Origin of the sequence: [Borrelia] tanukii, from assembly GCF_030439725.2 — a bacterium.
GTDB lineage: Bacteria > Spirochaetota > Spirochaetia > Borreliales > Borreliaceae > Borreliella > Borreliella tanukii.
In genome coordinates this window covers 461371-518797 of the sequence record NZ_CP124034.1, presented here as the reverse complement: position 1 = coordinate 518797, position 57427 = coordinate 461371, and the positions used below count along the sequence as shown (strand labels likewise).

Annotated in this window: 69 protein-coding genes, 4 tRNA genes and 1 other RNA gene (2 of these 74 running past the window's edge); 12 read left to right on the top strand and 62 right to left on the bottom strand. The window is 28.8% G+C overall.

Annotated elements, in window-relative coordinates; genetic code table 11:
- The 4 genes in view from QIA27_RS03080 to der are tightly spaced (at most 19 nt apart) and all read right to left on the bottom strand, a layout consistent with a single transcriptional unit that may run on beyond the window.
- Positions 1-2270: the beginning of a SpiroCoCo family coiled-coil protein gene (locus QIA27_RS03080; RefSeq protein WP_301403577.1), read on the bottom strand. Its footprint begins 4219 nt before the window's first position; 2270 of the gene's 6489 nt are visible here — the first part of the coding sequence; it begins with the start codon at positions 2268-2270; its stop codon lies off the left edge, out of view.
- Positions 2271-2289: 19 nt separating this feature from the next.
- Positions 2290-2976 (bottom strand): HAD family hydrolase, encoded by a 687-nt coding sequence (locus tag QIA27_RS03075; protein ID WP_301353801.1) that lies wholly within the window; start codon positions 2974-2976, stop codon positions 2290-2292.
- Positions 2973-4232 (bottom strand): hypothetical protein, encoded by a 1260-nt coding sequence (locus tag QIA27_RS03070; RefSeq protein ID WP_301403576.1) that lies wholly within the window; start codon positions 4230-4232, stop codon positions 2973-2975. Before QIA27_RS03070 ends, QIA27_RS03075 begins: the two co-directional genes overlap by 4 nt.
- Entirely contained in the window at positions 4229-5530 is a 1302-nt protein-coding gene (gene der / locus QIA27_RS03065; protein WP_301353799.1) for a ribosome biogenesis GTPase Der, read from the bottom strand. The genes QIA27_RS03070 and der overlap by 4 nt, the downstream gene beginning before the upstream one ends.
- Before the next feature lie 86 nt (positions 5531-5616).
- On the opposite strand from der, the gene QIA27_RS03060 reads away from it, so the two are divergent.
- A complete protein-coding gene (locus tag QIA27_RS03060; protein WP_301353798.1) occupies positions 5617-6363 on the top strand; it encodes a GerMN domain-containing protein in 747 nt (248 codons plus the stop codon).
- Here the strand turns inward: QIA27_RS03060 and QIA27_RS03055 are convergent.
- The 31 genes from QIA27_RS03055 to tuf all read right to left on the bottom strand — a co-directional run bounded on the left by QIA27_RS03055 (position 6360) and on the right by tuf (position 23729).
- A complete protein-coding gene (locus QIA27_RS03055) occupies positions 6360-7151 on the bottom strand; it encodes a TlyA family RNA methyltransferase (RefSeq protein WP_301353797.1) in 792 nt (263 codons plus the stop codon). The two genes, QIA27_RS03060 and QIA27_RS03055, sit on opposite strands and share 4 nt — an antisense overlap.
- Positions 7132-7920, bottom strand: coding sequence for a TIGR00282 family metallophosphoesterase (locus QIA27_RS03050; RefSeq protein ID WP_301353796.1), 789 nt, complete (start codon positions 7918-7920; stop codon positions 7132-7134). The genes QIA27_RS03055 and QIA27_RS03050 overlap by 20 nt, the downstream gene beginning before the upstream one ends.
- Complete coding sequence (gene rny / locus QIA27_RS03045) at positions 7910-9442, bottom strand: ribonuclease Y (protein WP_301403575.1); 1533 nt, start codon at positions 9440-9442, stop codon at positions 7910-7912. The genes QIA27_RS03050 and rny overlap by 11 nt, the downstream gene beginning before the upstream one ends.
- A gap of 72 nt (positions 9443-9514) precedes the next feature.
- Entirely contained in the window at positions 9515-9886 is a 372-nt protein-coding gene (gene rplQ / locus QIA27_RS03040; RefSeq protein ID WP_301353794.1) for a 50S ribosomal protein L17, read from the bottom strand.
- A 21-nt stretch (positions 9887-9907) separates the two neighbouring features.
- Positions 9908-10942, bottom strand: a complete 1035-nt coding sequence (locus QIA27_RS03035; RefSeq protein ID WP_301353793.1) for a DNA-directed RNA polymerase subunit alpha — start codon at positions 10940-10942, stop codon at positions 9908-9910.
- Positions 10943-10959: 17 nt separating this feature from the next.
- Complete coding sequence (gene rpsK, locus QIA27_RS03030) at positions 10960-11352, bottom strand: 30S ribosomal protein S11 (protein WP_006068548.1); 393 nt, start codon at positions 11350-11352, stop codon at positions 10960-10962.
- 27 nt (positions 11353-11379) lie between these two features.
- Positions 11380-11757, bottom strand: a complete 378-nt coding sequence (rpsM, locus tag QIA27_RS03025; RefSeq protein ID WP_301353792.1) for a 30S ribosomal protein S13 — start codon at positions 11755-11757, stop codon at positions 11380-11382.
- A 17-nt stretch (positions 11758-11774) separates the two neighbouring features.
- A complete protein-coding gene (gene rpmJ / locus QIA27_RS03020) occupies positions 11775-11888 on the bottom strand; it encodes a 50S ribosomal protein L36 (protein ID WP_004790059.1) in 114 nt (37 codons plus the stop codon).
- A 12-nt stretch (positions 11889-11900) separates the two neighbouring features.
- A complete protein-coding gene (gene secY, locus QIA27_RS03015) occupies positions 11901-13205 on the bottom strand; it encodes a preprotein translocase subunit SecY (RefSeq protein WP_301353791.1) in 1305 nt (434 codons plus the stop codon).
- A gap of 12 nt (positions 13206-13217) precedes the next feature.
- A complete protein-coding gene (gene rplO / locus QIA27_RS03010; protein WP_301386409.1) occupies positions 13218-13655 on the bottom strand; it encodes a 50S ribosomal protein L15 in 438 nt (145 codons plus the stop codon).
- A complete protein-coding gene (gene rpmD / locus QIA27_RS03005; protein WP_301386408.1) occupies positions 13648-13959 on the bottom strand; it encodes a 50S ribosomal protein L30 in 312 nt (103 codons plus the stop codon). The genes rplO and rpmD overlap by 8 nt, the downstream gene beginning before the upstream one ends.
- Before the next feature lie 3 nt (positions 13960-13962).
- The gene (gene rpsE, locus QIA27_RS03000; protein ID WP_301353786.1) at positions 13963-14460 is read right to left on the bottom strand and encodes a 30S ribosomal protein S5; all 498 of its coding nucleotides are present in this window, start codon (positions 14458-14460) and stop codon (positions 13963-13965) included.
- A 12-nt stretch (positions 14461-14472) separates the two neighbouring features.
- Positions 14473-14832, bottom strand: coding sequence for a 50S ribosomal protein L18 (gene rplR / locus QIA27_RS02995; protein ID WP_301353784.1), 360 nt, complete (start codon positions 14830-14832; stop codon positions 14473-14475).
- Between the two features lie 18 nt (positions 14833-14850).
- Positions 14851-15393 carry a 50S ribosomal protein L6 gene (rplF, locus tag QIA27_RS02990; protein ID WP_301353783.1) on the bottom strand — a complete coding sequence of 181 codons (543 nt, stop codon included), beginning with the start codon at positions 15391-15393 and terminating at the stop codon, positions 14851-14853.
- A gap of 16 nt (positions 15394-15409) precedes the next feature.
- Positions 15410-15808, bottom strand: coding sequence for a 30S ribosomal protein S8 (rpsH, locus tag QIA27_RS02985; RefSeq protein ID WP_301353782.1), 399 nt, complete (start codon positions 15806-15808; stop codon positions 15410-15412).
- A gap of 9 nt (positions 15809-15817) precedes the next feature.
- On the bottom strand, positions 15818-16003 hold the full coding sequence (locus tag QIA27_RS02980; RefSeq protein WP_301353781.1) for a type Z 30S ribosomal protein S14: 186 nt from the start codon (positions 16001-16003) through the stop codon (positions 15818-15820).
- A 17-nt stretch (positions 16004-16020) separates the two neighbouring features.
- Positions 16021-16569 carry a 50S ribosomal protein L5 gene (gene rplE, locus QIA27_RS02975; RefSeq protein WP_301386405.1) on the bottom strand — a complete coding sequence of 183 codons (549 nt, stop codon included), beginning with the start codon at positions 16567-16569 and terminating at the stop codon, positions 16021-16023.
- Between the two features lie 5 nt (positions 16570-16574).
- On the bottom strand, positions 16575-16880 hold the full coding sequence (gene rplX / locus QIA27_RS02970; protein WP_004792665.1) for a 50S ribosomal protein L24: 306 nt from the start codon (positions 16878-16880) through the stop codon (positions 16575-16577).
- Positions 16881-16894: 14 nt separating this feature from the next.
- Complete coding sequence (rplN, locus tag QIA27_RS02965) at positions 16895-17263, bottom strand: 50S ribosomal protein L14 (RefSeq protein WP_002557079.1); 369 nt, start codon at positions 17261-17263, stop codon at positions 16895-16897.
- A gap of 27 nt (positions 17264-17290) precedes the next feature.
- Positions 17291-17545 (bottom strand): 30S ribosomal protein S17, encoded by a 255-nt coding sequence (gene rpsQ, locus QIA27_RS02960; RefSeq protein WP_301353779.1) that lies wholly within the window; start codon positions 17543-17545, stop codon positions 17291-17293.
- A 3-nt stretch (positions 17546-17548) separates the two neighbouring features.
- Positions 17549-17749, bottom strand: a complete 201-nt coding sequence (rpmC, locus tag QIA27_RS02955) for a 50S ribosomal protein L29 (protein WP_301353778.1) — start codon at positions 17747-17749, stop codon at positions 17549-17551.
- A 2-nt stretch (positions 17750-17751) separates the two neighbouring features.
- Positions 17752-18168 (bottom strand): 50S ribosomal protein L16, encoded by a 417-nt coding sequence (gene rplP, locus QIA27_RS02950; RefSeq protein WP_004789534.1) that lies wholly within the window; start codon positions 18166-18168, stop codon positions 17752-17754.
- Positions 18169-18172: 4 nt separating this feature from the next.
- Entirely contained in the window at positions 18173-19048 is an 876-nt protein-coding gene (rpsC, locus tag QIA27_RS02945; protein ID WP_301403574.1) for a 30S ribosomal protein S3, read from the bottom strand.
- Positions 19049-19051: 3 nt separating this feature from the next.
- Positions 19052-19414: a 50S ribosomal protein L22 gene (gene rplV, locus QIA27_RS02940; protein ID WP_301353776.1), complete on the bottom strand. Its 363-nt coding sequence runs from the start codon at positions 19412-19414 to the stop codon at positions 19052-19054.
- Positions 19415-19421: 7 nt separating this feature from the next.
- Entirely contained in the window at positions 19422-19700 is a 279-nt protein-coding gene (gene rpsS, locus QIA27_RS02935; RefSeq protein ID WP_002557073.1) for a 30S ribosomal protein S19, read from the bottom strand.
- 9 nt (positions 19701-19709) lie between these two features.
- Positions 19710-20543 (bottom strand): 50S ribosomal protein L2, encoded by an 834-nt coding sequence (gene rplB, locus QIA27_RS02930; protein WP_301386403.1) that lies wholly within the window; start codon positions 20541-20543, stop codon positions 19710-19712.
- A gap of 21 nt (positions 20544-20564) precedes the next feature.
- On the bottom strand, positions 20565-20861 hold the full coding sequence (gene rplW, locus QIA27_RS02925) for a 50S ribosomal protein L23 (protein WP_301353773.1): 297 nt from the start codon (positions 20859-20861) through the stop codon (positions 20565-20567).
- Between the two features lie 20 nt (positions 20862-20881).
- A complete protein-coding gene (gene rplD / locus QIA27_RS02920) occupies positions 20882-21511 on the bottom strand; it encodes a 50S ribosomal protein L4 (RefSeq protein WP_301353772.1) in 630 nt (209 codons plus the stop codon).
- Positions 21512-21520: 9 nt separating this feature from the next.
- Positions 21521-22141: a 50S ribosomal protein L3 gene (gene rplC, locus QIA27_RS02915; protein WP_301353771.1), complete on the bottom strand. Its 621-nt coding sequence runs from the start codon at positions 22139-22141 to the stop codon at positions 21521-21523.
- Positions 22142-22176: 35 nt separating this feature from the next.
- The gene (rpsJ, locus tag QIA27_RS02910) at positions 22177-22488 is read right to left on the bottom strand and encodes a 30S ribosomal protein S10 (protein ID WP_002557068.1); all 312 of its coding nucleotides are present in this window, start codon (positions 22486-22488) and stop codon (positions 22177-22179) included.
- Between the two features lie 56 nt (positions 22489-22544).
- The gene (gene tuf, locus QIA27_RS02905; protein ID WP_301353770.1) at positions 22545-23729 is read right to left on the bottom strand and encodes an elongation factor Tu; all 1185 of its coding nucleotides are present in this window, start codon (positions 23727-23729) and stop codon (positions 22545-22547) included.
- A 487-nt stretch (positions 23730-24216) separates the two neighbouring features.
- On the opposite strand from tuf, the gene QIA27_RS02900 reads away from it, so the two are divergent.
- The gene (locus tag QIA27_RS02900) at positions 24217-24606 is read left to right on the top strand and encodes a hypothetical protein (RefSeq protein ID WP_301353769.1); all 390 of its coding nucleotides are present in this window, start codon (positions 24217-24219) and stop codon (positions 24604-24606) included.
- An 88-nt stretch (positions 24607-24694) separates the two neighbouring features.
- Here QIA27_RS02900 and QIA27_RS02895 read toward each other — a convergent pair whose 3' ends face one another.
- From QIA27_RS02895 to QIA27_RS02820, 16 genes are all read right to left on the bottom strand, one after another.
- On the bottom strand, positions 24695-26065 hold the full coding sequence (locus QIA27_RS02895) for an MATE family efflux transporter (protein ID WP_301353768.1): 1371 nt from the start codon (positions 26063-26065) through the stop codon (positions 24695-24697).
- 592 nt (positions 26066-26657) lie between these two features.
- The gene (gene murA, locus QIA27_RS02890) at positions 26658-27941 is read right to left on the bottom strand and encodes a UDP-N-acetylglucosamine 1-carboxyvinyltransferase (protein ID WP_301403573.1); all 1284 of its coding nucleotides are present in this window, start codon (positions 27939-27941) and stop codon (positions 26658-26660) included.
- Between the two features lie 90 nt (positions 27942-28031).
- A complete protein-coding gene (locus QIA27_RS02885; protein ID WP_301353766.1) occupies positions 28032-28853 on the bottom strand; it encodes a TIGR00282 family metallophosphoesterase in 822 nt (273 codons plus the stop codon).
- Positions 28854-28866: 13 nt separating this feature from the next.
- Positions 28867-29046 carry a hypothetical protein gene (locus QIA27_RS02880; RefSeq protein ID WP_301354330.1) on the bottom strand — a complete coding sequence of 60 codons (180 nt, stop codon included), beginning with the start codon at positions 29044-29046 and terminating at the stop codon, positions 28867-28869.
- Positions 29047-29090: 44 nt separating this feature from the next.
- A complete protein-coding gene (gene lspA, locus QIA27_RS02875) occupies positions 29091-29603 on the bottom strand; it encodes a signal peptidase II (protein WP_301353765.1) in 513 nt (170 codons plus the stop codon).
- 10 nt (positions 29604-29613) lie between these two features.
- On the bottom strand, positions 29614-30360 hold the full coding sequence (locus tag QIA27_RS02870; RefSeq protein WP_301353764.1) for a Nif3-like dinuclear metal center hexameric protein: 747 nt from the start codon (positions 30358-30360) through the stop codon (positions 29614-29616).
- Between the two features lies 1 nt (position 30361).
- A complete protein-coding gene (pgeF, locus tag QIA27_RS02865) occupies positions 30362-31051 on the bottom strand; it encodes a peptidoglycan editing factor PgeF (RefSeq protein WP_301403572.1) in 690 nt (229 codons plus the stop codon).
- Positions 31048-31839 carry an LPS export ABC transporter ATP-binding protein gene (gene lptB, locus QIA27_RS02860; RefSeq protein WP_301354329.1) on the bottom strand — a complete coding sequence of 264 codons (792 nt, stop codon included), beginning with the start codon at positions 31837-31839 and terminating at the stop codon, positions 31048-31050. Before lptB ends, pgeF begins: the two co-directional genes overlap by 4 nt.
- The gene (locus QIA27_RS02855; RefSeq protein ID WP_301353762.1) at positions 31817-32512 is read right to left on the bottom strand and encodes an LptA/OstA family protein; all 696 of its coding nucleotides are present in this window, start codon (positions 32510-32512) and stop codon (positions 31817-31819) included. Before QIA27_RS02855 ends, lptB begins: the two co-directional genes overlap by 23 nt.
- The gene (locus tag QIA27_RS02850) at positions 32509-33036 is read right to left on the bottom strand and encodes a hypothetical protein (RefSeq protein WP_301403571.1); all 528 of its coding nucleotides are present in this window, start codon (positions 33034-33036) and stop codon (positions 32509-32511) included. Before QIA27_RS02850 ends, QIA27_RS02855 begins: the two co-directional genes overlap by 4 nt.
- Before the next feature lie 277 nt (positions 33037-33313).
- Positions 33314-33823 (bottom strand): nucleoside-diphosphate kinase, encoded by a 510-nt coding sequence (locus tag QIA27_RS02845; RefSeq protein WP_301386610.1) that lies wholly within the window; start codon positions 33821-33823, stop codon positions 33314-33316.
- Positions 33824-33988: 165 nt separating this feature from the next.
- Positions 33989-34288 carry a YbaB/EbfC family nucleoid-associated protein gene (locus QIA27_RS02840; protein ID WP_301353760.1) on the bottom strand — a complete coding sequence of 100 codons (300 nt, stop codon included), beginning with the start codon at positions 34286-34288 and terminating at the stop codon, positions 33989-33991.
- Positions 34289-34291: 3 nt separating this feature from the next.
- Entirely contained in the window at positions 34292-35974 is a 1683-nt protein-coding gene (gene dnaX, locus QIA27_RS02835) for a DNA polymerase III subunit gamma/tau (protein WP_301403570.1), read from the bottom strand.
- A gap of 231 nt (positions 35975-36205) precedes the next feature.
- An RNA gene (gene ffs, locus QIA27_RS02830) (signal recognition particle sRNA small type) lies at positions 36206-36302 on the bottom strand.
- Between the two features lie 3 nt (positions 36303-36305).
- Positions 36306-36392, bottom strand: a tRNA-Ser gene (locus tag QIA27_RS02825).
- 16 nt (positions 36393-36408) lie between these two features.
- Positions 36409-36482: transfer RNA gene (locus QIA27_RS02820), tRNA-Arg, on the bottom strand.
- 74 nt (positions 36483-36556) lie between these two features.
- On the opposite strand from QIA27_RS02820, the gene QIA27_RS02815 reads away from it, so the two are divergent.
- On the top strand, positions 36557-37264 hold the full coding sequence (locus QIA27_RS02815) for a hypothetical protein (protein WP_301403569.1): 708 nt from the start codon (positions 36557-36559) through the stop codon (positions 37262-37264).
- Positions 37265-37289: 25 nt separating this feature from the next.
- On the opposite strand, the gene QIA27_RS02810 is transcribed toward QIA27_RS02815, so the two are convergent.
- The 4 genes from QIA27_RS02810 to QIA27_RS02795 all read right to left on the bottom strand — a co-directional run bounded on the left by QIA27_RS02810 (position 37290) and on the right by QIA27_RS02795 (position 40404).
- Positions 37290-37376, bottom strand: a tRNA-Ser gene (locus tag QIA27_RS02810).
- Positions 37377-37432: 56 nt separating this feature from the next.
- Positions 37433-37521 (bottom strand) — tRNA-Ser (locus QIA27_RS02805).
- Between the two features lie 62 nt (positions 37522-37583).
- Complete coding sequence (locus tag QIA27_RS02800) at positions 37584-38894, bottom strand: tetratricopeptide repeat protein (protein ID WP_301403568.1); 1311 nt, start codon at positions 38892-38894, stop codon at positions 37584-37586.
- A complete protein-coding gene (locus tag QIA27_RS02795; RefSeq protein ID WP_301353756.1) occupies positions 38887-40404 on the bottom strand; it encodes a fibronectin type III domain-containing protein in 1518 nt (505 codons plus the stop codon). The genes QIA27_RS02800 and QIA27_RS02795 overlap by 8 nt, the downstream gene beginning before the upstream one ends.
- 121 nt (positions 40405-40525) lie before the next feature.
- Here QIA27_RS02795 and uvrC point away from each other — a divergent pair, with 121 nt between their 5' ends.
- Positions 40526-42337, top strand: coding sequence for an excinuclease ABC subunit UvrC (uvrC, locus tag QIA27_RS02790; protein WP_301403567.1), 1812 nt, complete (start codon positions 40526-40528; stop codon positions 42335-42337).
- 72 nt (positions 42338-42409) lie between these two features.
- Here the strand turns inward: uvrC and QIA27_RS02785 are convergent, their stop codons facing one another.
- Both QIA27_RS02785 and holA read right to left on the bottom strand, forming a co-directional pair.
- Positions 42410-43051 (bottom strand): hypothetical protein, encoded by a 642-nt coding sequence (locus QIA27_RS02785; protein ID WP_301403566.1) that lies wholly within the window; start codon positions 43049-43051, stop codon positions 42410-42412.
- 3 nt (positions 43052-43054) lie between these two features.
- Positions 43055-44044 (bottom strand): DNA polymerase III subunit delta, encoded by a 990-nt coding sequence (gene holA, locus QIA27_RS02780; protein WP_301403565.1) that lies wholly within the window; start codon positions 44042-44044, stop codon positions 43055-43057.
- A gap of 56 nt (positions 44045-44100) precedes the next feature.
- On the opposite strand from holA, the gene QIA27_RS02775 reads away from it, so the two are divergent.
- The gene (locus QIA27_RS02775) at positions 44101-45249 is read left to right on the top strand and encodes a glycosyltransferase family 4 protein (RefSeq protein WP_301403564.1); all 1149 of its coding nucleotides are present in this window, start codon (positions 44101-44103) and stop codon (positions 45247-45249) included.
- Here QIA27_RS02775 and QIA27_RS02770 read toward each other — a convergent pair.
- Positions 45246-46088, bottom strand: coding sequence for a mechanosensitive ion channel family protein (locus QIA27_RS02770; protein ID WP_301403563.1), 843 nt, complete (start codon positions 46086-46088; stop codon positions 45246-45248). The genes QIA27_RS02775 and QIA27_RS02770 overlap by 4 nt on opposite strands.
- Positions 46089-46297: 209 nt before the next feature.
- Between QIA27_RS02770 and QIA27_RS02765 the strand changes: the two genes are divergently transcribed.
- From QIA27_RS02765 to aspS, 7 genes are read left to right on the top strand one after another with little or no spacing between them, the layout of a single operon-like run.
- Positions 46298-46903, top strand: a complete 606-nt coding sequence (locus QIA27_RS02765; RefSeq protein ID WP_301353750.1) for a chromate transporter — start codon at positions 46298-46300, stop codon at positions 46901-46903.
- Positions 46900-47433 carry a chromate transporter gene (locus tag QIA27_RS02760; protein ID WP_301353749.1) on the top strand — a complete coding sequence of 178 codons (534 nt, stop codon included), beginning with the start codon at positions 46900-46902 and terminating at the stop codon, positions 47431-47433. Before QIA27_RS02765 ends, QIA27_RS02760 begins: the two co-directional genes overlap by 4 nt.
- Before the next feature lie 2 nt (positions 47434-47435).
- A complete protein-coding gene (gene rpoN, locus QIA27_RS02755) occupies positions 47436-48695 on the top strand; it encodes an RNA polymerase factor sigma-54 (RefSeq protein WP_301403562.1) in 1260 nt (419 codons plus the stop codon).
- A complete protein-coding gene (locus QIA27_RS02750; RefSeq protein WP_301353747.1) occupies positions 48685-48978 on the top strand; it encodes an HPF/RaiA family ribosome-associated protein in 294 nt (97 codons plus the stop codon). Before rpoN ends, QIA27_RS02750 begins: the two co-directional genes overlap by 11 nt.
- Before the next feature lie 12 nt (positions 48979-48990).
- Positions 48991-49272, top strand: coding sequence for an HPr family phosphocarrier protein (locus QIA27_RS02745; RefSeq protein ID WP_301403561.1), 282 nt, complete (start codon positions 48991-48993; stop codon positions 49270-49272).
- Positions 49269-51374, top strand: coding sequence for a cation:proton antiporter domain-containing protein (locus QIA27_RS02740; RefSeq protein WP_301403560.1), 2106 nt, complete (start codon positions 49269-49271; stop codon positions 51372-51374). Before QIA27_RS02745 ends, QIA27_RS02740 begins: the two co-directional genes overlap by 4 nt.
- 3 nt (positions 51375-51377) lie before the next feature.
- Entirely contained in the window at positions 51378-53138 is a 1761-nt protein-coding gene (gene aspS / locus QIA27_RS02735; protein WP_301403559.1) for an aspartate--tRNA ligase, read from the top strand.
- 436 nt (positions 53139-53574) lie between these two features.
- Here aspS and fbaA read toward each other — a convergent pair whose 3' ends face one another.
- The 4 genes from fbaA to yidC form a co-directional block, all read right to left on the bottom strand.
- Positions 53575-54654, bottom strand: coding sequence for a class II fructose-bisphosphate aldolase (gene fbaA / locus QIA27_RS02730; RefSeq protein ID WP_301386390.1), 1080 nt, complete (start codon positions 54652-54654; stop codon positions 53575-53577).
- A 161-nt stretch (positions 54655-54815) separates the two neighbouring features.
- Positions 54816-55883: an NAD-dependent epimerase gene (locus QIA27_RS02725; RefSeq protein ID WP_301386389.1), complete on the bottom strand. Its 1068-nt coding sequence runs from the start codon at positions 55881-55883 to the stop codon at positions 54816-54818.
- A gap of 45 nt (positions 55884-55928) precedes the next feature.
- Positions 55929-56657, bottom strand: a complete 729-nt coding sequence (jag, locus tag QIA27_RS02720) for an RNA-binding cell elongation regulator Jag/EloR (protein WP_301386388.1) — start codon at positions 56655-56657, stop codon at positions 55929-55931.
- Positions 56658-56669: 12 nt separating this feature from the next.
- A protein-coding gene (gene yidC, locus QIA27_RS02715) for a membrane protein insertase YidC (RefSeq protein ID WP_301403558.1) crosses the window boundary here: on the bottom strand, positions 56670-57427 show its 3' end. Its footprint extends 877 nt past the window's final position; the window shows 758 of its 1635 coding nt (coding positions 878-1635); its start codon lies beyond the right edge, outside the window; it ends in the stop codon at positions 56670-56672.

The window sequence follows — 57427 nt, the reverse complement described above, 5'->3', positions numbered from 1 at the left end:
TCACTTTGTGAATATGACATATCCTTTAATTCTTTATATTTTTCTATTACTAAACTCTCAATATCACCTGTTTTTAACAAAACATATTCCATTCTATCATTAACATCTTTTTCCAGATTTTCTATTTTTAAAGTAGCAGATGAAAGTAGCTCTTCACTAGAGATCTTAATATCAAGCAACGATTTATTTAAAGCAATAAGCTCATCTTTCCAACTGCCATGCATATCCATAGCTTTTTTTTGAATATGATCTGAAAGATCATTAAAAACATTCTCACTAAGCTCTATTCCTTTGTCTTTTTGAGTCTGAATTAAACTTAGAAATTCTTCATTTGTTTTATTTATTTGAGATTCAATATTTTTTAAATTAGAATCCATTTCATCTTGCCACTTTGAATATTGAAGCTTACTTTCTTCTAGCTGACGAACAAAAATATTTACCTCATCGTAATAACGATCCTTAAACTCTAATATATTTTTTCCAATTTCATCTTTAATGTTAATTAAACTAGTATTAAAATCTGATTTTAAAATCTCTTGGTTTTTTTCAAAAAAATTACAAAAAGATCCAATTTCATCTTCTAATTTTTTATTTAAATCTTGAAATTCTTGATAATTATTAGCCGCTTCTTGAGAGAGTGTGTCAAATTTTTCACCATAAATTAAAGAAAATTCATCCATTTCTGCTGTTAATTTATCTTTAAAGCCTTTATATTTAGATTCCATTTGATCCTCAAATTTAGAGCTGGTAGAATCCAAAGATTCAAAAAGAGTCTTGTACTTGGCATTTATATTATCACTTAAATTTGAATAATTATTATTAAACCTGCCATCAATTTCTTCAAAATTAAAAATCAAATTATCATTAAGCTTAATAAGTTTGTCTTGAATATTTGAATCAACATCTAAAAGTTGAGATTCTAATTGCATTTTAAGTTGACTAATATCATATTTAAAACTTTCACTAAACACCTCAATATCTGATCCAAACTTATTTTTAAATTCAAGATACATTCCATTAGAATCATCTTCAAGCTTCTTCATTAAGTCAATAGCGCCTACCTGAACACTTTCCATTTTAGAATTCAAATCTAGCAAACTAAGCTCTACCCTTTCTCTAATGTTCTTATCAACTTGACTTATTTTATCTTCATAATCTTCATAAATATTTTTAAGATTCAACTCAAGTTGAGATCTAAATTTATCAAAAACATTATCAACTTGCTCCTCATACTTTCCCATTTCTATTCGTATTGACTCTTCAAGTGAATTGATCCTTGAGTAAACATTGTCTTTGAAAGAAGAACTCATGGAAGAAATTTCATCATCCACCAAAATTAATTTACCCTCAAGTTTATCTTGAATGTCCTTAGAACGATCATCAACGTATGTAAAGATATCCTTAAATTTATTTTGCAATTCCTCATTCAGTCTATTTAGAATAAAATCCTCTTTCTCATTAATTTTATTCTTTACACTTTCCATAATAAGCTCTATAGAATCTTCTATTAACTTATATTTGTTTTCATAAAAACTAAAAGAACTTTCTATCTCTTTGTTATATTTGCTAATATTAAATTCAACTTTTTCAAGAAAATCTTTAAATTCTAAATCTAATTTCTCATTGCCCTTAACTAAAATATCCTTTTTTCTCTCTTCAATATTTACCAAATCTTTTTCATAAAGAGCAATCTCTTTATTCAAATTATCCATTTTAAAAACAAGATCCTTAATATTAAGATCAAACTTTTCCCAACTAGCAATTTTAATAGACTCAAGATTTTCTTTATTGGTTTTGTCAAATTTCTCTAACACTGAATTCAAATTTGATTCAACAGAATCGATCTGTGTATTAAATCCTTTTAAAGTTTTTGAAAGTTTATCTACTATTTTCCCATCAACTTGTAATCTTTGTATGTTCTCTTGAACTTTAAAGGACATTTCATCAAGATCCTTAAGCATAGAATCATGATAAGCTATCTTTTTTTCAACCTCTGCAAAATCATTGCTTTTGTTTTTAATCTTTTTCTGAACTTCGTCAATCTTTTTTATTATTTCTATACTAGATCTTTGATAAGCTTCCATATCAACAGCAAGATCATTAATTTCTTTTGTTTTATCTTCAATAAAATCTTCAAGATTAACCTTTGCAAGATCAATGAACTTTTTAATTTTATCTAAAGCTCTAGAACGCTTATCATATTGCCTATAGACAAACAAAACTATTGAAACCACAAAAAGGTTAACTAAAATAGTCGCAAAATCTATCATAAAATATTTTACCCATATTCTATATATTCAAACGTATATATTCCCTTAAGTCTTTATAATCATGAAAAATAAAATCAATCATCCCTTTGCAATTTATACTCTTTTTTGAAAAAAAAGCTGCTTTCATTGAAACATTTTTAGCACCTAAAATGTCATACTCATAAGAATTCCCTACATACAAAATATTATTACTACTTAAATTCAAATCCTCAATAACTTTTAAAAAAGGTACTTTATGTGGTTTTAAATATCCAGTATCTTCTGAGGAATAAAGAATATCCCAAAAACTGTCTTGAATGCCCAATAAATTTTTGACACGATCCAAAATAGGAAAGTCTGACATTACACCCAATTTTATTCCCTTAAATTTAAGCCAATAAATTAAATCTTGAACCCCACGATATGGCTTGAGCTTTTTAAACTTATCGCTAAAATTTTGACTGTAATATATTTTATTTAATAAAAAAGCACACCGATTCCCATCAAGATTTAAATACTGAGAAAGCATTTTAACCTGAAGGGAAAATAATTCATCTCTATTTGAAGGCAAAAATTGATTATTTTGTAAAATTCGTATTTTTTTTCTAATCTGTTTAAAAGCTAAAAAAAACTTGAAATTAGTTAAAAATTCAAAAAACATTAATTTATTTCTATCCACCTCAGGATATAAGGTGCCATCTAAATCAAATATTACAGCTTTAATCATGATGATTGATTAATTGCCTTTATAGGTATAGGCACTATCGATAAATTTTCAGGAACCTTAACTCTAACTAAATGAATATAAGATTTTGGATATCTTTTTTGAAGAGACTGAATTGAAGTCTCAGCATTAACCTCATTAACAGAAACTCTAAAAATCCTATTTTCATCAAGAAATGGAAGAAACAAAACAACATGTTTATGAAGCACCATATTTGATAAATTGTCGACACCTGTGCTAATAGATCCAAAATAAATATACCCAGGCTCATCTAATGCCAAACTATATAATAAAAACTCTAAATTTTCAATTTTATAGCCACGATTGTCAATATAATCAAAAAACTTAATATTATTGACATCATTTTCCTTAACTTTAGATAAATTTAAATTCACATTAATATTATTTATTCTATAGGCAATATTACGAATCCAATCAAGACCAAAAAAAGGATCCTTATTAAATTCCTGACTTTTAGTAAAAACAGTGCCTCTAACTCCAATATGCTTAAGCTTAAGATCATCAATTTTTAAAAGTCGTCCCGTAATTGATTTATAAATCGAATCTGCTACCCATTTAACAAATCCTGAACAATTAAATCCCACAGGATCTTTTTGCAACAACCCAGTTTCTATATGTACCATTTTGCCATATTCATCCATTGCACCATCAACAACCTCAGCAATAGGAAAAGATGCAAGAGCTTTCCTTAAATTAACTGCCATATTAGAAATATTTTGATAAATATCAAAATATTCAGGAATAAAATACCTAAAATCAATAACTTTACCAATATAATTTATTATATTGCCAAGAGAAATTACTGCAATATCTTCAATCTTAAAAGGCAATTTAACGTCTTTATAAATTAAAGTATTTACTAAATAAAAATCAGCACTAGAATAAAATTTTGCAGACTTTATCCTAATAAACGTATCACCTCTGTTTATAAAAAATATTTTTATCTGTTCAATACCGTCTTTGCCCACTTTAATTACATAAGACCCTGGGAAAATATAGTCCACATTCTTTTTTTTATTAAAAAAAGAATAGTAAACATACTCAGAAGAAACTGCACTTGAAACTTCAATGTAATAATTTTCTGCAATAAAATGCTTTATTGGACTTATTTTTTTTTGCACATAGCTTGAATTAAAATATTTTGAATACTTAGTCCTTATATCAAAATCATAAAAAAAACTCTCAAGCGCAAACAGATTTAGACTCTTAATTATTAAGAACAAAAATATATATTTCACTTTAAATCTCTTATTTTCTCCCTCAATTCTACTAAAATTGGAATATTTTTATACCCAATTTTACGCAAATTATTTACTAAATAATTATAGTAAGAATTTGGAAAATTTTTTATTTTATTTGCAAAAAGAATAAACTTAACAGGATTAGAACTAACTTGTGTAATGTATTTTATTTTATGAGAAATATTTAAATGATAATCTTTGATCCACAAATTCAACATTCTATTTAAATCTGGGGTACTGGTTTTAAACTCAAGCTGATCTTTTAACTTAAAGGCTTCTTTAAAAAGAGAATTCAGGCCTATCTTTTTATGAACAGAAATTCTAAATATAGGAGCAAAATTTAAAATAGGAAAAAAAAATTTCACACGACTCTTTAAGGCTTCAAAATAACCTTTAGATTCCTCCACAAGATCCCATTTACTAAATACAATAATAATTCCTTTCCCTTTTTTAGCAACATAATGGGCAATCTTTTTATCCTGAGAAGTCAATTCTTCTTTAACATCAATCAATAAAAACACAATATCCACCATGTCGATTACTTTTAATGCCCTATTAACAGAATAATATTCAACAATTTCATTTACCCTTGCCCTTCGCCTTATCCCAGCTGTATCAATAATCTGAAAAACTTTCCCATTTCTAGTGAACTTAGTTTTAATAAAATCTCTAGTAGTACCGGGTTGATCTGAAACAATTGAAATTTCATTTCCAGATAAATAATTAATAAGAGTAGATTTGCCTGAATTGGGCTTGCCTATAATCCCAACCTTAATATCAACTTCATCCTCAACATTAGCTTCGCCAACTTCTACTTTTAAAAAATCTCTAAGCTTAGCAATGCCTCGGCAATGAACTGCACTAACTAGAAAATAGCGCTTGAACCCTAAATTATGAAATTTATAAGCTAAAAATTCCTTATCTTTAGTATCTACTTTGTTTAAAACCAAAATTACCTTATCAGTATATTTTCTCAGTTTTTCAATAATCTGATAATCTTCAAGTAAAATTTCATTAACATCTAAAACCAATAAAATTAAATCAACTTTTTCTAAAGAGCTTAAAACCTTTTGCACAACAATTTTGCTAATCTCATCTTTTAGGATCGTAAACCCACCAGTATCAATTAATTTAAAACTAAAAGATCCAACCTTACAAACCTCTTCAACTAAATCCCTAGTAACACCGTAAGTACTCTCAGTAATACTTCTTTTTGTATCTAAAATTCGATTAAATAAAGCAGATTTCCCAACATTTGGTCTACCAACAATAAGAACCTTTTTATAACTAAGCAAAGAAAAAACACCTCTTTATTTATTCCGATATTTCCATTATAATATCAAATATTAGTATTTATGCCAATTGCACATGAGTGTTTATATTGAAAAGAAAAAAAAGTTCAAGCTCAACAAAATCAGACATACTTTTAATTTTAATTGCTATTATTTTAACAATAATTAGCGCACTATTAATAATCAAAAATTCGCTTATTATGCATATTTTTAAGGAAAAAAATAACGATAACGGTTTATTTGAATCAAGTCAAACACAAGATAATAAGTTAATTGAAGCTAAAAAAACCACCAAGAAAAATACAAATATAAAAATACTCAAAAATGAAAATTTTTTAATCCAACCACCAGAAATAAAAAAACTTGAAGAAGAACTCAAGCAAAATCAAAGAAATAATAACCTTAAAAACAAAAAATTTATTAAACTTTATTTTATAAAAGTTACCCCAGAGGGATATTTTTTAAGACAAACTGTCAAAAGAGCTATATATTACGACAAAAATATTCTTGAAGAAACATTAAAATCTTTAATTAAAGGGCCAAATGAATACGAGCTAAAAAATAATTTTTTAAGTTTAATTCCTATAAAAACTAAGCTATTAAACTTAAGCCTAAGCGAAGGAATTGCCAAAATAAACTTATCTAAAGAATTTTATGAAAATAGTTTCGGAATTGAGGGAATAATTAATCAAATCGCTCAAATAACCTTAACATGTCTTGAAATTAAAGGTATTACTGGAATAATTTTAACAATAGAAAATAATCCAATAATACTTGAAGAATTAAACTTAAATTTCTCAGGAATATTAAATAAAAAGACTTTAGATAAATATTAAAATTCAATATTGCTAAGCAATTGCATAGAGCTCGCAATATTTAAAACACTTGATCTAGCAACTAAAAACATAAATTCTTGATTGCCTTTTTTACCCTTGGTTTTTAACCTTAATATATTTTTAACTTGTAATTTATTTTTATAAAACTTTTCAATTACATTTTGCAAAATTATCTTCAAATACTTCCCATTCACAACCCCACTAAAATTTTCTATATCTAAATTTAAACTTTTAAACTCAAACTGGGGCTTGATCAAAACTATAATAAAATTATCAGAAAGTTTATCTATTAAATTTACACATATACTTATTGATGATCTAAAAGAAACATCTACAACAGCAAAATTAGGCACAATTTTAAATTCTGTAACATCAAAAATATTAGTTCTCTCTAAAACTTTAACTCTTGGATCAATTCTCAATTTATAAGAAAGTTGATTAATGCCCACATCAATTGAATAAACAAAATTGGCACCATACTGCAGCAGACAATCAGTAAAACCACCGGTTGAAGAGCCAACATCAACACAAATTTTATTTTTAACTTCGATCTCAAAATATTTAAGAGCTTCTAAAAGCTTATAGCCTCCCCTTGATACAAATATTTGACAAACATTATCAACCAAATCTATTTTACTTGTTTTGTTTATTAATATTTTAGGGTTTTTTTCTTTATGAGAATTTACATATACATTGCCCGTTAAAATCAAAACCATTAATTCTTTTCGTGTTTTTTCTGGATACCTTTTACAAAGTATATTTAATAAATTATTTTTGAATCCTTTCAATTTTTAAAGCACGACCTGTCTTTAAATTAGAAGTAATAATAACTCCTTGTAAAATTGTGTCATCTTCTACAACTTCAGCTCTTAAAGGGGTGTATTCAAGCAAACTTTTAATAGAAATATCGGGATTAAATCCTATTACAGAATTCAATCCCCCTGTCATTCCAACATCACTAATATAAGCTGTCCCTTTTGATAATATTCTTTCATCTTTAGTCATAACATGAGTATGAGTACCAACCACACCTGTTACAAAACCATTTAAAAAATATCCAAAACTTTCTTTTTCATAATTACTCTCAGCATGAAAATCTACAAAAATGGTTTTAACCTTATTACTTAGCATATTAACCAATTTCTTTGCATTATCAAAAGGATTTTTAACAATAAAATTCATATTTAAAACCCCCTGAACATTAATCACAGCAATCTTTTCATCTCTAATAGTAAAAAAACAATAGCCATGCCCATCTAACAAATCTGAGAAATTATTTGGCCTTAAGATATACATCTGCTTATTTAGGTAGTCATTTATTTTACAATTAGAATACACATGATTACCTGTCGTAATAACATTAACACCCGATCTAAAAAGATTATTTGCTATTTTTGGAGTTATTCCAAAACCATTTGACGAATTTTCTCCATTAGCAATTACCAAATCTATTCTATATTTATTCTTAATATTTTTAAGATTAAAAAAAACTTTTTTTAATCCACTCTCGCCTATTATATCCCCAATTATCAAAGTTTTAATAGTGCTATCTTGCATATTCAATAACTCTGGTTTCTCGAATAATTGTAACTTTAATTTTCCCAGGATATCTCATTTCAGTTTCTATCTTCTTAGCAATATCTCTTGCAAGTACAATTGATTTTTCATCATTAACCAAGGCATTGTCAACAATAATTCTAACTTCACGACCAGCTTGAATCGCATAACATTTTTGAACACCTTCAAAACTATAAGCAATGTCCTCAAGTCTTTTAAGTCTATTTATATAGTTATTTAAACTTTCCCGCCTTGCTCCAGGGCGAGATGCAGAGATAGCATCTGCTATTTGAACAACAATAGCCTCAAGACTCTCGGGTTTCACTTCATTATGATGCGCAGCAATAGCATTAACAACAATTTCGCTCTCTCCGCAACTTTGAGCAAGTTCAGCACCAGTAATAGCGTGTCCCTCGCTATTATCAGAAATACTTTCCATCCCCTTGCCAATATCATGCAAAAGGCATGCTCTTTTTACTACAATGGGGTCTAATTTCATCTCTTTAGCTAAAATTTCTCCTATTATAGCCGTTTCTTTCGAATGGCTTAAAACATTTTGACCATAACTACTTCTAAAATAAAGCCTTCCCAGTCCTCTAATAAGTCTCTTATCAAGCCCATGTATATTAAGATCAAAAACTACTTTCTCACCTTCTTCTTGAATAATGCTATTTATTTCATTGGTAACATTATAGACAACTTCTTCAATCCTAGCAGGATGAATTCTACCATCTGTAACAAGTCTTTCTAAGGTCCTCTTAGCAAGCTCTTTTCTTATTGGATCAAAACAAGATATAACAACAGCTTCGGGAGTATCATCAATAATGATATCGGCTCCTATTAAAGTCTCAAGAGCCCTAATATTGCGCCCCTCTTTGCCTATAATCCTCCCCTTCATCTCGTCATTAGGCAATTCAACAGAAGCTACTGTAAACTCCGAGCTTACCTCTGTAACAATGCGCTGCATGGTAGATACTAAAATATCCTTTGCGACTTTATCTGCTAATAACTGAGCTTCCTGTTCACTTTTATTGATAATAACTTGAGCATCTCTTTTAGACTCATGCTCAACCTTTTCAATTACAATTTTTCTTGCATCTTCTCTTGTAAGACCAGAAATACTCTCCAATTTTTTAACAAGATCGGCCTCTTTTTCTCTTATTAGTTTTTCTTTTTGTTCAAATTCTTTAATTTTAAAATCAACTCTAGACTGCTGTTTATCAAGAGCAGATATTCTCTTATCTAAGGTTTCTTCTCTTTGTAATAATCTTTTTTCCAGATTAACAATCTCATTTTTTCGATCTCTTATATCCCTATCTTGCTGGTTTTTTTCTTTAAGCATTTGAGATTTTGCATTAGCAATAATTTGCTTTCTTTCATTTTCTATCTCTAATTGTGATTCTACCCTTACTTTTGTCAGATTTTTTTCTAAATCTAATAAAGACAATCTACCTAAAAAAACTCTTACTAAAAATCCTAATATAAAGCCAGCAAAAATAGAAGAAAAAATAATATATATCATATCATTTAACTCCTATGCTGTTTAAAAGCAATTTAAACTTTAATCTTTAAAACAGTGTGCTAAAATTATCAATTATTCAACTTTTAAAGGCTTTTCAACTAATTCTAGAATAGCCATTTCAGCCGCATCTCCATATCTTTTCCCTAATTTAATCATCCTAGTATACCCACCACTTCTTTGTCTAAAAACAGGAGAAATTTTGGTAAACAGCTTATTCAAAATATACTTATCATGTATAAATTTTGATAATTCTCGCCTATTATGCACAGTATCAACTTTTGCCTTTGTAATTAATCTTTCAGAAAATCTTTTAACTTCAAACAACTTTGCCTTGGTAGAAGAAATTTTTTCATGTTTTAAAAAAGAAATTACCATATTTTTTAAAAGTGCTCTCCTGTGACTAGATTTTCTACCTAACCTATTAAAACCCAATTTTGTTTTCATGTAACAACCTAAGCTCTCCTTTTATTCAGATATTTTAACATTCTTACTCAATACAGATAAAGCATCTTCTTTAGACATTCCTAAAAACAAGCTATAAGAACCAAGTTTTTCAATTATCTCTTCTAAACTTTTTTTCCCAAAATTTCTCGCCTTAGAAAGCTCTTCTGCATTTTTACTAATCAGTTCTCCTAAAGTTCTAACATTTTCTTTTGCTAAACAATTTAAAGACCTAACTGACAAATCCAATTTCTCAATACTCATATCAAGTAAGTTATAACTTTCTGATTTTGATTTCTCAAAAGATGTATTAACATTATCTTCGAAATCTACAAGGGGAAACAAAAACTCTCTTACTATTGATGCGGCCTTTTTTATCGCATCTTTGGCAGAAATAACACCTGTAGTCCAAATTTCCATTACAAGCTTGTCATAATCTGACCTTTGACCAACCCTAGTATCTTCTACAGAGTATGAAACTTTCTCTATAGGCGAAAATATAGAATCTAAAGCAATAACATTGACTTCTTCTAAATACTTAGAATTTTGCTCAGAAGACACATAGCCCCTACCATAATTAATTTGAAATTCAAGGTCTAAATTCGCATCATGTGACAAAGTAGCTATAACTAAATCTTTATTAAAAACCTCAATTCCATCTCTTTCAAAATGAGAAGCTTTCAAAACATTGGTTTCTTTGCCGCTAACATTAAAGCTTATTGTCTTTCTTTGCTCCCCTTCTCCAAGTTTCAAATGTATATTTTTAATATTAGCAATGACCTCAAGAGTATCTTCAGAAACCCCAGGAATCAAATCGAATTCACTTGAAACAACCTTTGACGAAGAGTCTTTATTATTAGACTGAACTCTCATAGCGGTAATCGCATACCCTTCAATAGAAGAGAGCAACACGCGCCTTAAAGTATTGCCTATAGTAACCCCAAAACCTCTTTCAAAAGGATATATCGTAAATTTACCATAAGATCCATCATCTTGGCTTTTCAAAAATTCAATTTTTTCAGGTATAGTGAAATCTTTCAAAAATTTTTCCACAGGCATTCAATAACTCCTTCTAGCTAAACTCGTCTGGTTTTTTTCGGTCTGCATCCATTATGAGGAATAGGGGTAATATCTGAAATTGATTTTACAGTCATTCCAGTCGAACCAATAGCTCTTATTGCAGATTCTCTGCCAATACCTGGTCCTTTTATATACACATGAACATAATTAATTCCAAAATCTCTCACTTTATTTAAAGCAGATTCTGCTGTTATTTGAGCAGCATATGGAGTCGATTTTTTAGCTCCTTTAAAACCCATCCCACCAGCACTTGCCCAAGCCAAAGCATTCCCCTTTATGTCAGATACAGTAACTATGGTATTATTAAAAGTAGCTTGTATATAAACGTTTCCCTCTCCGATATTTCTTTTAATTTTTTTTTTGCTATTAGTTGATAATTTTGCGCTCAACTTGCCCTCCAAATCTTAAAAACTATTTTATTTGCTAGCTATTTTCTTATTAGCTACAGTCTTTCTTTTTCCTTTTCTAGTTCTTGCATTCGTTTTAGTTCTCTGTCCTCTCAAAGGCAATCCTTTTCTATGTCTAACACCCCTATAACATGCTATATCCATAAGTCTTTTAATAGACATAGCAACCTCACTTCTAAGTTTTCCTTCTACAACATAATCACTCTCAATTACCTTCCTAAGTCGATTAACCTCATCATTATCCAAATCTTTAGCAATTTTACTTGGAGAAATACTTGACCTATTACAAACTTCCAAAGCCCTTGTTCTACCTATACCATAAATAGAAGTAAGCGCTATTTTTAATTGTTTATTACTTGGTAAATCTATTCCTGATATTCTAGCCATCTTATTTCCTTTAATTTTTACTTTTGTCTTTGTTTGTGCTTTAAATTATCACAAATAATCCTTAATACACCTTTTCTTTTTATGACTTTACATTTTTCACAAATTGGCTTTACACTTGCCCTAACCTTCATAGTCAAACACTCCTAAATTTTTTGCAAAAATGCATAATTCTTTTTATTTCTATGAGAAAATCCCTGAGTTTTCAAATAAGCATCAATATGAATTAACGTATCAAGCGCAACTCCTACCATAATAAGTAAAGAAGACCCTCCCATTATCCTAGAAACATCATGCGGAAATCTAAAAATATTTTGCACTAAAAATGGAATAATTGCAATAATTGACAAAAAAATAGATCCCGAAAATAAAGTTTTATTCATAATTTCATCTAAATATTTTTCCATCTCATCAGACTTTATTCCAGGAATAGCGCCCCCATTCTTACGAATATTATTACTTATATCTTTAGGACTTAACTGAATTTTAGAATAAAAATACGTAAATCCGATTATCAAAATTACATTCAAAAAAGTATAATAAAACCCGTTAGGCCTTAAATAAGATAAAACTTGCCTGGCTATAGAAGAAGTTTCTGCAAAACCACTTAAAATTTGTAAGGGCAAAGTAATTAAAACAGAGGCAAAAATAACGGGCAAAACACCCGATGGATTTAGTTTGATTGGCAAATAGGAACTAACCGTACTATTAGAATTTGCCCTAGCATAATGAATAGCAATTCGCATTTGAGCTTTATATTCATATATAATCAAGATAACAACTAAAATAAATATACTTATAACAAGTATCACAAAAACAGGATTAACATTTTGAGAAGGATCCTGCATACTTTGGAATAAGTTAAACAACGCTGCTTGCAGTCTAACCACTATGCCAGAAAAAATTATCAAAGATGTTCCATTGCCCACACCTCTTTGATTAATTTGCTCTCCAAACCACAAAAGAATAAATGTTCCTGTAGTAACTGTTAAAATAGCAATAAATATATATCTATAAAAGGGAATAGTAACAGCGCCCGGAATACCCTTAGCATAAAGACTTGTTGCATATCCTTGAACTACAGCTGCAACTATTGTTAAATATTTTGTATATTTTTTAGTTTTTTGTCTCCCACCATCACCCTCTTGCATCTTTTTCAAAGAAGGAAAAGAATAAACAAGAAGCTGCACAATAATGGATGCTGAAATGTAGGGCCCTATACTAAGCATAAATATAGAAAAATTACTAAAAGCTCCACCTGAAAAAAAATCAAAATAATTAGCAATTGAAAAATCTGATTGCGATTTGAAATAGCTTTTAAGCGCTACAGAATCTATTCCTGGTATCGGCAAGTACGAACCAACTCTAAAAAGAAAAAGAATAAATAAAGTAAACAAAAACTTATTTCTCAAATCCTTAATAGTAAATAAATTAAAAAACAACTCTTTCATTTTTATTCCAATTTAAACTAATTTAATAGTACCACCAATTTTCATTACAAGGTTTTCAGCCGATTTAGAAATTTTAGAAACCTCTAAAGAAACTTTTTTTGTAAGATTGCCATTAGACAAAATCTTTATTTTTTTATTTTTCTTTCTTATAAGTTTATTTTCAAGTAAAGTATCATAGTTGACCAATTGTCCATCCTTAAATTTTTTATCTATATCTCCCAGATTAACAATTGTATATTCCAATTTATAATCACTATTAGAAAAACCTTTCCTTGGCAATCTTCTATAAAGAGGAGTTTGGCCACCTTCAAATCCAAGTCTTGGTGAAGTATTTCTTGCTTTTTGGCCCTTTTGACCTCTCCCAGAAGTTTTACCAAGTCCTGAGCCTGGACCTCTGCCAACAATTTTACGTCGCTTACTAGCACCCTTGGGCTTTAATAGGTTATACATTACTTACCTCGCTTAATAAAATCATATTAATAGTCTCATTAAGCATGCCCTTAATAGGTTCATTTAAAAAATGAACCTTTTTATCGCCTATTTTATTTAAACCCAATGCTTTTAAAACTTTGACCTTTTTATTTAATTTTCCAATAAGACTTCTTACAAGAGAAACTTGCACATTAATATTGTTTTTAGAAATAATTTCCCTATTCTTTTCCATTCTTTTAATAAAAGATTTATTTTTAGATCTGGACCTTGAAGCATTAAACCTAGCTTTCTTTAGCTGTAATCTTAATTTCCTTTTAATCATATATTAACCCCATAAAGTTTTAAAAGTTTTTCCCCGCATCTCTGCTACTTTTTCAGCATCCAAAACTAAATCAAATGCCTTAAAAGTTGCCTTTACTACATTCATAGAATTATTAGAGCCAAGAGATTTGCTCAAAATATCATGCACCCCTAAAGCCTCCATTACAGCACGAACAGGGCCTCCTGCAATAACACCAGTACCATGAGTAGCTGGCTTGATTAAAACTTTAGCTTTTTTAAAACAACCAATAACCTCATGCGGTAATGTTCCTTTTCGAATAGGAACAAATCTTAAATTTTTCCTAGCACTTGTTAAACTTTTTTTTATTGCATCACTAGCATCATTAGCTTTGCCAAAACCCCAACCAACATGTCCTTCTCCATCTCCAACAACCATGAAAGCAGCAAAAGAGAATCTTCTCCCTCCCTTAACAACCTTAGTAACTCTGTTGAGTGATATTAATTTTTCTATCTGCTTTCTCTGAGCCTGAACATCTACCATAAATACACTCCCTTAAATATTAATACCAAACTCTCTCAAAGAAGTTGCAAAACTTGCAATAAGTCCGTGATATTTATAACCATTTCTGTCAAAAATAAGACTATTTATATTTTTTTCCTTAAGCCTTTTAGCAAGAACTTCTCCAAGTTTTTTCACATCATCAATATTTTTGCTTAAATTAAGACTTTTTTCAATAGTAGAAATACTTGCAACAGTATGCCCCTTACTATCATCTATAACTTGCGCATAAAAATACTTATTAGATTTAAATATAGTAATTCGCGGTCTGTTAGCTACTCCACGCCCTATTTTATTCTTTATTCTTTTTTTACGCTTAAGCTTTCTCTGTTCTGCTTCTTTTATTTTTTTCATAACTACTTAACCTAAAATTTATTTTTTCACACCAGATTTTCCAACTTTTCTTCTAATAACTTCATTATCATACTTAATGCCCTTCCCTTTATATGGCTCTGGTTTTTTTAAACTTCTAATTTCAGCAGCAACCTGACCAACCTTAAACTTGTCTATTCCCTCAACAGAAATTTTAGTATTGCCATCAAGCTTTACATTAATACCATCTGGAATAACATATTCAAACTGAGTTGAATAACCAAGACTTAAAAAAAGGCTATTGCCTTGTTGCTCTGCCCTATACCCTATGCCATTTATAGTAAGAGACTTGGAAAATCCTTCGGTTACTCCTTTCACCATGTTAAAAATCAAACTTCTGTAAAGACCATGGTAAGCTTTTGCTTTTTTATCATTAAAAACTCGATCAACAATAACGCTACCATTTTCGACTTTAACTTTAATACTGTCTTTTATATCTTGAACTAATCTTCCCCTAATACCTTCAACTATTACCAAATTATCTTTAACATCAATCTTAACAGTATCTGGAATTTTTATTGGAAGTCTTCCAATACGTGACATATATCCCCCTATTAAACTACCAAACTGAGCAAATCAACTCACCACCGATTTTTTTATCTTTAGCTTCCTTACCGGTAATAACACCTTGAGAAGAAGATATAATTAATATTCCATATCCATTCTTTATTCTTGGCATCTTTTTATATGAAGAATAAATTTTTCTACCAGGAGTGGAAATGGCATCTATTTTGTTTATAACAGGATTTCTTTTGTTATCATACTTTAACAAGACTCTAATAAAAGCAATTCCTTCTTTTTCTAAAAAACTAAAATCCTTGATATAGCCCTCTTCTTTAAGAATGTTTAATATTGATTTATTCATATTAGACATCTTTAAGTCTACAGATCCATGCTTAACTCTACTTGCATTTCTTAATTTAGTTAGCATGTCCCCTACTGAATAAGTAATCGCCATAAAATCCCCTTACCAACTTGATTTTGAAACGCCAGGAATCAATCCTTCAGACGCATACTTTCTAAAACATATTCGACACATACAAAAATCTCTCAAATATCCTCTTGGACGACCACACAACTTACATCTATTATTCTGCCTTGTCTTATACTTAGGCTTTCTTGAAGCCCTAATAATCATTGATTTTTTAGCCATATACCTTATAAATCCCTTTAATTACTAAACGGCATTCCAAATTTCAAAAGCAAAGCTTTACTTTCTTTATCATTTGAAGCTGTTGTCACAATTGTAACATTCAAACCAGATATTCTCTCTATTTTATCATAGTCTATCTCAGAAAATATTATTTGCTCCGTTATCCCAAAAGAATAATTTCCATTACCATCAAAAGCATCGCCATTAATTCCCCTAAAATCCTTAACCCTTGGCAATGCCAAATGAATAAGCTTATATAAAAATTCATACATTACATTGCCTCTAAGTGTAACTTTAGCACCTATTTCTTGTCCTTGTCTAATTTTAAACCCGGCTATTGCTTTTTTTGCTTTTGTCTTTACAGCCTTTTGACCAGTAATCTGAGCAAGCTCTAAAACCGCAGAATCTAACAACTTCTTATTCCTAACAGCCTCACCAACACCTACAGAAATTACTATTTTCTCAAGCTTGGGAACTTGCATTATAGATTTATATTCAAATTCCTTAACAAGCTCTTTTATAACAATGTCTTTATAATATTTCTTCAATTCAGGAACATAATTCATAAACTCTATATCCTTTGTCCATTTTTCTTAAGATATCTTATTTTCTCATTATTTTCAAATCTAATACCTAATCTTGAAGAAGTTCCTTTGATAAATATCATCACATTTGAAATATCTATAGCGGCCTCCTTATCTATTATTCTACCTTTTTCTTGGGGTGTCCTAGCTTTAATAACTTTTTTAACCATATTGCAAGATTCAACAATAACTTTATTTTTTTTTCTATTTATACTAGCAATCTTGCCTATTCGTCCCTTATCTTTTCCAGAAAGAATTTTTACGCTATCACCTATCTTCAACTTTGTCTTCACAAAACCCCCTTTTGCTATATCACCTCTGAAGCCAATGATACTACCTTCATAAAATTAGCATCCCTAAGCTCTCTTGCAACAGGTCCAAACACCCTTTTACCTCTAGGGCTCAAATTAGCATCAAGTATTACGCAAGCATTATCATCAAACCTAACATAAGTTCCGTTCTTACGTCTTACTTCTTTAGAAGTCCTGACAATTACAGCTTTATAAACATCTCCTTTTTTAACAGAAGAATTAGGAATTGCTTGTTTTACTACAATAGTTATTATATCTCCAATTTTGGCATAACGCCTCTTACTACCACCAAGCACTTTAATACATTGAGCCACCTTGCCACCAGTATTATCGGCAATTGTCAAATAAGTTTGCATTTGAATCATAATCAACCTCCTATAGAAAAATCAAAACTATTTTAATTTTTCTAAAACCTCAACAAGAGCCCATCTTTTATCTTTACTAATAGGTCGAACCTCAATAATTTTTACCTTATCGCCAACCTTTGAAACTTCTTTATCATCATGTGCTTTGACTTTCTTGCTAACCTTTAAATACTTATGATAGATTGGGTGCATCTTTCTTTGAACAATTTCTACTACTATAGTCTTAGACATCTTGTCACTAACAACTCTGCCAATTAATTCTTTTTTATTTTCTCTTGCCATATTTTAAACCTTTCTAATACCTAATTCATATTCACAAATCATTGTATTAAGCCTTGCAATATCACGTCTAATCTCTCTTTTCTTTAAAGGATTTTCAACATGACCAACAACGGATTTAAATCTTAAATCAAAATATTCTTTCTTTAATTCCAGCCTTTTAGCTTTCATGTCCTCAAGAGTAAAATTCTTAAAATTTTTTAACATAATTACCTCAAATCTCGCCTTACAACAAACATGGTTTTTACTGGAAGCTTAGAACTTGCAAGTGACATAGCCTCTTGCGCAAGCTCCTCCACAACTCCAGCCATTTCAAACATAACAGTGCCAAGCTTAACAGGAGCATTCCAATGATCAACACCCCCTTTACCCTTGCCCATTCTGGTTTCAGCTGGTTTTTTAGTATAAGGAATGTCAGGAAATATTCTTATCCAAACTCTTCCACCTCTTTTTATTTTACGAGTCATTGCAATACGAGCAGCTTCAATTTGACGAGCAGTAATAAAATTTGTTTCCAAAGAAACAAGTCCATATTCACCAAAAGAAATTTTATTGCCCTTCTGAGCCTCTCCAGACAATCTTCCTCTCTGTTTTTTTCTATATTTAACCTTTTTGGGACTTAACATCTAATTATCCTCCAATATTCTGCTCATTAGAATCTACTCTTTCTTTAGAAAAAGGCGAACTAAGTTTATTTAAAAGACCCGCTTCGTCTTTAGATAATCCATCTTTTTTATTTAAACCTCTAGTTTGCTTTTCATTAGCCTTCTCTCTACTATTTGAAATTTTATCAAAATTTTTGACAGCCTCGCCTCTTTCCCTAAAAGGCTTTCTATTTATTACCTGACCAGCATCAGAATTGGTTTGTCTACCTAAAACTTCACCTTTAAATAACCAAACCTTAACTCCAATAATGCCATAAGTAGTTTGAGCTTCAGAAAACCCATAATCTATATTAGCTCTAAGAGTATGCAAAGGAACCCTACCTTCCTTAACTTCAAAGCTTCTTGCAATCTCAGCACCACCAAGTCTACCGGCAATCTTAATTTTTAACCCTTGAGCACCTTTTAACATAGACGTAGAAAGAGATGATTTTAGAACCTTCCTATAAGACACTCTATTTTCTACTTGCTTTGCAATCCCATTAGCAATAATTTGGGCATCAAGCTCTGGTCTTTTAACCTCTTTAATCTTAATACTAATTTTTTTAGAAATTTTTTTAGTTAACAATTGACCAATCTTTTCAAGATTAGAACCTTTAAGACCTATCACAGAACCGGGCCTTGGAGTAACAATTACTACTGTTACTTTTTGAGGATTATTTCTAATTATTTCTATATCAGAAATATCAAATTTAATCCCTTTGAGAAACTTCATAATTTCTAGTCTTATTAAAAAGTCTTCATGAAGAATTGTAGAATACAATTTTTTATCAAAATACCATTTTGATTTCCAATCCTTATTAATTTTTATCCTTAAGCTATATGGATGTACTTTTTGGCCCATGCTTTATCCTTTAATATCTTTTTTTTCATCAACTTCAACAAAAATATGACAATTTCTATTAACAAGCCTATCAGCCCTACCTCTAGCTCTAGGCCAAATCTTTTTACGACGACGCCCATCATCAACCATGACCATTTTAACAAATATCATATCCTCGGAAAGATTTTTATTATGATACATTGCATTTGACGCTGCTGATTTAACTACTTTTTCTAAAAGCTTAGCTCCTTTATTAGGCATAGAACAAAGCACCGCAATAGCTTTAACATAAGACTTCCCTCGTATATTGTCGGCTATTGGCCTAACTTTTTTTGGAGAAGAGGGTAAATTTTTGCCCCTTGCTGTATATCTTCTATTTACCAACATAACTACTTTACTTCCTTCCCTTTTTATCTGACTTAGCATGTCCTCTAAAAATCCTTGTAGGTGAAAATTCGCCAAGCTTATGCCCCACAAGATCCTCAGTAATATAAATAGGTATAAAAGTCTTTCCATTGTAAACAGATATAGTAAGACTTACCATTTCAGGAATTATTGTTGAAGATCTGGAGTAAGTTTTAATAACAACTCTCTTCTCACTTCCAAAAGATGATAAAACTTTTTGATAAAGACTCTTTTCTATAAAGGGTCCTTTTTTAATAGATCTTGCCACTACACTCTCCTACTTATTTCTTCTTTTAATAATAAATTTATCTGAATATCTCTTCTTCTTGCGAGTCTTATAGCCTTTAGTAGGCTGTCCCCAAGGAGACACGGGATGGCGACCTCCAGAAGTTTTTCCTTCACCACCACCATGAGGATGGTCAACAGGATTCATAGCAACACCTCTAACCTTAGGTCTTCTACCAAGCCATCTACTTTTACCAGCTTTCCCTATAGAAACATTAACATAATCTTCATTTCCAATCTCACCAATTGTTGCAATACATTTTTTGAAAATTAACCTCATTTCACCAGACGATAATTTTACAGTGACATAATTCCCGTCAGAAGCAAGTATCATAGCATACCCGCCAGCACTTCTTACAAGTTGCCCACCCTTTCCTACGTTAAGCTCAATATTGTGAATAGTTCTTCCAATAGGAATGTTTTCAAGAGGCAAAGCATTACCAATTTTAATTGGGGCATTCGGACCACTTTCCAAAACATCTCCAACCTTAATGCCTTTTGGAGAAATAATATATCTTTTTTCTCCGTCTTTATAAACAAGCAAGGCTATATTAGCGCTTCTATTTGGATCATATTCAATAGAAGCAACTCGAGCAGGAATGCTAAATTTATCTCTTCGATTAAAATCAATCAACCTATACTTTCTCTTATGCCCACCACCTCTTCTCCTAACAGTAATCCTACCAGAAGAATCTCTGCCTGATTTAAATTTTTTACCTTTTGTTAAAGATTTCAAAGGATCATTACCTTTGCTTAAATCATCAAAAGATAAAGTCGTCTTATAGCGCAAAGAAGAAGTTTTTGGCTTATAAGTCTTAATACCCATATTTATTTTTCTCCAAAACCACTAAAAAATATCTATTTTATCTTCCTTTTTGAGATAAACATATGCCTTCTTCCATGAAGAAGTTTTCCCCTTACCTATAGGATATCCTCTTCGAGACACCACAACCTTGGCTTTACTTTTAATATTAAGCAAATTACACGATACTGGAGTAACATTGAAAAGTTCTTTTATTGCTGCACCAACCTCTTTTTTATTTGCTCTCTTATTAACCTTAAAAACATAAACATTAATACTTTCTCTTTGAGTATTGGTTTTTTCAGTAAGCATAGGTGAAATTATTATATCATAAGCTTTCATACTTATCCTCAACATCTTTTTTATTTAACGTAAAACTCATTGAGTTTGTTAACAGCAGATTCTAGGGCTATTAAATTCTTTGCATAAAACAAATCAACAACTCTAAGTTTATCAAAAGACAAAATCTTTAAATCTCTTATATTTTTACCAGCCCTTTTGATCATTTGATCATCATTACCTAAAAGAATAACCACTTTACCATTGAAACTTGCAAAATTCTTTATTATTAAAGCAAGATCTTTTGTTTTTCCCGATTCAATATTAAAATTCTCAATAACTTTAAAACTATTTTCATCAGCAGCACGTAAACTTAACACAGACTTAAATGCAAGCCTTTTTACTTTTTTAGGCAATCTATAGCTATAATCTCTAGGTTTTGGCCCTAATGCTATACCTCCGCCAATCCAAATTGGGTTTCGCTTTGTACCCACTCTAGCTCTACCAGTTCCTTTTTGCTTCCAAGGCTTTTTAGAACTACCTCTGACCTCTGATCTGGTTTTAGTTGAAGATGTTCCAATCCTAAGATTAGACAACTCATTTTTTATAGCATTATAGATAGACCCATGACTAATTTCTATATTAAAAACTCTATCATCCAAATTTATAGTTCTAATCTCTTTCCCATCCTTAGAAAAAACTTTTCTTTCCATACTAAATACCTACTTTTTAGATTTCTTAACAACAACAAAAGAACCCTTAGCACCAGGTACAGCCCCTTTTACTAGAATAGCTCTCTTTTCTTCATCAATTAAAACAACTTCAAGATTTTGAATAGTTTGTTGATTTCCACCCATTCTACCAGCCATTTTGGTCCCTTTAAATGTTCTTGCGGGAGTAGTAGCTTGTCCTGTTCCACCAAGATGTCTATGGAATTTTGATCCATGAGAAGATGGCCCACCACTAAAATTATGCCTTTTCATAGCCCCTTGAAAACCTTTACCCTTAGTAGTACCTGTAACATCTACATACTTAACTGACTTAAAAACATCAACCTTAATCTCATCACCAGCATCATATCCATCAAGATCCTTAAGCTCTATTACATATTTTTTAGGCTCAATATCTTTTAAACTTTTATACTGGCCTTTTATGGGCTTTGAAACTTTAGAGCTTTTAAGATCAACAGAACCTGCTATAAGAGCACTATAACCATCTCTATCAACTGTTTTCTTCCCTATAATATAATTGGGCTGAAACTCTATAACAGTAACAGGAACCACAATGCCATTTTTCTGAAATATCTGAGTCATGCCAACTTTTTTTCCAATCAATCCCAACATTAAAACACCTCAAATTCATATACTTAAAATATCATTTACTGTTTAATATCTACCTCAACACCTGCTGGAAGCTCTAATTTCATTAAAGAGTCCATTAAAGCAGAAGTGGGCTCTAAGATATCAATAAGCCTTTTATGAGTTCTCATCTCAAATTGCTCTCTTGACTTTTTATTGACATGGGGAGAACGTAAAACAGTATATTTTTTTATTTTCGTCGGCAAAGGAATTGGACCTTTAATCTGAGCCTTAGCCTTCTGAACAGCTTTAACAATAGATTCGGCACTCTGATCTAATATTTTAACATCAAAACTAAATAATCTTACGCGTATCTTATCTTTAGCAATCAATTTATTCTCCTAAACTTTAGGGAGTATTAAATTAAATATATCCCTAAAGTCTTAAACTATTCCAATATCTCAAGAATTCTTCCTGAGGCAACAGTTCTCCCACCTTCTCGAACAGCAAATTCTACATTTTTATCCATAGCTATTGAAGAGATCAGTTCAACAATAATATCAACATTATCCCCAGGCATAACCATTTCTTTACCTTCTAAAGCAACAACGCCAGTAACATCGGTTGTTCTAAAAAAGAATTGTGGCCTATACCCTGGGAAAAATGGCTTGTGCCTACCGCCTTCTTCTTTAGTCAAACAATAAATTGAAGCTTTAAACTTTTTGTGTGGAGTAATTGTACCTGGAGCTGACAAAACTTGTCCTCTCTCAATATCCTTTTTATCAACTCCTCTCAAAAGAAGACCAACATTATCTCCTGCTTGACCTTGTTCAAGAATTTTTTGGAACATTTCAACACCAGTAACAGTAGTTTTTCTGGTTTCTTTTATACCAACTATTTCAACTTCTTGGCCAACCTTAATAACACCCCTTTCAATACGCCCAGTAGCAACAGTACCTCTTCCTGAAATGGAAAATACATCTTCAACAGCAAGCAAAAATGGCTTGTCAATATCTCTTTCTGGAAGATCAAAATAATTATCCATAGATTCAAGAAGCTCTTTAACACATTTTGTAGACTCAGGATCTTCTGGATTTGACATAGCCCCAAAAGCCGAACCCTTGATTATTGGGGTCTCAGATGAAAAACCATATTTTTCAACAAGCTCTAAAACTTCAACCTCAACAAGTTCAACAAGTTCAGGATCTGCCAAGTCTAATTTATTTAAAAAAACTATTATTTTCTTTATTCCCATTCTTTGAGCAAGAAGCAAATGCTCTTTTGTTTGGGGCTCAGCACCACTATCAGCAGCAACTAAAAGTATCGCTGCATCCATTTGCGCTGCTCCTGTAATCATATTTTTTATATAATCAGCATGACCTGGACAATCCACATGAGCATAATGTCTATTAGCTGTTTCGTACTCAATATGTCTAGCATTAATTGTTATTCCCCTTGCTTTCTCTTCGGGTGCATTATCAATATCTTCATACTTTAATGCTTTTGCATCTTTATTTAATTTTGAACAATAAATACTAATAGCCGCTGTCAATGTTGTTTTACCATGATCAACATGTCCTATTGTTCCAACATTCATGTGCGGCTTTGTTCTTTGAAAAACTTCTTTTGCCATGATTAACCTCCTAAATTTCACGTTCTAAATAGCTACTTACATTTAATCTCTTTTAAAAATTTTAACAAATTCAATCTTATTAAAATAAGAAAATAGCTACAAATAATCAAAAAAATAAAAAATCTATTTTTAGAAATTGACCCGCACCGCGTGTTTTTCTAAAAAATTTTAATAGCTTTAAAATTTTACACATTTTATAAAATATAGTCAACACGATTTAACTTTTAAACTCAATCAATCTTACAACAATGGTATTAAGAATTAAAATGAACTTTATATCATTAAAGAAAAGCTCAAAATACTAAAAAATAAAGTTTAAAAACAACTATTTAACATAAAGAAATGTTCAACCAATACATTTAAAGCCATGAAATTCAAAAAAACAGTAAATAATTTTTGAAATCTAGTCATCAATTAAAATTGATCAAAAATCTTTATTTTATCAAAAAGATTAACACTAACCCAATAAAAAAATATAATAAAAATAATGAAAACTAAAAAATTTAAGCTTAAATTACTACCAATATTTACAATTCCGGGCATTTCAATTGTTGTTATGTCTTGCATGAAAACAAGCACAATAAAATCAAAAGAACATGCTAAAGAAATTACATATCTTATTAGCACTATAAAAACTAATAAAAAAGTAGAAATAGTAAACTATAAATCCGACAGCAAAAACAATCTAATAATTACTCTAAAAAACAAAAGTAATGATAATATAAATGCAAATTCATTAGCAATTTTTAAAGAAGGCAGCAAAACAGGTGAATTAATTAGAGAAAAACTCAATGGACTTGAGACCAAAACTTTTCATTTAAAAACTAAAATTAACACTAAAAGAAAAAACATATTATATATTTTTGAAAAACAATAACAAAGAGAAATGGTTTAAAACCAAATTTTCTTAAAATAAATCAACCATTTCCTTTAGCAAAATACAAATATAAATAAATTTCAAAATCTTAATTGCTATTGTATTTTTTAATCAAAACGGACTTAGTCCAATAACGAGTAGAAGTAAAAACAACTAAAATTATAATCGCCAAATAATTTGAAATTATAAAAGCATAACCTAAAGAATCCTCAATTATACCAAAATATTGAAAAATAAAAACTACTGGAAGGCGAATAAGCCACAACCTAATAAAAACAATAACCATTGCAATTTTTGTCCTACCAGACCCAATAAGTCCTCCAAAAAATACTTGTTGCAGTCCATACCCAAAAGTACCAATAGTTGTTAACAATAAATAATTATTAGCATAATTTAAAACTTCTAAATCACTTGTAAACAATCTCAGTATAAACTGTTTATTAATAATAACAATTGAATTTATTATTAATAAAATTACTAAAGAAATAAAAAATCCTTTTTTCAAAACTTCTCCCACCCTATTGATTTTCTTAGCACCAAGATTTTGACCAACAATTGAAATAATTCCGGTACCAATTCCCATAGCAGGAAGAAATAAAAAAGAAATAATAGTATTTGTAAGTCCATACGCTGCCAAAAATTTTGGACTAATCTCAATAACAATATAATTGAAAATAAAAAAAGACAACGAAACCATTATTTGCCCAAACGTTGAAGGCAATCCTAAATTAACAATTTCTTTAATAGATCTTATATCTATTGCTAAATCTTTCGGATAAATTTTTAATCCTCGATTTAGTCTGTAAGTCAAAAATAAATAAAAAACAACTGTTAATAATTTTGAAAATAAAGTAGCCCAAGCAGCCCCAACAATGCCCATATTAAAACTAAATATTAAAATTGGATCAAGAATAAAATTAACAATATTGGCAAATAAAACTATTATCATTGAAAGGATGGTTTCTCCTTGAGCATTTAAAATATATGTAATTGAAATACTTAAAAACATAATAGGTATTCCAAAAATTGTTACATAAAAATAAACTCTTGAAAGTTCTTTAAGCTCGCCTTTTACACCCAATAAATCTAAAAGGTGTTCAATAAAAAAAAGAGCACAAATAGTAACAAATAAAGATAAAACAAAGTTTAAAACAATAAGTTGCCCTGCATACCTTGAAAAACGAGAAAAATTTCCCTCTCCAATACACTTTGAAATCAAAGAAATGCTTCCTGTAGCCATGCCCATAGCAATCGCCATAATAAAAAAATTTATAGGACCAGCAAGTGAAAGCGCTGACAAAGGCATGGCTCCAAGCTTACCAACATAAAACATATCAGTAAGATCATAAAAAGCTTGAATAATATTGGTTACAACAATAGGAAAACTTATTAAAAAAAGAACCTTATATAAATTGCCATTTAATATCAATTCTCTAGTCTTACTCTTATCTGTAGACATAAAATTTTATCCTTATCTAAAATATTTTTTTATAAAAATCTAAACTCAAATTTATTCATAAATAAAAAAGTATTTGATTATTAATTTCAAAAATTAAAAATCAATATGCAATCTTAAAACAATTAGAGCCAACATGTTATCAACTACACTGGTCAAGATATAAATAGAATCTATTAACCTGCCACTCCAAAAAAATCATACCCAAAAACAAAAAATTAAAACCAGATATAAAAAATTCAATAATGCTGATGTTAATCATAAATAAGCGGTAATTAATAAAATTCAAACCATTCTCACGAATTAAAGCAGGGTAAGAAGCACTTATTTAAAATAATAATTAATATTATAAAGGTAAAAATTCAAAATCAAAAATATCCCTGCAAATTCTTTCAACCTTTCAATATTATTTTTTATATCAAGATTTTTAGACTATAAAATAAAAAAAATTCAATAGTACTAGATAAAATCTCAATAATAAAAATCAATTTAATATAAATTTATTTATAATTCAACTTATTAATACTTTATATTTATTCTCTTTTAAAAACATTTTCCATAAATTAAATATAATATAATAAAGCCCAATGCCAAGCTATTGACTTTCAACTTTTTTGATTTTTGCTCCCAGATTAATTAATTTGCTAACCACATCTTCGTATCCCCTTTCAATTTGATAAACATTTTGAATCTCGCTGCGACCTTCAGCAACAAAAGCAGCAATAAGAAGAGACATTCCTGCCCGTACATCTGGAGAAGATAAAACATTACCTTTAAGAGGAGATTTACCCGTAACTACTACACGGTGTGGATCACAAAGTACAATTCGAGCCCCCATTTTTATTAATTTGTCTACAAAAAACATTCTGGATTCAAACATCTTCTCAAAAACAAGAACTGTGCCTTCTACTTGAGTTGCGGTGACTATAATAATACTCATAAGGTCTGTTGGAAAGGCTGGCCACGGACCATCATCAATTTTTGGAATGTGTCCACCAAAATCTAGCTTAACTTTTAATTCTTGTTTATCTCTTACGTATAAATTTTCTCTGTCATATTCAAAATTAATGCCAAGTCTTGAATATATATGCTTAATTAATCTGAAATGCTGGGGATCTGCTTTTTTAATTTCTAACTCGCCTCCTGTTAATGCAGCAAGACTAATCAAAGAACCAACTTGCATAAAATCGGCTCCTATTCTAAATGTGGTTCCACTTAATTTTTTTACACCCTTTATTTCTAAAACATTTGAACCAATCCCCAAAATATTAGCACCCATTGAATTCAGCATATTACATAAATCTTGAACATGTGGCTCACAAGCAGCATTCATAATAACGGTATTTCCTTCAGCAAGAACTGAAGCCATAATAATATTCTCTGTGGCTGTAACAGAAGCTTCATCTAAAAACATTTCAGCTCCAACAAGCTTGTTGGCCTCCAAAACAATCCTTCCGTCTTTTTTGCTCAACTTAGCTCCCAGTTTACAAAGACCATAAAAATGAGTATCAAGTCGCCTCTTTCCAATCACATCTCCTCCTGGAAGCGCCATATCTATTTTCCCGAATCTTGAAACAAAAGGTCCTAATAAAAGTATGGAAGCCCTAATTAAATCCGTAAGAGAGGAATTTATTTCTGTTTTTACAATATTTAAAACTTTTATTTTTAAAGTACTCCCATCTCTTACAATATCTGCTCCTATATCACTTAAAATATCTAAAAGAACTTTAACATCATTAATATTTGGGATATTTTCTAAAACAACAGCTTCATCGGTAAGCAAAGCAGCTAAAATACAAGGCAAAGCGGAATTTTTATTACCACTAGCTGTAATTTGACCACCTATCTTAAAACCACCTTCTACGATATAACTATGCATAACCCATCCTCCTATACATAAGAAAACTAATAAAATTAAATCACACAGATAAGATCAATTAAGTTTAAAGAATATCTAAAGATATGAATATCAAACAATATCCATATCTTTTAAACTTGATTTACAATCTATATATTCTCTAACAGTCTCTACAGAAAAAGAATGCCCATTCTCATCAATATCAATTAAAACACCGTTAAAACCAAGACCTTCCCAAGATTCATCAAATCTCTGATTTAAAAATCCTTTCAAAAATTTATCCACCTCTAAATTAGGAACATAGCCCATAACGCTATCCAAACTTCCGACTCTACCCAAATCAGTTATAATGGCAGTATTATCTAAGATTCTCAAATCAGCTGTTAAAACCCTTTTCCCAGTTCCAAGACAAGCACTAACTCTTGATTTTAGATAAAAAAACAAAGCATTAACTTCGGCCGTAGTATTTGAATCAAAAAGAACAATAATATGGTTTGTTTGTATTTTGATTTTTTTATAAAAAGAATCAAAACTATAAAAAGGATGATTAAATTTATACTTAGTTGTTCCTGTTTGACCTACAATTCTCATTACAGCCAATTTTTTACCATTAATATTATAAATAAAATAAGAACATCCTTTTAATTTTGCAGGACAATTTAAAGGTTTTAAAATAAAATTATACTTATCAAGATCATTAGATAAATCAGACTTTGCAAAAGCATTTTCACCTAAGGTTAACACATCAACACCATACTTTTTCAATAAAAAGGCATGTTTCTTACCAAGACCCCTTAAACCTGTAGTAAAATTATTGCCAGATATTACAAAATCAATCTTTTTTTCAACTTTAAAGGATGATAAAAAAGATTTTATTGCAATAATCCCAGCTTTACCGACAACCTCGCCAGTAATTAAAACCCTTAAAGACACAAAGCCTCTCTTTTTATTGATCTGATTCAAATAACTTAATAAACAGACTTCTTACAATAAAAATTGACACAAAATACCCCACCAAAACAGCAAAAACAATCATCATAAAAATCAACATAAATTGCAAATAAGGCTTTACGATAATACTAAATTTAACAACTAAAAGAAACTCTAAAAAGAACACTAAAAACATTATAGATAGGTTCATTAACACGCATAAAATAAAACCCAAAATCTTCATACATTAAGCGCTTTTTTTTTTATAAAAAAATCATAAGCCAAAAATAAAATCATTCCTACAACAACATAGCTATCTGCAAAATTAAAAGTAGGCCATCTATCAAGTCCAAAAATTCCATAAAATTTGAAATCTAAAAAATCTACAACCCCAGAAGGTCTAAACAATCTATCAATAATATTCCCCACTCCTCCTGAAAAAATTAATAAAAGTGAAGTCCTGGCAATACAATTTTTCTCTTTCAAAGAAAGAGAAAAAACAAATATTAAAATGAAAATAGGCATTGCAAGAAAAAAAATTTTTTTCAAACTATAATGAATATTAGAACCCATAGAAAATAAAATGCCGGTGTTTCTTACATGTATTATCCTAAAAAAATTATCAAAAAAAGAAAAATATATTGAACCCAATTTGACATACTTTACAACCAAATACTTAGTAAGTTGATCAAAAAAAATTAAACTAATAATAAATATAAAAATTTTGAAATATCGTTTACTTTTAGTGCTCATACAAAAATCCTTATAAATTAGTATTTTTACAAATAAATTTAACCTCTAAATCTTCTTGAATTTTGAAATCTTGCATTAATTTAATTAAACCAAAAGTTTCAGTAAAATAATGACCCGCAAAAATTAAGCTCACATCACATTCTTCTGCTAAAGAATATATTTGATGAGAAGTATCTCCGGTTATAAACAAATCTATACCATGGCATAAAGCCTCTTCAAAAAAAGAGTATCCAGAACCACTAACAATTGCAACCTTATTCACCGATTCTTTAAACTTCTTCGAAAAAAGAATGTGTTTATTTTCCTTTTTGATTTTTTCTAAAATTTCAGAAAAGCTAAAATCAGAATCAGCAATAATTCCTAGATCAAAACCTCCATAATTTGCGAAAGCAAAAGGATTTTTTAATCCTAAAAAATCTGAGAACACTCTGCTATGTGAATAAACAGAATGAGCATCCATAGGCAAGTGTACTGAATAAAGAGCTAAATTATTTTCAATCAAAAACTTCATTTTATCATACATATTAGAAACAATACGCTCTTTTTTTGACCAAAAAATACCGTGATGGGTAATTAAAAAATCATTTCCTTTTGCTTCTTTTAAAGTTGAATAGCTAGCATCAACTGCAAAGGCAACTTTGTTAACCTTGGCATTAAGATTCCCCACTTGAAGACCATTTAAACTTTTATCAACATGCTCATACTTCTTTACATCAAAAATTGAATTAAGTTTAAAAGACAAATCTCTTACGTTCAAATCAAATTCTCCAAATTAAAGCATAACTTTGACCTTCCCTTAATCTTCTATAAGAATAAAGATTTTTCAAACAATACGTACAAAGTTTTGAATTATAAATATTTAAATTAAAACTAGAAAGCACGCTCAAATTAAAACTAGCATTATCAAAGTATATTTTACCGTCTCTTTTAGCAAAAGAAGTATCTAATAAATCTTTGCTAAATTTATTACTTACTTCTTTTAAAAGAACTTCAGAAACTTCATAACAACAAGATCTATTATAAGGTCCAAAAACAATTTTTAAATCTTCAAAAGTTGATCCCATTTTTTCAAACATAAACAACATTTTTAAAATAATCAAGTTAAAGCTTCCTTTATATCCACTGTGAATAAGCCCTATAATTTTCTTTACTGAATCATAAAAGTATATTGGAAGACAATCTGCAAAGTAAGCAACAAGAGCTACATCTAAAGAACTAGATATAAGACCATCTCCTTCTTGAAAATTTATAAAATCATCTTCGGCTTTATAAATAATATCTGTATGCAATTGTTTTAAATATTTTATTTTCTTCGACTTAGGAACAAAGTTTAAATTATCATTACTGAGTTCTCTTAAATTTAGACTAAAAGGTTTTTTAGTATAAATCATTTTAACATCATTAGCTATCCTAAATTCATAATAAAGTTCATGATCTATTATTTTCATAATCTAAATTCTTCTCCCAAATAAAGCTTCTTCGCTTTCTCACTGCTTATTATATAATCAACATCACCCTCATCAAGCACTTGCCCCTGATAAACAATATAAGCTCTATCGATTATATCAAAAGCATCTCTTACATTATGATCAGTAATAAGAACTCCAATGTTTCTTTCTTTTAAAATTTTTATTATATTCTTTATATCCCCAATCGCAATAGGATCAATACCAGCAAAAGGTTCATCTAAGAGTAGGAAATAGGGATTTACAGCCAAAGCTCTTGCTATCTCTGCACGCCTTCTTTCTCCCCCAGAAAGAGTATAAGCTTTTTGGCTTTGTATTCTTTTTATCTCAAATTCTTTAAGTAAATTCACAAGTTCTATCTTGCGCTCAGCATTAGATAGGTCCTCTCTTCTCTCTAAAGCAACCATAATATTTTCTTCAACTGTAAGCTCCCTAAAAATTGAAGCATCTTGGGGAAGATACACAATTCCTATCCGTGCGCGCTCATACATATTAAGAGATGAGATGTTATAATCATTTATTAAAACTTTGCCTGCATTGGGTCTAATAAAACCTACAATTGTATAAAATGTTGTTGTTTTTCCGGCCCCATTTGGACCAAGAAGCCCTACAACCTCACCTTTGTGAATGTTGATCGTAATGCCATTAACAGCAAACTTTTCACCATACTTTTTAACAATGTTGTCTGCTTTTAAAACAACATTATTGACAGAATTAAGATCAAGACTTTCCTTAATCTCTTTTATTTTATTTTTTTTCTTCAGAAACATCATTTTCAACTTGAGTAAACTCTCCCTCAACACTTCCCTCAAGTTTATACCTATTAGTTTTTGTATTAAAAATTATTCTTGAAGCAGAATAATAATTATCTTTCTGGTAAATTACTGGAACCCCTTCAAGAATCATTTCTTTTTCTTCTTTATTATAAGTCCCATTCTCAGCTCTTGCAAAAGTATCATCCTTATATATTTTAACAGAATATTGCATAATATAAACATTGGCTTTATTGCTACCTTCAATTCTTTCTGCTTTAATAACCATATTATTTTCTAAATCTTCAAGCTCAACCCCTTTTTTAAGATAAAAATTATCCAATTTTCTATTAAAAAACAAAAACTGAGCCTTAACATGCATTTTATTCTTATAATCTTCATAAAAAACATTACCCCGAGCTTCAAGATAAGAGCCATTTTCTCCATAAATTTCAATTTCATCTGCTCTAAGTTTAAAATCTGAGGAAATAACCTCTGAATTTCCTTTTAAAACAATTTTTTTATAAAAAGAAGACACTACCCCTTGTGCAAAATCCGACTTAAAGGTAAAATTAGTGCTTTTATCTTCTTCTCCCTTAAGCCTTTCAGATTCAGTCATAGATTCTATTTGCGTTGCGTGAATATTGTTAACAAAAATAATAAAAATCCATATTAAAATCAAATCCCTCAATTCATGATCCCTTCAACCCCAGAATCAAAATAAAAAACATTGCTCCTTATAAAATAAGAAAATCCTTTTCCTTTTATTGTGCTATCATTAAATCTAATTAATACTAGCTCATTTGGGGGAGATTGCAATTTTTTGTCTTTATTCTTCCATAAAAGCCTATTTGAATTAAGCAAATAATAATTATTTTTATCCTCTATTTTAAATTCTACGGAATCTCTCATATCCAAATCTTTTGTAATATAAGATCCTTCCAAATTATTAAACTTTCCTGAAATTTCATTATCTAACGACTGATATAAAAACCTTCCATTCTCTGCCTTATAAATTTTATAGTCATTAAAATAACTAAAACTTAAAGACTCTAAAACAGCTTGTTCTTTGTTATATGCAACATCATAATACTTGATTCCTAATATTTGTATTGAAGGAAATTTTTTAACCACATCAGACCTATTAGAATATTCATCATAATCAAAAGTACAAGCAAAAAACAAAAATAACGAGTAAAGCCTAAGTATTCTCATAAACATTTTTCACAAGACTAGAATTTTTTATTTTCATTAAAAATTTATTAAACATAACATTGAAAACCTTATTAAACAAAATTTATTTATATAATCAATTATAATGTAAGGCATGAAAGGAAAATAAAAACACCACTCTCAAGAACAATCTTTCGTATAAAAATTCTCCTGAAAATGCAAAAAATTAACACAAACGTATAAAAATTGTTCTTATTTTGGATTGGAATTAAATTGGCAATTTCAAACTCATACCTTTAAAGAAATCAATTTATAAAAATTAACAATAATAATGCTCACATTCATCATCTCTTTTGTAGTTTAAAATTTCATTGTCTTTAAACCAAATTGGTATTTCACGAATTGCATCGACCTCATTTGCAGATGCATGAATCACATTATAAATTGAAAAACCTTTTTCATTTGAATATCTAAAACTGTGATGAGAAAAATCTCCTCGTATTGTTCCAGGAATAGCTAATTTTGGCTCAGTAGCGCCACAAAGCTTTCTAACAACCTCAACGCTTTCAACTCCTTCAACAACAAATGCAAAAACAGGAGAATTTGAAATAAATTCAATTAAAGACTTCCAAACTGCCTCACTATGCCTAAAAGCAATATCATCATACAAATAATGTTTTTTTGCTAGACTCTCATCCACAATAAGCATTTTGGCAGCCACTATCTTTAAACCTACTCTTTCAAGCCTAGCAACTACATCGCCAATTAAACCTCTCCTAACTCCATCTGGCTTAATAACACATAAAGTTTTTTGTAATAACATTGAAATACCCCCCTAAGTTTAAAACATTATTAAAAATAATTAAATAAATCAAAATACTTACTTAATACCCAAATTATATCTGATTAATTAAATTTATACGGAATGCTATAGATTATAAAGCACTTAACATTATATTGAAAAATCAAAATATAATTTTTACAAAATTAACAACTACATTCCAAAAGGAAGAGCTCCCATGGTTTTTAACTTTATTTCTTCTTTAACCTTAGAAACAGCATCATTTAAAGCAGATTTAACCATTTGTTCAAAAGCATCATTGTCTAAATCATCAAAAAATTCCTTATTAATTGAAACTTTTTTAACATTAAATTCGCCATCCATCTCAATAGCAACAATATTGCTACCCGCTTTACCACAAACCGTAATTTTAGACATTTCTTTTCTAATATTGTCAATATTGCTCTTAACATTAGACATATTTTTCAAAAAATCTAACGGATTTACTGCCATATTTTATCCCTCCAAAACTTCACTTGCTCCAAAAATATTTTTTACAGTTTCTAATTTTTCAAAATCCTTTTCAAGGTTTTTGAAATTTTTCTGAAATACAATGCTTAAATTGGGAAATTCTTTATAAAATTCAGATCTTATCTCGCCTTTATAATTTTGAAGCTCATTATACTCGAATTCACTAAAAACCTTATAATAAAGAACATTGTCATCAATAACAACTTCTCCTGAATGAACTAAAGTTTGAATATATCTTGAAACAATATAAATAAATTTATCTCTTATATCAATAAAATCATTTACTTCATTTGAATCATCATCTTCAATAAAAATCTCATCAATCTCGTCAATACTATTGGTATTTAAAAGATTTTTATCAATTTTTGTTGACAAATTTTCATCGAAACCAGTTTCCTCTTTTTCTAAAGATTTTATTTCGGGAAATTCATATTCTAAGCTAGGTTTTGTTGAAATAAAAGCTAAATCATCTTTACTATTCTCATTTGCCAAAGTATCCAAACTGTTTGAATCTAAAGACATATTCTCTAACAAATTATCCTCAATATTTTGAATTTGTTTTATTAAAACATGATTTGGAATATAGTTTTTAAGTCTTAAAATTTTAATAAAATTAATCTCAAGCTCATATCTTGGATTAACTGAAAATTGCAAATCCCTGTAAGTTTCAAGCAAAACAACAATAATTCTCTCAAGATAGTTCAAATCAAATTCAATTAATTTTTTTCTCAAATCCTCAGATTTAATCCCAATAAACTCAAAATTTTTAATGCCTATCTTTAAAAATAATGCCTCTCTAAAAAATTCAATTGAATCTAGCAGAAATTGCTCATAAGACACTCCGGCCAAAAAAATAGAATCAAGAACGCAAATTAACTCTTTTACATCTTCACTAAGAATGCTAATTGACAATTTCTCCAAAAATTCATCATTGGTTAAGCCCATCTTAGATCTTATTTGATCTAATTTAATGTCAGAATTAGTAAAAGAAACCACTTGATCAAAAAGAGTATAAGCATCTCTTACACTGCCACTACTTTTATATGCAATCCATTTTAAAGCCTCATCTTCATATTTAATATGATCCTCAAAACAAACCTTCTTAAGCATATTATAAATCTTGTCTAGCGATAAAAGTTTAAAACTAAAATGCTGACATCTGCTTTTTATTGTCTCTGGAAGCTTGTGCGATTCTGTGGTAGCAAAAATAAAAACAATATAATTTGGGGGCTCTTCAATTGTCTTTAAAAGAGCATTAAAAGCAGAATTGGAAAGCATATGAACTTCATCAATAATATATATTCTATATTTGGAAATTGCAGGAGGAAACATTATCTCTTCTTTAATTTGCCTAATATCTTGAACCGAGGTATTTGAAGCACCATCAATTTCAATAACATCAAGACTGCTGTCATTCTCAATAGATTTACAATTGTTACACTTTCCACAAGGCATAACTGTGGGACCATTCTTACAATTTAAACATCTAGCAAAAGCTCTAGCTGATGAAGTTTTGCCAACACCTCTTGGCCCCGAAAAGATATAAGCATTTGCTATTTTATTTTTCTCTATAGAATGCTTTAAAGTCTCAACAACAAAATCTTGCCCTTCAAGAGAGTTGAAATCTCTTGGACGTTTCTTAAGAGCAGTGCCTCTTGAAGACGCCATCAACTTTTTACCTCCCAATACTTTAATAAGCAAAATGTTACAAACATATACTATACAACATATTTATATCTTAGAACTATTACTTTAAAAGAATTACCAAAGAATTTTATAAAGCATAAAAAATATCTAAAAAAGAAAAGATTCCTAAGAAAATAAAACAAGATTGAAAGTTTCAAAAAGATAAATCCATGTCTTAACATAAAGAAAAGCATCACATTTTGGCTCAAAATCAAACCTAAGACTTACGTACTCACCAAAAAAATCGCTTACCGCTGCTACCTTCCAGTCCTGACGGGATTCAGCAACACTTGATAGTACGGGTCCTAGGAATCGGAGAGAATGGGATTCGAACCCATGATACATTTTACTGTATACACGCTTTCCAAGCGTGCGCCTTAAGCCACTCGGCCATCTCTCCAAACTAACAAATTTTTCGTGTCCAAGAGGACTTGAACCTCCGACCTTAAGAATCGCAATCTAACGCTCTATCCAACTGAGCTATGGACACAAACAATTAATTTTTATTGTAATAAAAATTACTATTTATTACAATAAAAATATTCAACAGAAAATGGAGAAGTTGTGAGAACTAAAATAATAATTTTTATTTTAATATTATCTATTTTATCATGCTCTAAATCAACCTTGAATAAGGTTAATTCTGAATTCACAATTAAAACTAAAAATATTAAAGAAAAAGAAATACTAAAAAACAATAATATTCTCAACATAGATGCAAAAATTCCTTTTATGGAAAATACAAACTTTGAATTTGAAAATCTTATAAAAAAATGGAAAAAAGATATAGAAAATAAAATATCAAAAACCGAAAATTCAAAAAATGAATATTTTTATTTTTCCAGCTTTACAGTATTTAAAAATGAAAATATTGGTATTACATCTATTTTATATAAAGAATCCTTTAAAGAAAAAGAATCAAGCACTTTTTTAAAGTACTACTCTTTAAACTTAAAAGGAAACAAAAAAATAGAAATTTCAGAAATAATATCAAAAGATCAGCTAGATTCTCTAATAAAAGTATTAAAAGAACAGGTAAAAAATAAGATTAAAGATCTTAGCGTAAAAGATAACCAAAATCCAAATGAATTGGAAAACAAATTCACAACAATCTTTTCAAGGTACAAATATTACTTTAAAAATAACCAAATTATAATTTTTTATGATCCATTCTTAATTGATTGTAATAACTGCGATAAAATCGAATTTCAATTCCCTATACATGAAAATACAGAATATGAGCATCAGCACAATAAACACACACGCTCTTAATTCTTAAAATCAAACACAACAATTACGGAGAGGGTGAGATTCGAACTCACGGTAGGCTTACACCTACAACGGTTTTCAAGACCGTAGCATTAAACCACTCTGCCACCTCTCCAGAGTTAACATAAATTCTAATAAATAAAGTATGCACTGTCAAGATTTAAATAATTACGGAGAGAATGGGATTCGAACCCATGGTCCCCTTTTAAAAGGACAACTTCTTAGCAGGAAGCCCCATTCGGCCACTCTGGCATCTCTCCTACAACATTAATACATATTATCTTAGAGATATTATTATTGTCAACTAAATAAACTGCAAATATTAGTAATTTCTTCTAAACTCTTTATAAGCCTCTATTAGATTTTGAAAATCCCCAATAGAAATGTCAACTCCAGAATAAATACATTCTTCACGCAAGATCTCTTGAACCATTTTTTCCTCATTATTGCTAAATTTCAATTCAATGTACTCATCTTTAATTCTCCAAATATATGTATTTACCCTTATATTGTGATCAAAAATAAAAATAGGATCTCTCAAATTTAAAGAATTGTCAATAAAAAATAAATACTCCAAATACCAATTTACTCTTAAAGATACTGCAAATTCCTCAAGCAAATTTTCAATTAACATATCCTCGCTAGACTCAAGTAATTTTAAAAATTTTAAATAAGGCTCTGGATTAAGCTCACAAAGTTTTTTCATGTAAAAATAGGCATCCTCAAGATCACGATTTCTAAGAAAAAATAAGGTTGCATACAAATATATCAAATCTAGATTAGAATAATCATTAACCATTCTCTCAATAGACTTTTTAGGAGAAAATTTTAAAAGCTCAATTGTTGCAATATGCATATTATAAATTGTATAAATATTTGAAAAATTTAAAATGGCTTTAACATAAGATGCTGTAGCTTGAGTCATGTTGCCTATTTTATGAAAAATAGTTGCTCTATTGTGCCAAATATACTTAGAATAATGAGAATCTGTTAAAAATTTTTCAGAAAGTCTAATGGCCCTGCTTATTTCTCCAATAGAATATAAATAATACATTAAATAATTAACAACAAGAGCAAGATTGGCACCAAAAAAAATTTCGCTTGCTTTCAAAAAGCTTGCTATTTCAAGAGATTTGATATTTTTTAAAATCCAAATATTAAGCTTAACAAGAGAATTGTTTTGGTCCAAACCTGTAGCCTCAAAAAATAATTTCAAAGCCTCATCCTTGTTGCCCAACATTTCAAATAAAACAGCACTATTGTTTAAAGCTTGTATAAAATCAGATTTTTGCTCTTTAGCTTTCAAAAAACAATTTAACGCAAGTTCATATTCTTTTAAATTAAAATAAAAAACACCCAAATTATAATTCTCAAAAGGACTCAGATCATCTTTATTTTTTTCAACTTTACCATAATCTATAAGCTTAACTAAAAAATTATATTCACTCAAAACAACAGGATAAGTATTTAACACATATAAAAGAGCCTTATAATCCTTTTTCTTAAAATAAATAAGCGCTTTAAGTGAAAGAGAATCAAAATTCTCATCAAAAACATCTAAATTGTCAAGAGCACTTTTAAAGTCACCATTTTTATAAAAATTTAAAGCTTTTTCAAAACTAAAGTTATTCATATTTTTTAAAAATCTCCATAGGCCTTACAGAAATTTCCTTTGAAAAAGAAGTCTTATTAACGCTTTTATCTAAATTATAAGCAGCAATACTAATATAATAAAGTCTTCCATCTTCTAATCCTGTAATCTTAAAAGAAGTTTGATTTCCAACATCAATAGGAGAAGTTAAAACACCACTAGTTTTTCCATGATAATTACCAGAGGCAACGCCAATATAAATATAATACCCTTCAACGCTACTATTAACAACAGGAATCCACTCAATAAAAACTTCTCTAGAGCCTGGAATAACTTTTGTTATCACAGGAGGAAATGGAGCTGCTTCGGGAACATAAGTAATCGACATACTATAAAGAGAAGGACTGCTTACAGAATCCCCACTAGGATAAAATTCAACTTTTATTTGAATATATTTTGATATCTTTGAATCTGGAAAATCTTTTTTAGGATCAAAATGAATCCACGCGCCAGTTAAATTTTTTTTAATATTCCCATAGCTATCTGTATCATAAAATACCTTATTATCTAATCTGTAGTAATAAACAATCTCTGTATCCTTAGGAACATTAGAATCAACATCAAAGGACAATACTTGAGAATAATATTTAGAAAGCTTAATAGGCTCTGTAATAATGTATCCCATATTCTTTGAAAAAAAAGCATTACTAACCTCTTCAAAACTTTTATGTATTTCCAAATTCTCAACTGCACCAGTAAAATAAGTTCCCAAGGTAAAATCAATAAAGTTGCCAATACTTAATAAATATCCTGATCCTTCCTTCTTGTCATTTGTTATATATTCTATTGCCTGGGGTTTAGAATCTATCAAATATTCAAGTATTCCATCTCTTTGCCTATATCTTAAAGTATGTAAATGCCATTTTTTCGGAATAAAATCATCATTACTTTTCATTCTAATTTTGATAGGGTTTTTATTATCTTTTAAAAAAACATTGTTTAAAACCCAAACAAAATTTCCCTCATCACTTTCTAATCTAATAGACTGATCTACCCATAAATTATTAATATTTTTATAGCCATCCCAACTAAAAATAATTTCCCCTGTAACAGAGGTTGTTCGATATACCCAAAACTTAATAGTAAAATCAGAAACGGTATTGCCCGAGGAAAAGAAAGCTTTCTTTGTCAATGGCTTAAACTTAACAGGATTTTGATTTGAATAAAAAATTAAAGAACCGTTAGAGACATTACGAAATTCATTTGAAACTCTCAAGCTTTCTGAACTAACTAAATAGTTTGAAGATGTGTCTTTTAATTTGTTATCCCTTCCTATTTCTAAGCGCAAATCAATATTATTCAAATCTAAAACAGTTTTATATCTATCCAAATAAATACCAAGCAAACCTCGCATATCCCGTTCAAAAGTAATATTGCTAGAATCTTGAATAAATTTAAAATTTTTTTTTGAATCAAGTATTAACTTCAATTCTTGAGATAAAAGAATAGAAAAGCACAAAAAAAATAGCAAGAGCATTAAAATTAATCTCATTTTTGACCTTTTACTTGTTATTATTCATATTTTTAAATACCTCAGAACATAAAACAAACTGTCTTATGATACAATATTATATCACAAGATGATTTTTAAAATCTAAAAACTGCCTGACATTATGAAAGAGAATCTCACAAGTTTATTCGAAAAAGCAATGCAATTACCAACTACAAGCGGTTGCTACAAAATGCTAAATGAAGACAAAAAAATACTCTATGTTGGAAAAGCAAAAAATCTAAGATCAAGAATAAAAAGTTATTTTTTAGAAAAAAATAGTCACAAAATCAAAATACTAATGAAAAATGTAAAATCAATAGAAGTTATTACAACAAACAGTGAATACGAAGCATTACTTCTAGAATGCAATCTAATCAAAACCCACAAACCTGATTACAATGTAAAATTAAAAGACGGAAAAGGTTATCCCATGGTAAGAATAACTCATGAAAAATATCCAAGGATTTTTAAAACTAGAAAAATAATTAATGACCAAAGCGAATATTTTGGACCATTTACTAATGTAAAAAAACTAGATCAAGTGCTAAATTTTATTAACAAAACATTTAAAATTAGAAAGTGTAAAAAAAAATCCAATGCTCCTTGTCTATATTACCACATGGGACAGTGTCTTGGAGTATGCTACAAGGAAAATCTTGAAAAAGAATATCAAAAAGAACTAGATAAGGCAAAATCCATACTAAGCGGGAATATATCCGAAATATTAAGCCAAGTTGAAATGAAATTAAAACTTGCCATACAAAAAGAAGATTTTGAAACTGCTATTAAATTGAAAGAAACTAAAAGCTCCTTAATAGAAATTAATCAAATCCAAATCATTACAAAAACCAATAATTTAAACATAGACTATGTGCATGTTCACCCAGGAGAAAATGTAAATACAATAATAGTGTTAAAATACAGAAATGGAAAATTAGTTGAAAGAGATGCAAACTTCGATGAGAGTATATGTAAACAAAATGAGCTGATTTTACAATTTTTAATTCAATATTACACATCTATTAATATGATAGTGCCCGACAAAATTCATATTTTTCTCAAAGATATTGACACTAAAAATGTTGAAAAACTAATAAATGAAATTAAAAATACAAAAACAGAAATTATTTACAAAGAAACAGAAGAAATTTCAAAAATAATGGAAATGGCTATATCTAATGCTGAATTATCTTTAAGAGAATATGAAAATAAAAGCAACAAAGCACTTGAAAGTTTGAAAATTTTTCTAGAAATGGACAAACTTCCCAAAACAATTGAAGGATTTGATATTGCTCATCTTAAAGGTCAAGAAACAGTAGCTTCTATGGTTACTTTTAAAATGGGAATTCCCTTTAAAGAAAAATACAAGCTTTACAAACTAAACTCGCTATTAAAAGGAGAAATTGACGACTTTAAGGCAATAAAGGAAGTAATCTCAAGAAGGTATTCAGAAATAATCAATAAAAACTTAGAACTACCAAATTTAATTTTAATTGACGGAGGGAAAGGACAATTAAATGCTGCTTTTTCTATCTTAAAAGGATTAAAAATAGAAAACAAAGTTAAAATCTGTTCGTTGGCAAAAAAACATGAAACAATATTCTTAACAAACAACAAAAAAGGAATAAATCTGCCTCAAGGACATCCTGCTCTTAGGATACTGCAAAATGTAAGAGATGAGGCACACAGAAAAGCTAACGGATTTAACAAAAAAAGAAGAGAAAAAATAACCCTATTGTATACAAAAATACATGGAATTGGAGAAAAAACGGCCCAAAAAATATTAAAATCAATTGGAACTTATAAGGATATACTCCCTTTAAGTGAACATGAAATTTCAGAAAAAATAAAAGTAAATATTCAACTTGCAAAAAGAATAAAAGAATTTGCAATAAAAGAAAACTCAATAAAAAACTATAATCACAATAAATAAATTTTAAATTCAATTAAAATTTTACATAACTTATAAATCAACGATAAAATTACAAAATTTTAAGCCAGATTATTATTTATTAATATTTTTTAAAATAAAAACACTATTTGAAATTCCAGGCGACAAAACTAAAAAAAGATCATTAATAAGCTTGTTTCTAACTTGCATATTCAAAACATCCCCTGAAAGCTCTATTTTATAACCTTCAGAAGAACTCTTAACTACTTTAAAAAAATGAACAATCTCGGTGTAATCAAAATCATCTAAATCTTCAATAACTTCATTTATTAAATTGTCAAATATTTTTTTACGCTCTTTTTCTTCTAAACTTTTAATCTTTGAAGAGCTTCCTTCGATTTTATTTAATTTAGCCAAAAATTTTTCTATCCCGTTTTTAAAGTTAATATTTTTAATAATAACTTCAAATTCAAAGCCTTTGGAAATATTTTTTTTACCTATTATTTCATATCTTAGATTATTAAAAAACAAAGGATAAAAAATAAAATCATCCTTGGCCTGAGATTTTAATCCATAAATTTTTGCCCTCAGGTCATCATCGTTTGGAATATTCAAATAACCAAAAAATATTTCGGGACTGCTTTGTAAATTTTTAATAGAATCAAAAAAGTTTATTAAAACAATTTCCGCCAATCTAGATTCAGAGCTACAAGATAAACAACAAAATAACACAATCCAACTTAATTTTTGTTTCATAATTTAAAAATTAAATTTTGATTCTGTAGAACAACGAATTGAAAAATTATTATTAAGATTTAAGATTGAAAATATTAAAAAATATGACAAATTTTGATGAACATTTTTAGAATAAATCCTTAAATATAAATCAAACCTATATAAAATTTTCAAAACAATTTTTATTTCTGCAATCGAATAATTTTTAACCCCTACTCTATAAATTTTATTTAATGAAAAAAAGATTTTATTTTTATTCAATGCACTCTGTAAACTTCCATACATACTATAATCCATCTGCACCTTTAATAATCTTTTAAATTGCCAAATAAGACTCATTAAAATACTAAGCAAATCTTCTCCTTGATCCAAAATAGACTTAATCTTTATTAAAGAATGAGCCATATCTTTTTTTAAAATTGAATTAAATAAAGAAAAAGTGTTTTCAAAACGAACAAAACTAATCCAAGAAGTTATATCTTCCTCATCAATGGTGTTATTCTTAGCAAAAAGCGCAAAAGAATCTATATAAAATTTCAAAATTTTAGTATCTGAATTTATCATTAAAAGCATTAAGTTTATTGCAGAATCTGTAATTTTAATATTAAGATTAAAAAAATTTCTTTTTACAAATGTAAATTTATCATCATCAGAAATCTCATAAAAAACTTTTTTTATAAACTTGAGCTTATTCTTAAAATCAATGTTACATGTATTACTACTAGAAACAAAAATAACAGTTTTATTGATAGACTTTAAAATTGCATTACATACTAATTCTAAATCTTTTCCTGCTTTTAAAAGTTCAGACTCATAAACAATAAAAATTTCTTTTTTTGAAAAAAAAGAATTGGAAAACAACTTATCAGCAAATTCCACAACTGAGAGTTCTGACAAAAAAATTTTAGTAACTGAAACTTCTGATTTAAAAGCATCCATCTTAATTAACAGTTCTTTTAAATAAGCTTCTTTTAACCCTTGCTCACTACCCAACAATAAATAAACCACTTGCATCAAAGTAAATTATAATCCAAGTGCTAAATATATTATACTTAAGCTAGGAGGAGAATATGAAAGTTGCAATATTTACAGATACATATATCCCAGAAAAAAATGGAGTAGCAACATCAATAAAGCAAATTAAAGAAGGATTTGAAAAAAATGGTTATGAAGTTTATATATTTTGTCCAAAATCCAAAAAATCTTTAAAGGAAAAAAATGTTTACAGATGTTCATCCATTCAAATAAATAAAAAACTTGATGCTGTAATAGCTTTTCCCAACAAAAGAAAAATATCTAAAATAATACAAAGCTATAAACCAGACATCATTCATACTCACTCCGAGTTTTCTATGGGAAAAATTGGAAAACAAATTGCATTAAAACAAAACATACCAATAGTTCACACAAGCCATACAATGTGGGATTATTATTTGCATTACTTAGGAATTTTTAAACATTTTATTAAACCAGATAAAATGATAAAAAAACATTATAATAAAATAAAATATTTTATTTACCCATCAAGCAAAGCAAAAGAGAGATATTTCCACCTTTCAAATAATGCTAACTATAAAATAATTCCAAATGGAGTTGATAGAAAACTTTTCATAAAAACTCTAAGCAAAGAAAAAAAAGATGAAATTTTGAAAAAGCACAATATAAAGCAAACAGACAAAATAATCATATTTGTTGGAAGAATAAATAAAGAAAAAAACATAGATTCATTAGTAATACATTTAAAAGACCTTTTAATACAAAATAAAAATTATAAACTTATCATTATTGGCAAAGGAAGCGAAGAAAAGGAAATAAAAAATTTTAGCATCAAACATAGACTTGAAAAACAAATATTGCTAATAGGAACAATTCCTTGGGAAGAAATATGCTACTACTACAAAATTTCTGATATTTTCACCAGTCTATCAAAAAGCGAAGTATATCCAATGACAGTAATAGAAGCATTAACCGCTGGAATACCCGCTATTTTAATAAATGATCATATATATAAAGACGTAATAAAAGAAGGAATAAACGGATTTTTAATAAAAAAGTGCGAAAACTTATCTCGATACATAGAAAAAGTAATAAAAGATGATGAAATACTAAAAACATTTAAACAAAATGCAAAAAAATACTCTACTAAATTTTCAAGTCATTTTTTTACAAAAAAAATTGAAAATTATTACTCAGAAATTATTGCAAGAAAAAATCATTAATATAGCTTTTCAAAAGGTATAAAACATATTGGAAACTTAATTTTCATATCCAATAAAACATTTTTAATAACTTCACCAATAAAATATTGAAAATCCCAAAAAACCTCTGTATCAACAAAAAATCGAACCTGCACAACTATATAACAAGGAGTGTATTTTTTTACAATAAGAGTAGGAGAACAAGCCTCAACATTAAATTTCTTATTATTGAAAATTGCTAAATCCTCTATTTTATCTTTTAATAAGCCAATATTCGTATCATGGGGAACTTGAAAAGAAAACACAACTCTTCTTCTGGGATTTGCCGAAAAATTAACAACAGAATTAGATGTAAGCTTACTGTTTGGAATTTTAATAATTTCTTCGTCAAATGTTTTAAGTGTAGTAAAAAAAATTTGAATATTCTCAACCAAACCTTCAACATCTTCACATTTAATGTGATCTCCACACTTAAAAAACTTAGAATTTAAAACAATAATTCCGCTAACAAAATTAGATAAAATACCCTGAGCAGCAAACCCAATAGCAAGACCTAATGATCCAAATACAGCAATAATAGATGTTATAGGTACTCCAAGATATGGCAATATTATTAAAACAATAACAAAATCTGTTAATATTTTGAAAAAAGATTTTAAAAAGTTAAAAACTGTAACTTCTAATTTTTCCTCTATTCTAGACTTTTCCAAAGTCTTGAATAAGATTTTACCCATTTTATTAACTATTAACTTTAAAAAATACCATAGCGCTACAGCAATCGAAACCTTTAAGCCATAACCTACCACACCCTCAAAAATATGATTAAAATAATCTTGAAATATAAAAAGCTCCTTAAACAAACTAAAATTTCCTTCTAAGCTTCACATAAATTAATTGAATTATAGCATAAAAACCAAACAAACCTTTCCAATAAAAACCTCTAGGAAAAACAATAGATCAATGTTTTAAAGCCATAATAAAGCATGTTTTCATCACCGCTTTTCAATAATAAAATACACATTACAACAAATATTTGTGGTAGAATGTTTACCAAAGGTTTTTACTAAATTTGACAAAACAAATGAATAAAAAGAAACAAAAAAAAATATATGAAATTCTGGACTTGTTTTTACTTGTCTTTAAAACAACAACACTTACAATTGGCGGAGGATTAATAATTATATCTGAGCTTAAAAAAATATTTGTTAAAAAAAGAAAAATAATATCTGAGAGCGATTTTAACAAAATACTAGCAACATCAAATGTTATTCCTGGAGTTACAGCGATTAATTTTGTATTTTTAATAGGAAGAAAATTTGGGGGTTTCCCATGTGCACTTTTACTTGTTATTGCCGGTATTTTACCTTCCATGATTGCAATAATAATGGTTTTCCTTTATCTAAAATTAGTACCAAACAACATACATGTTGAAAAATTTCTTGAAGGTGCAAAAATCTCTTCAATTATTATAATGTTAACGGTTGTTTTAAAATTTTCAAAAAAAATGTTGAATAATTCTGTAACAAAATGGACAATATGTTTTCTTGTAACTTTTGCAATTTTTAAATTAAAAATAAGAATATCATATATATTGATAATCTTCTTTTTAATATACACATTAAAATATATAACAATAAAAAAAATATTAACTAAACAGAAAAAGGACATCGTTTGATTTTAATAAATTTATTCATTACATTTTTAAAAATCGGATTATTAAATTTTGGAGGCGGCAATGGAATTGCAGCAATAATAAACAATGAAATAATCAATAATAAACAGTGGATAACAAAAGAAGAATTTGTCAATATGATTACAATATCAAGAATAACCCCAGGACCTATTGCCACCAACATAGCAACATACGTTGGAATGAAAACCGCAGGAATCTCAGGAGCAATAATTGCTACCGTAGCATTAATAACAGCTCCAATAATAATAATGGTAATGTTACTTCTAATCCTACACAAAATCAATTTTTTAAATTATTGTCTAGAAAAGCTAAACCCTATTATTGTTGCACTGTGGATAATTACAATAATCATTTTGATCGAAAACACATATTTAAAGATAGAAAACGACAAAACAGAATTTTTAAAAACCTTGACTATTGCAGGAATTAATTTTTTTATTTTATTTTTTTATAATAAAATAAGCCCAGCATTAATAATTATACTTAGCGGATTTTTTTATACATTAATATAAATATGATTAAACAAAAACTAAAATTATCTCAAAATTTAAACTCAATTCAAATACAAACAATGAAAATATTGAGCCTTAATAAAAAAGAACTGATACAGCTTATATTAGAAGAAAGTGAAAATAACGAATGCCTAGAAATAGACTCAAATAAAATATTTTTTGAAACATTGAAAACATATAAGTTTAAAAAAAAATTTTACAAAGAAAATGACATAATAAAAAATCAACACGACATAGCTCTTGAAAAAACACAAACAAATACTTCTTTAAAAGAACACCTGTTGCTACAATTAAGAATTCAAAGAATAACTGAAGATGAGCTTAAAATAGGTGAAATATTAATAAACAATCTAAACAACAAAGGTTTTCACATAATAAACCCATACGATCTTTTTGAAAAGGGGAAAAAAGAAAAAGTAAAAAAAATAATTGAACTTATTCAGAAATTTGATCCAATTGGAATTTGTGTCCCTAATATAATAGAATCGTTAATTTTGCAAGCAAAGCATCATAAATTAGAAAGCAATATTATTAAAATTCTTGAAAAAGCAGAACTTCTTGAAAAAACTCAAGAAAAGTTAAAAGAAGAACTTAAAATAAGAAGTAAAGAATTTAACACAGCTTTAGAAATTATCAGGCAAAAACTTAACCCCAACCCAACACTCGAATTTAAAGACCCAGACGACACCAATTTCTATGTTGACCCAGATATATTAATAATAAACCACAATAACAAATTTGAAATTAAAATCAAAGAAGTTAACATCTTTAAAAAAGAACTTAAAAAAACAGCTGAAAATCCTCAAAAACAAAAAAAAGCAAAATGGTTAATCGAATCGTTACGCTATAGAGACGAAATACTTGCAAAAATAGGAATAGCTATATATACACTCCAAAAAGAATTTCTAAGAAGAGGTTTTAAAAGCTTAAGGCCAATGAACTTGGGCATTTTGTCAGAAAAAATAGGTGTATCAAAATCAACAATATCAAGAGCAATAAAAAATAAATATTTAAAATGCGAATGGGGTACAGTATTAATCAAAGATCTCTTTAGCTCTGTTGGTGGAGCAAAAACAAATGAATTTTCAAAATTAAGCATTAAAATAACAGTAAAAAAGTTGCTAGAAGTAAATAAAAAGATGTCAGATGAAGCGATTTCTGCTATACTGAAATCCAAAGGAATCTCTATTTCTAGAAGAACAGTAAACAAGTATAGAAATGAATTAAAATCTGAGAAAGGAAGAACATATTATGGAACCTAAAATTCAAGCAGTTAATTTTAACTTAAATGAGAATGAAAAAATCTTTATTCTCAAAAAGCTAGAAAAATTTGATACTCATATCAAAAAACATGTAGAAAATTTAAAAATTACAATCAAAAAAGAACGCGAACTTTTCGAATTCGACGCACATGCTCACTTTAATTGGGGGAAAATAATACACATAAGAGAAAATGGAAAAATACTTCTTAATCTTATTGATAGCTCAATAGAAAAACTTTACAAAACAGCAACTAAAGAAAAAGAGAAGAAAAACAACAAATAAGATAAATAAAAAATGCAAGAAGTAGAAATTGAAATAATAAATAAAGATGGAACACATTCAAGATCGGCAAACATTATTGCTGAATTCGCAAATAAACACTCTTCGTGCTATATAAAAATAACAACAAAAGATGGCAGAAAATCTTACGCAAAATCTATAATCGAAATTATTATATTAGGCATAATACACAAAGAAAAAGCAAAAATAACAATCATTGGAAAAAAAGAAAAAACGGTAATTAAAAATTTGTTAAACTTACTAAAATATAATTTTTCAAAAGAGCTTGGAAAATGAACAAAAAAAATTTTTACATAATAGTGTTACTGAATTTACCTAATCTTCTATTTTCATACTCAACAAATTATGACATTGAAGCAAATATGTCATCTTTTGTCATGAGTCTGGCAATTATTGTAATCTCATCTATTTCACTAGGTAATCTAGTAGCACAAATAGGGATTCCAAAAGTAATAGGACAAATAACAGCAGGAATAATTCTAAGTCCTAATGCCTTTGGAAAAATTAAAATACCTTTATTATTCCCATTAGGGATAACTCAAATTGGAGAAAATTATTTAATAAATGAAAAAATATTTGCAATCTCTACCATAGCCTCAATAATACTGCTTTTCACAGCAGGACTTGAAACCGACTTAAAATTGTTTATCAAATTTTTGCCACGCGGAGGAATTATTGGAATAACAGAAGTTGTTGGCACCTTTACAAGCTTTGTACTAATGGCCAGCATAATTTTTAATGTTCCTTTAATAAGTCCAACCTCGCTTTTTATTGGAATAATTGGAACTCCAACATCAGCAGGAATCGCAGCAAGTATACTCTCAGCAAAGAAAAAAATGAGTACTTCAGAAGGAGTGACAATAATATCAACTTCAATTATTGATGATGTACTTTCAATGCTCATGCTTACAAGTGTAATAACTATATCAAGATCTATATCGGATCTTGATATAGCAAGCTCTCTTAAAAGCATAATTCAAAACATAGTAATTTGGCTATGCTTAACTTTTTCCTTAATATATGTATCAGAAACACTCTCAAGGCTGTTGAAAAAATTAAACAGTGTCACCTTAGCAACCGTAATAACACTCTCTCTAACCTTTACTATTGCAAGCATCTTCCAAAATCTAGGAATGTCTTTTGTGGTTGGAGCTTACGTATTTGGACTTGCCATGTCAAAAACAGACATTGTATATGTAATTCAAGATAAACTAACAATCTTTGAAAGATTTTTTATTCCAATCTTTTTTACATCAATTGGACTTATGTCAGATATTAATGAAATACTCTCAAAAGAAGTTCTTATTTTAGGATCAGCAATTAGTGCGATAGCAATAATTACTAAAAGTACATTTTGCTTTATTCCAGCACTCTTTTTAGGATTTAATAAACTTGGAGCCTTAAAAATTGCAACTGGAATGGTCCCAAGAGGAGAAGTCTCACTTATTATGGCAAATGTAGCCTTATCTTCAGGATTTATTAGCCAAAAAATATTTGGAATCATAATAATAATGGTATTTTTGCCAACAATCATTGCAACACCCATAATAAACTTTTTATTCAAAATAAACAAAAGCGGACTTAAAAAAGAACTAGCAATAGATCAAAATACACATATATGCGTATCATTTGAATATGACAATTTGGCCAAAATTCTTATATGGGACTTAAAAAATGAGTTAAGAAAAGAAGGATTTTTCACGCAACAAATTAAAAATGATTCTTCACAATATATTAATGCAAGAAAAAACAATATATCATTCTCAATAAAGCGAGAAGGTAGCAAAATCACATTTGAATGCCCAAATAATCACCTAATTATAATACAAGATCTTTTTAGAGAAACAATCTTAAACCTAGAAAAAATAACCAAAGAAGTTGAGACAGTCTCTTTAAGAGCAAAAAAACTAGATTACTCAATAAATTATGATAAAATCCTTAGTAATATCAACCTAAATAAAAGACTAAAAAAGGAAAACATTATTCTAGAATTAAAAGCAAACAACAAAGCTGATGTACTAAGAGAACTCTTAAGCGTAATAAACATTGAAATTGACAAAGAAAGAATATTTCAAGATTTAATGGAAAGAGAAAAATTAATTACTACTGCACTAAAAGAAGGTTTTGCTATTCCTCATTTAAAAACAGATTTAATCTCAAAAATACATATTGCAATAGGAATTAGCCATGAAGGGATCGACTTCAATGCTCTTGACAAGAATTTAAGCCATGTTTTCATATTAATATTGTGCCCAGCAAAAGATTATGTTAGCTACCCCAGAATTTTAGCATCTGTTGTGGGCAAAATTGATCTGTACAAAAAAGAAATTTTAAATGCAAAAACAGACAAAGAAATTTATAATATAATAGTGAGCTAAATTATGTTTAAAGTTATCAAATGTAATGAGTTGAATGAAAAATTAATAAACAAAAAAGTTGAAATAAATGCTTGGGTAAAAAAAATTAGACATCACGGAAAATTTACCTTTCTAAACATAAGAGACAGATATGAAAAAGCTCAAGTTCTAATAGCCGAAGAACACCTTTTAAAAATCGCAGAAAAAATAAAACTTGAATATTGCATTAAAATTCAAGGAATATTGATTAAAAGACCTTCCAATATGATAAACATAAATATGAAAACAGGACATTTTGAAATATTGGCAAAAAACATTGAAATTATCTCAAAATGTAATGAATTACCGTTTATGATAGAAGATGACAATAATGCAAATGAAAACTCAAAACTTGAATATAGATACTTAGATTTAAGAAGAGATTCATTGAAAAATAAGATCATTTTAAGATGCCAGGCAACTCATCTTATTAGAAATTTTTTAGTAAAAAGAAAATTTTTAGAACTAGAAACTCCAACTTTTGTAAAATCAACACCAGAAGGCGCAAGAGACTTTGTAATACCATCAAGGATCCACAAAGGATCTTTTTATGCTTTACCCCAATCTCCACAACTTTATAAACAGCTTATAATGATAGCGGGATTTGACAAATACTTCCAAATAGCCCGTTGTTATAGAGACGAAGATTCAAGAGGAGATAGGCAACCGGAGTTCACACAACTAGATCTTGAAATGAGCTTTGTGAAAAAAGAAAATATTTTTAAATTAATGGAAAGCATGCTTTTTTCAATATTTAAAAATTGCCTTAATATTAACTTACCTAAAAAATTCAAAAAAATAACATACAAACAAGCAATGGACAAATATGGAAGCGATAAACCAGATACTAGATTTGAACTTACATTACAAGATATAAGTCGCAATCTTAAAAATTCAGAATTCAATGTATTCAAAGATACTCTAAAAAACAAAGGCTCAATTAAAATTTTAATAGTAAAAGATCAAGCTGATAAGTTTTCAAGAGCAAAAATAAATAATTTAGAAGAAGTTGCAAAGCTTTACAAAACACAAGGGTTTTATTTTACAAAAATCGAAAACAATAAATTTTCTGGAGGAATTGCAAAATTTTTAAAAACAGAAGAACAGCAATTAATAAAAGCCTATTCTCTAGAAAATAATGACATAATTTTCTTTACAGCTAATAATAAATGGGAAACTGCTTGCAAAGCTATGGGGCAAATTAGAATAAAAATTGCAAACGATCTTGGACTAATAGATGAAAATAAATTTGAATTTCTATGGGTCTACGACTTTCCACTATTTGAATATGACGAAAATACAAAGACCTATACACCAGCTCACCACATGTTCTCGCTTCCCAAAAAGCGATATATTGCCAATTTAGAAAAAAATCCAAACAAAACCATAGGCGAAATTTATGATCTTGTTTTAAATGGTGTAGAGCTTGGTTCAGGTTCAATTAGAATACATAATAAAGAACTTCAACAAAGAATCTTTAACATAATAGGATTTCAAAAGGAAAAATCAGAAGGTAGATTTGGATTTTTTCTAAAAGCATTAGAATATGGGGCTCCTAATCATGGGGGCATTGCAATTGGTATTGATAGGCTAATAATGCTAATGACAAAATCAACTTCAATAAAAGATGTAATACTATTCCCCAAGAATTCTTTTGCAGCAAGCCCTCTTGACAACTCCCCCTCTAAAATTTCAAATGAACAACTCAAAGAACTGGGAATCAATATTGTTGCTGATGACACTTAAATTCATAAGCTTAACCACACCTTTAAAATTATAAAAATCAGTTATCTATATTCCTGAGAATCTTCCAGTAGACCACTATTTTTTCAAGAAATTTAATCTCAAAGCTCAAGTTTATTTTTTACAAACAATAAAAAATTATAAAAACACACAAAGTAAATCCAAAATAAAATGTTTTTTAAAATTTAGCAACAATATTAATTGTCTTCTTCAAGAATAACAACTCCATAAACACAATATTTAACAATCATTCTAAAAATAGATTTATTTTTATTTAAGTTCTTAAAAAATAATCAAAAATAACAAAAAAGATTACTAAATAAATAATAGAAAAAATATACCTAATACCCAATAATTTTTATTCAATATCTAAAATTAATAAAATAATAAAAAAGCCGCTCAAAAAGCAGCTTGCAAATAAAAATTAGTGAATTTTTATTTAATTCCTATTAATATTATTAAGATTTTTGCATGCAATCTTCACACGGTCTTTCATAGAAACTTCAGCTTCTCTTAACCAAACCCTTGGATCATAAAATTTCTTATTTGGAATATCAGCGTCCTTACCATCTCCTAATTGACCTTGCAAGCGATTTTCATTTTTTTTATAATAATTTAAAACACCCTCCCAGGCAGCCCACTGTGTATCTGTATCAATATTCATCTTTACAACCCCATAAGAAAGTGCCTCATTAATCTCATCAATTGTAGATCCAGATCCTCCATGAAAAACATAAGAAACTGGTTTAACAATATTTGTTCCTGTTTTTGATATGACATAATCTTGGCCATCTTTTAACACTCTTGGAGTAAGCTTAACATTCCCCGGTTTATACACTCCATGAACATTTCCAAAAGCTGCTGCAATTTGAAAATTTGGACTAATCTTTAAAAGTTCTGAATATCCATAATAAATATCCTCGGGAGTCGAAAATAGCTCGTGCAGAGCCCTATCCGAATTGTCAACTCCATCTTCTTCACCACCCGTAATCCCAAGCTCTATTTCTAAAAACATTTCAATCTTTGCCATTCTTTCTAAGAATTTTTTAGAAATTTCAATATTTTCTTTAATAGGTTCTTCTGACAAATCTAACATATGCGAAGAAAATAATGGCTTTTTGTGCTGACTATAGTATTTCTCACCATACTCCAAAAGCCCCTCAACCCAAGGAAGCAAATTTTTAGCACAATGATCTGTGTGAAGAACAACAGGAACGCCATAATGCTCTGCCATCAAATGAACATGCATAGCGCCAGAAATAGCTCCAACTATTGAAACTCCTTGTGATTTTTCCATCTTCAACCCTTTCCCGCAAATAAAAGCAGAACCACTATTGGAAAATTGTATCATAATAGGAGAATTGATTTCTTTTGCTGCCTCCAAAACTGCATTAATAGAATTTGTTCCTATACAATTAATAGAAGGAATAGCAAATCCTTCCTTTTTACATATTTCATATAAAGAATGCAGCTCTTTTCCATAAACTACACCTGGTTTAATCTTGTCTAAAACACCCATTTATATGCTCCTTTCTATCTTATTTTTTCTTTTATCAAATGCCTATAATAAATTATACACCTAAGAAGTAGAATTGAATTTAAATAAATAAATAATTATTAAACCAAAAGCGAGTATAAAATTTATTAAAAATCTACCATTCTGCATAAAAAAGTTTAAAATTAAACATTCTCAGTAGACTCTAGCATTTTATACCACTCTGAAAACTCTTTTATTCCTTCTTTAATAGAAATTTTGGCTTCATACCCAACATCATTTTTAAGCTTTAAAATGTCACAACAACTTTCCACAACATCTGCTTTTTGCATAGGCATATAATTTTTTAAAGCCTTTTTATCAAAATTCGCTTCAAGCTCTTTAATAAAATCTAACAATTTAGTTGCATGTCCAGTTCCTATATTATATATTCTGTAAGGGAAAGAAGATGTTGACGAATTTGGATTCTTAACATCAAAATTACAATCACTCTTAGCTGGATTTTTTAACACTTTATAAACACCATTTGCAATATCGCTAACATATGTAAAATCTCTAGCCATATTACCATTGTTAAAAATATTAATGGATTTGCCATTTTTAATTCCATCTGCAAATAAATATAAAGCCATATCGGGTCTTCCATAGGTTCCATAAACTGTAAAAAATCTAAGTCCTGTTGTGGGAATATTAAAAGACGCACTATAAGCATGCGCTATCATTTCGTTAGATTTTTTACTAGCTGCATATAAATTTAAAGGGTGATCCGTAATAGAATCTTCACTAGACGGAATATTTTCATTTATACCATAAACTGATGACGTCGAAGCATAAACAAAATGTTTTATGTTTTCTTTATAAATTCTACATACATCTAAAACATTAAAAAACCCAACAATATTTATTGAAACATAGCTATCAGGATTTTCAAGGCTATCTCTAATACCCGCCTGAGCAGCCAAATGACAAACATGTGTAAATTTATACTCCTTAAAAAGTTCAAGCAGTTTATCTTTATTTAGTATATCAAGATATGCAAAAGATAAGTTATCATATTTTTTACTCTTAATAATCTCATGGGTTTTGACATCCTTAGAACAAAAACCTAAAGCCTCTAATCTTTCATGCTTAAATTTGAGTTCATAATAATCATTTAATACATCTACACCTAAAACTTCATGCCCTTTTTCTGCAAGCTTTTTAGCTACATGAAATCCAATAAACCCCGCAATTCCGGTTAAAAAAATCTTCATATCATCATTCCTCTTTAAAATTTAATACAAATCAACACTATCAATCTATTTTTTAAAACCAAAATCTCTCTTTTGATAACTGCGAGAATTATTGCTGCTAAACCTATTATTTCTAACATAAGACACTCTTATCCTTTTTATATTTCCATCACCCTCGCTTTCAGTTTTGATATCACTATAACGATTTAAAGTTGTATGAACAATTCTTCTTTCAAAAGGATTCATTGATGGCAATAAAATAGAACGTCTGGTTCTTTTGACTTTATGAAAAGAATTTATTGCTAAATTAATAAACCTAGATTTAAATCGTTCTCTATAATCTCCAATGTCCAGTATAACTCTACTAAAGGCGCCAGTTTCACCAATAAGCTTAGAAGCGTAAACATTTGTCAAAAGCTGTAGAGAATCTAAATTTTTACCCTCTCGTCCAATCAAAATATTTGGACTATCTGTCTCAATAGAGATCTTAATGTGCCCTCCTTCTTTGGGCTCTATTGTCAAATTTACAGAATATCCCATTTTGATTAGCATTTCTTTTACAAACTCTAAAATTTTATCACAAATTTCATCCCCAATTTTAATTTCAAAACCGCCTTTTTTAACTTCTTTTACATGAGGAGAAACCCTTATTTTAATCATTTCTTTCTTAAATAAAAATCCAACCCTTTCTTTATCTAAAATTTCTACATCAAACTCACCTTCTTTTAATTCCAGATCTCTCATTGCTTTCTTTATTGCTTCTTGTTCGGTTTTTCCGTAAAATTCATAGCTCATATTATTCCCCCTTTAAGACAAATGTATTCTTATATAGTATTGTTGCAAAATAGTAAAAATATTTGTTGTAATCCAATATATTAAAAGCCCCGATGGCATATTGTAAAGTATGAAAAAAAACATAATAGGCATTCCAAAATATAAAAATTTCTGCTGCGCTCCAAGATTTTTTAAATCAACATTAGAACTAACAATTGTAGATCCCAATTGAGTAAACATCATAATAAAAGGCAAAATTCTAATATCAGTCCAAGAAACAAAATAAAGCTTGTATCCAATATGATATACACTGTCACCAATAGATAAATCATCAATCCATCCTGGAATAAAACTAGCCCCTCTTAATAAAAATAAATTATTTACAAGTGAATAAAGAGCAAAAAATATAGGAAGCTGCAAGATTACAGGAAAACATCCTCCAAGAGGATTAACTCCTTCTTCTTTATAAAGCCTTCCCATCTCTTCATTCAATTTCTTGGGATCATGTTTAAACTTTGCTTGAAGTTCTTTCATTTTAGGTTGAAGCTTGGAAAGCTCTGCAGTAGCTCTAAATCCTTTAAATGTCAAAGGAAATATAAGTATTCTAACAACAATTGTCAAAAAAATAATTGAAAGTCCCCAATTAGGTATAACATCATAAAAAACTTGCATTACCATTTGCATAGGAACTTGAATTAAATGCCACAAACTTTTTTCCACTGACATTCCAAAAGCAATATCAGATAAGCCAAAGGTATTGTCACCATTCTTATCAAAAATGTCTAGATATC

Excerpts from the sequence above, each read along its gene's own strand:
- lptB (WP_301354329.1), bottom strand. The coding sequence starts at position 31,839 with ATGTTTCTGAAGAAAAAAAATAAAATAAAAGAGATTAAGGAAAGTCTT.
- rpsC (WP_301403574.1), bottom strand. The coding sequence starts at position 19,048 with ATGGGCCAAAAAGTACATCCATATAGCTTAAGGATAAAAATTAATAAG.
- rplE (WP_301386405.1), bottom strand. The coding sequence starts at position 16,569 with ATGAATTATGTTCCTGAATTGAAGAAATATTATAAAGACATTGTTATA.
- QIA27_RS03050 (WP_301353796.1), bottom strand. The coding sequence starts at position 7,920 with ATGCAAGATAGCACTATTAAAACTTTGATAATTGGGGATATAATAGGC.
- QIA27_RS02895 (WP_301353768.1), bottom strand. The coding sequence starts at position 26,065 with ATGTCTACAGATAAGAGTAAGACTAGAGAATTGATATTAAATGGCAAT.
- QIA27_RS02980 (WP_301353781.1), bottom strand. The coding sequence starts at position 16,003 with ATGGCTAAAAAATCAATGATTATTAGGGCTTCAAGAAAGCCTAAGTAT.
- QIA27_RS02785 (WP_301403566.1), bottom strand. The coding sequence starts at position 43,051 with ATGAAACAAAAATTAAGTTGGATTGTGTTATTTTGTTGTTTATCTTGT.
- QIA27_RS02745 (WP_301403561.1), top strand. The coding sequence starts at position 48,991 with ATGCAAGAAGTAGAAATTGAAATAATAAATAAAGATGGAACACATTCA.
- rpsH (WP_301353782.1), bottom strand. The coding sequence starts at position 15,808 with ATGGCGATTACTTATTCAGTAGGGGACATGCTAACTAAATTAAGAAAT.
- rplP (WP_004789534.1), bottom strand. The coding sequence starts at position 18,168 with ATGTTAAGTCCCAAAAAGGTTAAATATAGAAAAAAACAGAGAGGAAGA.
- tuf (WP_301353770.1), bottom strand. The coding sequence starts at position 23,729 with ATGGCAAAAGAAGTTTTTCAAAGAACAAAGCCGCACATGAATGTTGGA.
- uvrC (WP_301403567.1), top strand. The coding sequence starts at position 40,526 with ATGAAAGAGAATCTCACAAGTTTATTCGAAAAAGCAATGCAATTACCA.
- dnaX (WP_301403570.1), bottom strand. The coding sequence starts at position 35,974 with ATGGCGTCTTCAAGAGGCACTGCTCTTAAGAAACGTCCAAGAGATTTC.
- rpmC (WP_301353778.1), bottom strand. The coding sequence starts at position 17,749 with ATGTTAAAAAATTTTAAGAATTTTACTCTTGAGGACATGAAAGCTAAA.
- rpoN (WP_301403562.1), top strand. The coding sequence starts at position 47,436 with ATGATTAAACAAAAACTAAAATTATCTCAAAATTTAAACTCAATTCAA.
- holA (WP_301403565.1), bottom strand. The coding sequence starts at position 44,044 with ATGCAAGTGGTTTATTTATTGTTGGGTAGTGAGCAAGGGTTAAAAGAA.
- rplQ (WP_301353794.1), bottom strand. The coding sequence starts at position 9,886 with ATGAAAACAAAATTGGGTTTTAATAGGTTAGGTAGAAAATCTAGTCAC.
- rplW (WP_301353773.1), bottom strand. The coding sequence starts at position 20,861 with ATGAAAGCTTATGATATAATAATTTCACCTATGCTTACTGAAAAAACC.
- pgeF (WP_301403572.1), bottom strand. The coding sequence starts at position 31,051 with ATGAAAATAATAGATCATGAACTTTATTATGAATTTAGGATAGCTAAT.
- murA (WP_301403573.1), bottom strand. The coding sequence starts at position 27,941 with ATGCATAGTTATATCGTAGAAGGTGGTTTTAAGATAGGTGGTCAAATT.
- rplO (WP_301386409.1), bottom strand. The coding sequence starts at position 13,655 with ATGTATAACCTATTAAAGCCCAAGGGTGCTAGTAAGCGACGTAAAATT.
- rny (WP_301403575.1), bottom strand. The coding sequence starts at position 9,442 with ATGATATATATTATTTTTTCTTCTATTTTTGCTGGCTTTATATTAGGA.
- QIA27_RS02750 (WP_301353747.1), top strand. The coding sequence starts at position 48,685 with ATGGAACCTAAAATTCAAGCAGTTAATTTTAACTTAAATGAGAATGAA.
- QIA27_RS02795 (WP_301353756.1), bottom strand. The coding sequence starts at position 40,404 with ATGAGATTAATTTTAATGCTCTTGCTATTTTTTTTGTGCTTTTCTATT.
- QIA27_RS02840 (WP_301353760.1), bottom strand. The coding sequence starts at position 34,288 with ATGGCAGTAAATCCGTTAGATTTTTTGAAAAATATGTCTAATGTTAAG.
- QIA27_RS03035 (WP_301353793.1), bottom strand. The coding sequence starts at position 10,942 with ATGCCTGTGGAAAAATTTTTGAAAGATTTCACTATACCTGAAAAAATT.
- rplF (WP_301353783.1), bottom strand. The coding sequence starts at position 15,393 with ATGTCACGTATTGGAAGACTTCCAATAAAAATTCCAGATACTGTTAAG.
- secY (WP_301353791.1), bottom strand. The coding sequence starts at position 13,205 with ATGAAAGAGTTGTTTTTTAATTTATTTACTATTAAGGATTTGAGAAAT.
- rpsE (WP_301353786.1), bottom strand. The coding sequence starts at position 14,460 with ATGGTAGATGTTCAGGCTCAGAGAAAGCAGATAGAAAAATTAATATCA.
- QIA27_RS03075 (WP_301353801.1), bottom strand. The coding sequence starts at position 2,976 with ATGATTAAAGCTGTAATATTTGATTTAGATGGCACCTTATATCCTGAG.
- rplN (WP_002557079.1), bottom strand. The coding sequence starts at position 17,263 with ATGATTCAAATGCAAACTTATTTGACAATTGCCGATAATACTGGTGGC.
- rpsM (WP_301353792.1), bottom strand. The coding sequence starts at position 11,757 with ATGGCTAGAATATCAGGAATAGATTTACCAAGTAATAAACAATTAAAA.
- QIA27_RS02880 (WP_301354330.1), bottom strand. The coding sequence starts at position 29,046 with ATGTTTTTAGTGTTCTTTTTAGAGTTTCTTTTAGTTGTTAAATTTAGT.
- rplD (WP_301353772.1), bottom strand. The coding sequence starts at position 21,511 with ATGGAAAGAAAAGTTTTTTCTAAGGATGGGAAAGAGATTAGAACTATA.
- jag (WP_301386388.1), bottom strand. The coding sequence starts at position 56,657 with ATGAGCTATGAATTTTACGGAAAAACCGAACAAGAAGCAATAAAGAAA.
- fbaA (WP_301386390.1), bottom strand. The coding sequence starts at position 54,654 with ATGGGTGTTTTAGACAAGATTAAACCAGGTGTAGTTTATGGAAAAGAG.
- rpsQ (WP_301353779.1), bottom strand. The coding sequence starts at position 17,545 with ATGGCAAGAGAAAATAAAAAAGAATTAATTGGCAGAGTTGTTAGTGAC.
- QIA27_RS02775 (WP_301403564.1), top strand. The coding sequence starts at position 44,101 with ATGAAAGTTGCAATATTTACAGATACATATATCCCAGAAAAAAATGGA.
- rpmJ (WP_004790059.1), bottom strand. The coding sequence starts at position 11,888 with ATGAAGGTTAGGGCAAGTGTAAAGCCAATTTGTGAAAAATGTAAAGTC.
- rplB (WP_301386403.1), bottom strand. The coding sequence starts at position 20,543 with ATGGGTATTAAGACTTATAAGCCAAAAACTTCTTCTTTGCGCTATAAG.
- QIA27_RS02740 (WP_301403560.1), top strand. The coding sequence starts at position 49,269 with ATGAACAAAAAAAATTTTTACATAATAGTGTTACTGAATTTACCTAAT.
- QIA27_RS02725 (WP_301386389.1), bottom strand. The coding sequence starts at position 55,883 with ATGAAGATTTTTTTAACCGGAATTGCGGGGTTTATTGGATTTCATGTA.
- QIA27_RS02900 (WP_301353769.1), top strand. The coding sequence starts at position 24,217 with ATGAAAACTAAAAAATTTAAGCTTAAATTACTACCAATATTTACAATT.
- aspS (WP_301403559.1), top strand. The coding sequence starts at position 51,378 with ATGTTTAAAGTTATCAAATGTAATGAGTTGAATGAAAAATTAATAAAC.
- rpmD (WP_301386408.1), bottom strand. The coding sequence starts at position 13,959 with ATGATTAAAAGGAAATTAAGATTACAGCTAAAGAAAGCTAGGTTTAAT.
- lspA (WP_301353765.1), bottom strand. The coding sequence starts at position 29,603 with ATGAGCACTAAAAGTAAACGATATTTCAAAATTTTTATATTTATTATT.
- rplR (WP_301353784.1), bottom strand. The coding sequence starts at position 14,832 with ATGAAAAAAATAAAAGAAGCAGAACAGAGAAAGCTTAAGCGTAAAAAA.
- rplC (WP_301353771.1), bottom strand. The coding sequence starts at position 22,141 with ATGTTGGGATTGATTGGAAAAAAAGTTGGCATGACTCAGATATTTCAG.
- QIA27_RS02800 (WP_301403568.1), bottom strand. The coding sequence starts at position 38,894 with ATGAATAACTTTAGTTTTGAAAAAGCTTTAAATTTTTATAAAAATGGT.
- rplV (WP_301353776.1), bottom strand. The coding sequence starts at position 19,414 with ATGTTGGTAAATAGAAGATATACAGCAAGGGGCAAAAATTTACCCTCT.
- QIA27_RS02850 (WP_301403571.1), bottom strand. The coding sequence starts at position 33,036 with ATGAGAATACTTAGGCTTTACTCGTTATTTTTGTTTTTTGCTTGTACT.